Here is a 52290-nt window from a genome sequence, read left to right on the forward strand (position 1 = left end):
ATAAAAGAATTTTAAACATAGAATAAATTAGTTTTTATTTCAATTTTTTTACAATTTTCTTAATGATTGTAACAATCGTAACTACAATAACACCTGCTAAAATTCCAAAAATAAATTCTTTGAGTGTAGAAGAAAGGTTTGGCCATAAATGATGAAAATACTCAATATTATGCACAAAAATTCCACCTGAAACTAGCAACAATGCTAATGTTCCTACAACAGCTAAAAATTTAATTATTATAGGTAAAGCTTTTATTAAAAATGTTCCTAGAGAATACTTAATTCCTTTGTTATTAGAAGACTTAATCAATTTATAACCAACATCATCCATTCTAACAATAAGCGCTACAATACCATAAACACCAACTGTAGCAAGAATTGCAACAACTGAAACTGTTAATATTTGTATCGCTAATGATTTATCAAGAACACTTCCTAAAGCAATTATTACAATTTCTACTGAGAGTATAAAATCAGTTGTGATAGCAGATTTTATTTTGATTTTTTCGCTCTCATTATTATTTTGTTCATCAATAACTTCATGTGCTGATTTATCTCGATGAAATAGATATTCTACAATTTTCTCAACTCCTTCATAAGCAAGAAATAATCCTCCCAATACCAAAATCACTTTTATAGCAACAGGAAAAAAAACATTGAGAAGTAAAGCAAAAGGAACAATAATCAATTTATTTATAAAAGAACCTTTTGTTATAGCCCACAAAACTGGTATTTCTCTTTGCGATAAAAAACCTGTAGCTTTTTCTGCATTCACTGCTAAATCATCACCTAATATTCCTGCTGTCTTTTTTGTCGCAAGCTTACTAGTCATAGCCACATCATCCATCAAAGCAGTAATATCATCTAAAATTGCAAAAAAACCTGATGCCATATTATCTATTTTATATTTAAAATTAAGTGTGTAAAAATAATCATAAAGCAAAGCAAAACAAGATAACTCATTCCGTTTTTTTTTATAATTGACAAAATTGAAGTCATTCTAAACTCATGGACACAAAAAAAGATTGCAGCAAAACCACAATCTCTTTTAAAAATTTAATTTGTATAAATCCTATCTTATAAATGTGATTTCAAATCATTATTCATGTTTCTAACAGCATCTGCACTTTTAGAAAACAATGCTTTTTCAGCGTCATTCAAGTTGATGTCAACTATTTGTTCAACACCGTTTTTACCAATAATACATGGAACACCAATACAAATATCGCTTTGACCATATTCACCTTCTAAGAATACCGAACAAGGAATTAGTTTCTTTTGGTCGTTCAAAATAGCATCTACCAAATAAGAAACACTTGCTCCAGGTGCATACCACGCCGAAGTTCCTAACAAACCTGTTAGAGTTGCACCACCAACCATAGTATCAGCAGCTACTTTTGCCAATGCATCTTCCGATAAAAACTGAGAAACTGGAACTCCATTATAAGAAGCCAATCTCGTCAAAGGAATCATTGTTGTATCACCATGACCACCAATTACCATTCCTTGAATATCATTTGCTGGTTTATCCAAAGCCAATGACAAATAGGTTTTGAAACGAGAACTATCAAGCGTTCCACCCATTCCAATGATACGGTTTTTAGGTAATCCTAACGATTTGAATGCTAAATAAGTCATCGTATCCATAGGATTAGATACAATCACAAAAATAGCGTTTGGTGAATATTTTAATAAATTTTCTGCCACACCTTTTACAATTCCGGCATTGATACCAATCAACTCTTCACGAGTCATTCCTGGTTTTCTTGGAACTCCAGAAGTAATAACCACTACATCACTTCCAGCAGTTTTGGTATAATCGTTAGTACTTCCAACCACTTTAGTATTAAACCCTAAAGTCGTTTGCGTTTGCGTAATGTCTAACGCTTTTCCTTCTGCAAAACCTTCTCTAATATCAACCAACACAATTTCGCTGGCAATTCTTCTGTAAGCAATAGCATCGGCACAAGTTGCACCAACGTTTCCTGCTCCTACAATCGTAACTTTCATTTTTTTATATTAATTTGTTGTTTCTTTTCTTATTTTGGGCAGCAATTCACGCTATCCGCTATATCTTTTTTAAAATTGCCAAAAAAGCTATTTTAAAAAAGGATGCCACTGCTATCGTGGCTGCTTAGGCGTCGATTTTAGCATAAACGGCGTTCTTCTCGATAAACTCTCTACGTGGTGGAACCTCATCACCCATCAACATTGAGAAAATTCTATCGGCTTCAGCCAAACTATCAATGGTAACTTGACGTAAAGTTCTAAATTCAGGATTCATGGTTGTTTCCCATAACTGTTCTGCGTTCATTTCTCCCAAACCTTTATAACGTTGAATGGTTGCGCTTCCGCCCATTTTTTCGTTAGCTAAATCTCGTTGGTCGTCATTCCATGCATATTCTTTTTTGTTTCCTTTTTTCACCAAATACAATGGCGGCGTTGCAATATAAACGTGTCCGTTTTCAATCAACTCTTTCATAAATCGGAAGAAGAAAGTTAAAATCAACGTAGCAATGTGACTACCATCAACGTCGGCATCACACATGATAACTACTTTATGGTATCTTAATTTTTCAATATTTAATGCTTTGCTATCTTCTTCGGTACCAATAGTTACTCCAAGTGCCGTAAAAATGTTTCTGATTTCTTCATTTTCAAAAACTTTGTGATGCATTGCTTTTTCTACGTTCAAAATCTTCCCACGCAATGGCATAATCGCTTGAAAATTTCGGTCACGACCTTGTTTTGCTGTTCCACCCGCAGAATCTCCTTCGACAAAGAAAATTTCACATCTTGCTGGATCTTGCTCAGAACAATCAGACAGTTTTCCTGGTAAACCTCCACCGCCAAGAACGGTTTTGCGTTGAACCATTTCACGTGCTTTCTTAGCAGCATGACGAGCTTGAGCAGCCAAAATTACTTTTTGAACAATAATTTTAGCATCGTTTGGATTTTCTTCCAAATAGTTTTCTAACATTTCCGCAACAGCTTGCGAAACTGGAGAAACTACTTCTCTATTTCCTAATTTGGTTTTGGTTTGTCCTTCAAATTGAGGTTCGGCTACTTTTACCGAAATAATCGCAGTTAATCCTTCACGGAAATCATCTCCCGAAATTTCAAACTTTAATTTTTCTAATAAACCTGAAGCGTCAGCATATTTTTTCAACGTACGAGTTAATCCCATACGGAAACCTTGTAAATGCGTTCCACCTTCGTGAGTATTGATATTATTTACATAAGAGAAGATATTTTCAGAATAGCTTTCGTTATAAATCAAAGCTACTTCAACAGGAATTTCACCTTTTTCATTTTCCATCGAAATTACGTGACCAATAATTGGCACACGGTTTCCATCGAGGAATTTAACAAATTCTTTCAAACCTTCTTTTGAATGAAACGTTTCTCCTTCAAATTCGCCATTTTCTTTAGTATGTCTTCTGTCGGTAAGTGTAATTGTAATTCCTTTGTTCAAGAAAGACAATTCACGCATACGCGCAGCCAAAGTATCATAAGAATACTCAAGAGTTTGTGTAAAAATAGTAGCATCTGGTTTGAATGTTACTGTTGTTCCTCTTTTGTCTGTTTCTCCTATTTGTTTAACAGGATAAGAAGCTTTTCCTCTTTCGTATTCCTGCTCATAAATTTTTCCATCACGGTATACTGTTGCACGTAAATGATCCGAAAGTGCATTCACACACGAAACTCCAACTCCGTGCAAACCTCCAGAAACTTTATAAGAATCTTTATCAAATTTTCCTCCAGCTCCAATTTTGGTCATTACTACTTCCAACGCCGATACACCTTCTTTTTTGTGCATATCAACAGGAATTCCACGACCATTATCTTCTACTGATATAGAATTATCTTCGTTTATAAATACGCTTATCGTGTCACAATGTCCAGCCAACGCTTCGTCGATAGAGTTATCTACTACTTCATAAACCAAATGATGTAAACCTCTAACACCTGTATCACCAATATACATCGAAGGACGCATTCTAACGTGCTCCATTCCTTCCAACGCCTGAATACTGTCTGCTGAATAATTGTTCTTTTTAATCTCGTCGCTCATATTATTTTATCGTAAAAATCTATTTTTTGTCTAACACGCAAATATATGAAAACACACAGGATTTCCTCTTAAATTTTCCCTATAAAAGTGTTAAGTTATTAACATTTTGAAACAGATTTCAACAAAAAACGCCTGCCAAAAAATGACAAGCGTTTTTAACAAACAAACTAAACTTCAATCTAAACCAAGTTTAATTTCTTGGTTTACTTTTTATGCTATTCTACTGCAACAGCATTATTTTTGACATAGGCATCATCGTGAACATTAGCCACAGCTCTACCCGATGGATCATTCATATTTTTAAAAGCTTCATCCCATTCGAGAGCAATTTTGGTACTGCAAGCAACACTGGCTTCTTGCGGAACGCAAAGCGCTGCTGCATCACTCGGGAAATGTTCTGTAAAAATGGAACGATAATAATATTCTTCTTTGGATGTTGGTGTTTGCAACGGAAATTTATATTTAGCATTCGCTAATTGTTCATCCGAAATTTCTTTTGCTACCATTTCTTTCAAGGTATCGATCCAAGAATAACCAACACCATCACTGAATTGCTCTTTTTGACGCCAAGCAATGCTTTCTGGCAACATTTCCTCAAAAGCTTTGCGTAGCAACCATTTTTCCATTCTCTCGCCGTTAATCATCTTATCTTGCGGATTTACACGCATAGCAACATCCATAAATTCTTTGTCTAAAAATGGAACGCGACCTTCAATTCCCCAAGCTGCCAAACTTTTGTTCGCACGCAAGCAATCATACATGTGAAGTTTACTCAATTTACGAACGGTTTCTTCATGAAATTCTTTAGCATTTGGCGCTTTGTGGAAATACAAATAACCTCCAAACAACTCATCTGAACCTTCGCCAGAAAGTACCATTTTAATTCCCATCGATTTGATAACTCTTGCCATCAAATACATTGGCGTTGAGGCGCGAACTGTTGTTACATCATAAGTTTCTAGGTTGTAAATTACATCACGAATAGCATCCAAACCTTCTTGAATGGTAAACTTAATTTCGTGATGAATGGTTCCAATATGTTCGGCTACTTTTTTGGCAGCAGCCAAATCTGGCGAACCTTCTAAACCAACCGCAAACGAGTGCAATTGTGGATACCAAGCATCAACTGTATCTCCTGATTCAATACGTTTTTGTGCAAATTTTTTCGCTACCGCCGAAGTGATTGACGAATCTAATCCGCCAGAAAGCAACACACCATAAGGAACATCACTCATCAACTGACGATGAACGGCTGCTTCCAATGCTTTTTTCAGTTCATCTATACTGGTTTGGTTAGCTGCAACCGCATCATATTCCGTCCATTCTCTTTTGTACCATTGTACAAATTCGCCGTCTTTACTTGACAAATAATGTCCTGGAGGAAACAATTCAATTTTAGCACAATAACCTTCCAATGCTTTCAACTCGGAAGCTACGTAAAAAGTTCCGTGTTGATCCCAACCTATATATAAAGGAATAATTCCCATGTGATCGCGAGCTACGAAATATTCGTCTTTTTCTACATCATAAATAGCAAAACCGAAAATTCCGTTCATTTCATCAATAAAATGTACGCCTTTTTCTTTGTATAAAGCTAAAATCACTTCACAATCGCTTTCGGTTTGAAATTGGTATTTACCTTCAAATTGTTTGCGTAATTCTCTGTGATTGTATATTTCGCCATTGGCTGCTAAAACCAATTGTTTGTCTTGACTAAACAAAGGTTGTTTTCCCGAAGCTGGATCAACAATTGCCAATCTTTCATGAGCTAAAATAGCTTTATCGTTACTAAAAATACCACTCCAATCTGGTCCACGATGACGGATGATTTTTGCCATTTCCAATACTTGAGGTCTTATTATTTCTGATTGTTGTTTTAATTCAAAAGCGCATACAATTCCACACATTTTATTCTAGTTTATAAGTTTAAAAAAGTTTAAGAGTTTATAAGTTTTTTTAAATTACTCTCTTTATTTGATGAAGCAAAATTGAAAAAACACTTCGAACATTAAAACCAAAAAACAATAATAAGTTACAAATTATAACTAATCTTTAAAAATATTAGAAATAATGAAACTGAAACAAATAAAAAAAGTAAAATTCAGTTAGAAAATGTTACTCTAAGCTTTCAATTTTATACTGTTTCCCATTCACTTCTGCAGAGAAACCAATGGAATTTCCCATTAGTTGGCTTCCTAACGGAGATTGTGGCGAAAGCGCGAAAACGGTTTTATTGTCGATAGTAATTTTTGGCAAAGCCGTAGAAATAAAAAGTAACATTCCGTTGGTTTGCACCAAACTTCCCAAAGCTACTTTTTGATGTATTACAGAATCATCAATTCGGTCGAGAATATTTTTTTGGTCTAAAACTTCTCTAAGTTTATAGTTGAGTTTTTCTTGTTCCAAATGCATCATCGACAATGCTGTTTCATGCTTGTCGCCAGCCGAACCTTTGGCATCATTTTGAGCATCATCAGTCAAACCCGAAATCATGTCTTGAAAAACATCAATTCGATCTTGAACTAGTTGTTTGTAGTATTTGAGGATTTTATTTTTCATAAAAGACGAAGAGATAAAAGACAAAGAGATGACAGACAAACTTATTTAATCTATCATCTCTTTGTCTATCATCTATATTCTAAAAATCAAATTTATAACTTGCGCCACCCAAAACTTGAATTCCTTGCACCGGATAATTCAACCAACGTTGGTAATCTTGATTTGCTAGATTATTTCCTTTTAAGAAAAATGTTAATCGCTCGTTATGTTTGTATCCAACATGAGCATTCAAATCAAAATAGCTGTCTAAATTTACTGTTGTTAATGGTAAAAAATCCTGAGCAAATTGATCTTTCCTTTCTCCTACAAAGAAAACGCTTGTTCCAGCATACCATTTTGGTGTAATGGTTACATCAAGATTTGCACCAACTTCAAGCTGTGGTAAATTCCAAGCTTCGGCAGCTGCATCGGTTGAAAAACTATTGAAAGTTCCGTTTACACCAAAAGATACATTTTTAGAAAAATCGGCTTTTAATTCGCCAAAGAAACTAATCGTTTTCACTTGGTCATACACTACGCCAAAAGAATTTCCGAAGATGTAACCATCAGTATTTGCATTTGAACTTTGAAATCCATTGCTTGTAAATAACACTTTGTTGTCTTCATTTTTATATGAACCGCGAACATTATAGCTTACTGAGTTAGCAAGTTTACCTTTTAAACCTAAATAAACATCATATTTTTGATCGGTTGGCGCAATTCCCAAAGTTGGCGACACAAAGAAATTTTGCTCTACAAATTCTCTGTATGAATTTTGTTTTAACGAACCTTCAATTCCAGCATAAGCAATCATTAAATCGCCAACAACTTTATACGAACCTGTTACTTGTGGATAAATGAAAAACTTACTTTCTCCTGATTCTTGTGCGGCGCTGTAGAAAAATCCAACTCCAGCATTTACACTTAAATCGTCTTTTTGCAAACGAATGCTTGGTTGAAAACCAAGATTAGTGAAACCATATTTTATTTCGCTTCCGCCAAAAAAATCTTTTTCAAATGAACCGCTGATGTAATCTAAAATAAAATCGACATTAATTTTTTCTTCAACAATGTCAAACTCCATTGAAGGTTTTGCAATGAAACGGTTTTCAGCCGAACCAAATGCGTCCCAAAATCTGTTAAACTTAATGGTGCTTTCCTTTAAAAAACTTTCACCAAGATTTAATCTTCCTGCTACATATAAATTATGATAGGTTTGTTGTTCATCAATAGCATTAACAACGGCTTGGTCGAAATAATTTGGTAAAATTCCATACCAATTATAGATTTGATGTTGATAACCTGCATCGGCATTCCAAGACAAAGCGCGAGTTCGGCTACCGTAAGTTAAATCCAACGAAGTGTTTGAAAATTTATCATCTAAAGTAACATTTTTAATTCCGCCTTGCGAAGAAAGATGACGAAGCATTCCGCCAAAATAATCGGTATTGCTAACATTTTCGGTTACAAATAATTCTACGTTAGCTGTTCCATAATTTCCAGCACCAAGAGTAATATAGTTGTTATACAGTTTTTCTTGTGCCGATTTTTCTACGCTGGCAGCTTTTCCTTTATTTGGTGTAAAGGTTGATGCTACCGGAAAAGAGAAAATATTGTACTTAATATTCTCTTTCTTTGATGTTTCATCATCGTCAAAAGATGGCGTTTCTTTTACTTTAAATGCATCCGAAATGGTTGGTGAATATGGTTTAACTACATTCACTACTTCGGTTCCAATGTTTTCGTCTTTCTTTTGAGCTGAAACCACTTGAGAAAAAACAGCAATCGCCAATATATATTTTAAATTTTTCATGTCTTTAATATAATGTTACACAGAGAAATTCTCGAAATTGTAATAATTAGTTTGTAATTGATGAATTGGTTTTAGAAATTTCTCCTTTGATGATGCTTAATTCTGTTTGCGCTTCAGTAACAACATCAGTAAAAGTTGAGAAATTTTTAATTACACTTTCTAAAATTGATGTTGCACTAAAATCATCTTTCAATTGATAATAGTTTTTTGCCATAACAATCAATCCTTTGGCACCAAAATATTTATAACCCGAATAATCTTTGGCTAATTTTTGAACTGCTTTATTTGAGTCTTCAAACTTGCCATCTTTATTTTTGAAATAAGCATCATAATACAACGCTTCGGCAGCTAATTCACCTTTGGCAATAGTCAACAATTTTGCATAAGCCGAACGTGCTTTACCTTCGTCATTGGCTTTTATTGCAGAACGAGCAACGATAATCTGCGCATCACTTTTTACTTTGTCATCGGTTTTTGGATTAGCCAAAACTTTATCGGCATAAACCACTGCATTTGAATAGTCTTTTTGCTCAAAATACGCACGCATCAAATTGGCTTGAGCAAACGTTACATTTTGAGGAAAATCGGCTTCGGTTTCTAATCGTTTTAAAACCGAAATTGCCTTTGTATAATCATTATTTTTCAAATGAATTTCACACAAACGTGCCAACGATTGCTCTGTAAACTCACTTCGAGGTTTGCTTACTACAAATTCATAATTTAAAACGGCATTATTAGGCAAACCATCAGAAAAATAGGCTTGTGCTAAATAGAAATTTGCTTTCAGCGAATGAATTCCGTTAGGGAATTTAGAAACATAACCCGTCAAACTTGAAATGGCTTGTTTGGCATTATTTTGTAAATATTGTTTTTCAGCAGCTTCATAGGTATCGTTATCCAAATCGGCATCAGAAACTTCCACAAAATCCAATGTTCTAACCCAAGTTGCATATTCATCAACTTTTCCGTTATCCATATAAATTAATCTTGCGGTAGAAACAGCTTCAACAGCTTCGGGAGTTCTTGGAAAATCGGCAACTACTTTTTTGAATTTAGTTAACGCTAATTCGTCTTTTTGACTATTATAGTACACTAAACCTTGGCGTAAAATTGATTTCGCAGCAAATGAACCCGTTTTAAATTCGGATAATAATTGATCGTAAGTTTTAATTGCTAAATCGGTTTTTCCTTCGTTTACATACGTATTTGCTAGTTCAAATAATGCATCATCGCGGTATTGTGACGTTTTGAAATTTTGTAAAAACTTATTGAAATCGTCTATTTTGCTTTGGTTTCTGGAAACAAAACCATAACTCAAAGCTTTTTGAAACGCAGCATAATCGGCATCGATACCTTTTAACTCAATCGCTTTGTTGTAAGCATCCATTGCTGGCCAATATTTTGAAGTTACAAAACGGCTGTCGCCTAAACGAAGATACGAATCGTTTAAACGAACTTTATCGTCTTTTACTGCATCGATTTGTTTTTGGAAAAAATCTCCAGCTTGGTCGTATTCTTTCAATTTGAAATGAGAATACGCAATGTTGTAATTAATGTTTTTATATTCTGGAGTTGATTTGGCTTCAGGAGCATTTTCAAACTGTTTGAAACTCAACAATGCTTCACTGAAATTACTCAAAACATACTCACTTTCGCCTTTCCAAAATGTTGCTCTAGCTGTGAATTTTGCGTCTCTTGGCGTAGCAATTGATTTTTTGAACATTGCCAAAGCTTCTTTGTAATTTCCGTCAGTGTATAATTCTAATCCGCGGTAAAATGTTACTTTTTGATATGCTGGTTTGTTTTCGGCTGAATTATTTTTTTCTAATAAAACCAAAGCATCTTTGTAATTTTTAGACGTGATATAAGAATTAATCAGTAAAGTTTCAATTTCAGCTTTGCTTGAAGTGTTTGGATATTTAGCTAAAAACGATGACAAAACATCAGGAACCGATTGGTATGAATTTCCAATTTCGTAGCTTAATTTGGCATAATTCAAATGCGCATCTTCCTGAATTTTTTTGTCAAAATCCATTTCGGAAGCATTTTTAAACGCATTTAACGCTTGTTGCTTTTTATCTGTTTTTAAGTAACTTTCTCCTAAATGATAATAACCATTTTGCGCCACATGATCTTTTCCTTCGATGATTTTATTGAACTGAGAAATAGCATTTTCAAAATCATTTTGCTTGTAATACGTATAACCTAATTGGTAAAAATCTGTGTTTGACCATTTTCCTTTTTTACCTTTATATTCTTTCAAATAAGGCAACGCTTTGTCATATTGTTGAAGATTGAAATAACTTTCACCAATAATTTTATTCAATTCTGATTTTTCGGCAGCCGAAGATTTTGGCATTGCTTTAATTCCTTCGTCGATTGCTTTTTGGAAATTACCCAATTTAAAATTCATATCGGCTTGAAAATACGTTAGTTTTTCTTTATATCTTTCATCGCCAGAGATTTGATCAAATTGCTTGGTTGCTTCTTTATAATCATCAGCATCATAGCTAATCATTCCTAAATAATATTTGGCTTGCGAACCATATTCTTTGGAATTGACCACTTTATTGAAATAATTGGTTGCTTCTTTCTTGTTTTTTGACGTAAAATAAACGTATCCTTTTTGGAAATTGAATTTTTCTTGTTCTTCATACGTCAACGAAGATTCGTCAACCTTATCAAAATATTCCATCGCTTGTGGATATTTTCCTTGCTCAAAATAGTATTGTGCCACTTCTTTGTAAGCCTGATTTTGTTTAGAACTTGTTGGATAATCAGAAACGAATTTCTCCATCAATTCATCGGCATTCGATTGATTTAATCGAATGGCACAAGTTGCGATATAATAAGCACAATCGGCTTTAACATCGATTTCTTTTGCATCTTGCTTTACTCTTTCAAAAAGAATTTGAGCCGACTGATATTGTTTGTCTTTAAACAGCACTAACGCTTTGTCTAGTTCTGACAACTTATGTACATAAATTTCAGACTGTTGTGCAGAAACTGTTCCAACAGTAGCAAGCGGCAACACATAAAATAACAATGATAATTTTCGCATTTCGTTCTATTTTACTTTTTTCAAAAATATTACTCTTTACTGGTTAACGTAATAACCTTTGCTTTTATTATGAACATTCTTTTGAACAATTGATTTTTAACATCTTTTTAGCATTTAGACTTCATGAGATTTTTGTCAAAAAATATTTCTGAACTAAATTATTTTGAATAGCAATTTTAACTTCTTACTTTTACCCAATAAACTAAACGCGATGTCAGAAACTGTTTTATCCTTAAAAAATGTTACTATTTATCAAAGCAACAAAGTTGTTTTGTCGCAAATAAATTTAGATGTTACTCCTGGAGAATTTCTATATATCATTGGTAAAACTGGTACTGGAAAAAGTAGTTTTATGAAAACGCTTTATGGCGATTTACCTTTAACCGAAGGCGAAGGAAACATTGTTGGCTTTGATTTAAAAAAGTTAACCGATAATGAAATTCCGTTTTTGAGAAGAAAAATTGGAATTGTTTTTCAAGATTTTCAGTTGCTTCCAGACCGAAGTGTTTTTGAAAACATGCTATTTGTTTTAAAAGCAACCGGTTGGAAAGATGCTTCTGAAATGAAAGCAAAAATCGACAGCGTGTTGGAAAGTGTTGGAATGCTTGGTTTTTCTAGCAAAATGCCACATCAACTTTCGGGTGGAGAACAACAACGTGTTGCTATTGCAAGAGCTTTACTTAACGATCCCGAAATTATTCTTGCTGATGAACCAACGGGGAATCTTGATCCGCAAACGAGTGTTGAAGTTATGAATGTTTTGAAAAAAATCAACGACAGCGGACGAACTATCATCATGGCAACTCACGATTATGCTTTGATTATGAAATTCCCTTCGAAAACATTGAAATGTGAAGACAATACTATTTTTGAAGTCGTTCAAAAAACGGTTTAAGATAAATAAAATGCTATTTTTTTAGCATTTTCAATATCATTTAGAACAGTTGTAAGCACTTGGTTTCGCTTTTCATTTTCCTGATATTCTTTGTTTTTCAACTCATTGATTTTGGCAACAAACTCTTGCTTTGTTTCTGCTAATTCACATAAATCCAAAATAGCAGCATCGTCAATCATGTTTTTATTGACCAAACAAAAACGTCCATTAAAAAGTGAATTAACTACTTTTAATTTGGTTCCCGAACGTTGGAACGAAAGCATTACATTAATATGTGCTTCTGAAAATAAATTTGTCAATTGATTGTTGGCTTTTAATTCAACAAAAGTTACATTGGAAAGATTTTTTGCTTTTGTTTCGACCATTTTTTTTCCATTAGATGAAGCAATAATCAATTGATAATCGGGAATTTCTTTAAAAACATCAATCAGGAATTTTGCTGCTTTTTTATTATCCGCCAAACGTAAATCACCATGATATAAAGCAAATTTTCCTCGTTCAGAAAGAAATTGATGTTGATTTCCATGAAAAACTGGAAGATAATCCGATTGGTTTGTCATGCTTTTTACAACTTGATTTTCATAACATGAAAGTGTAAAAACATAATCAAATGATGAAATTATTTTTTGATACTTTATAAATTTTTGAGCCACAAAATGATATATCGTTTTCCAAAAATAATTGGTTTCATTTTTACTCATTCCTGCATAAAAATCAGATTCAATATTATGAAGTCGAAGATATTTTTTATTGGGCAAATTAATTTTTTGGAGAATCATAGTTGTTTGCAATCCTTCAAAAAAAACTGGAGCATCGACTTTTGCAATATTTTTAGCTAAATCTTGATGAAATCGAGAAATAACAGGTAATGGAATTTTGGAAAACAAAAACAATGGATTTCTATTTTTTTTATACAAAAAAACTTCCTCAGTAATGGCTTTCAATTCTTCTGAAACCTGATTTCTATTTTGATAAAAACAATGCAAATAAATTTTAAACCCAATGGAATGCAAGGCTTTTATTTTATAAAAAACATCAATTACACCACCAAAATCGGGCGGAAATGGATTTTCAAAACTGATGATATGAATTGGTTTTTTTAGCATGAATTTGAACAAAAATAACATATTTTTGATGTTCTAACTAAATTAAATTACATTTGAAATAAATAAAAAAATATGCTTAAAAATTTAATAATTAATTTTCTAAAGAAAAGATTTTATAAAATTAAGCTTTACAGACAATTATCACCTTCTACTCAAATTCAGCAAGTAAAGTTGTTTCATTATTATATTGATTGTCTTCGCGCAAATAATTTACCCAATTTTAATGCTACTGGTTTTAAAGTTTTCTCACAATTTGAAGAAGATGGTAAACTATTGTATATTTTTTCTATTCTAGGAATGGGAAATAAAACTTTTGTTGATTTAGGCTCGAATGATTGCGTAAATAGTAATTGTGCCAATTTAGCAGTCCATTTTAATTGGAAAGGATTGTTTGTTGATGGAGATAAAAATTTAATCGAAATTGGTAAAAAGTTCTACAAAAAGACACCAAATTTTTGGAGTTATAAACCAAAATTTGTGCATGCTTTTTTAACTAAAAAGAATGTAAATAACATTATTCAGACTGAAGGTTTTGAAGGTGAAATTGAGTTGCTTTCCATTGATATCGACGGAAATGATTATTGGATATGGGAATCGCTAGAAATTATTCAACCAAAAGTCGTGATTATTGAATGTCAGTTGGCTTTTGGATTAGAGGAAAAAGTAATTCCGTATAGAGAAGATTTTAAAGAAGATGTTAGAAACTCTGATAATTATGGTGCTTCCGCATTAGCATTACAAAAGCTAGGAAAGCAGAAAGGTTATCGACTAGTTGGAGCAAATGAATATGGTAATAATTTATTTTTTATAAAAAATGGTTTAGCAGAAGTTCAACTGCCAGAAGTAAGTGTTGAAAGTCTATTGCAACATCCTTTTGCAACAGAAAAATATGCAAAATAATTATTCTTTAAAGCTCAAAAACAAATCATTCCACTGCTTCATAATTTCATCCAGTTGATACTTGCTTTTTATCTGCTTTGCATTTGATCCAATTTTAATCCGCAAGTCTTTATTTTCAATCAATTCAATCAATTGATTGGCAAAAGCAAAATAATCGCCATCTTCAATTAAAAAACCATTTTCTTTGTTTTTAATTAAAGCTCTTGGTCCAACAGGACAATCGAATGCAACAACAGGTAAACCACAACTCATAGCTTCTAAAATTACCATAGAAAAAGATTCTGACCTTGAAGTCATTGCATAAATAGAAGCGTTATTATACTTTTCTTCAATATTTTTAACTGGAGATAAAAATTTCACTGAATTAATAATTTCTAATTCTTCGGCTAATTTTTCATAACTTAATCCTTCCTTTGTTTTACCATAGATTTCAAGTGTCCAATCAGGATGTTTTTTGATTACTAGTTTCCAAATTTTCAATAATCTATCAATACCTTTTTCATAGGAATATCTTGCTGCAGCTATGACGACTTTTTTATCCAATGCTGATGATGAAAACTCATTTTTCCAAAGTGGATTAGGAATAACTATTCCATTTTCAACATTCCATTCCAGAAGTGCTTGGTCAGAAAGTGCTACGAATTGATTGAATTTTTTCGCACTATGATTTCGGAAATAGTACTTAAAATTATGTGTTATGTTATTTAGAAAATGCTTTTTGTAGTTAACTGGTTCATTAAATCTAGATGCATGTACTTCAAAAACAATAGTCCTTGAGGTTTTAATTATATAAGGAAACAAAAACACTTTATAACCAAAATCACAAAGAACAATAATATCTGGATTTACAGTTTTTAGTATTGCTTCCACTTGTTTTTTATATTGCAATAAAAAGGAAATTGGATTACCTTTTAAAGTTATATCATGCAAATGAAGTTTTGGACTAAATTCAAAAAAAGGATTAGAATGTCCATCATTTTGAGTTATTACGTGAACCGTATGATTGAATTTCTCAGCTAAATAGTTTAACTTGATTGATAGAATTCGGGCAACTCCACCTTCGTTGTTAATTTTTGGAGTTATGTATAAAACTTTCATTTTGAATTGGCTAAGAATTAATCAAAATCTCTGATATAAACGTCTTATTTCACAATATCTTCAATATTTGTAATGGTAATAATTTCTATAACCATCATTTTTATTTAATCTTTAGTAAATCCAACCATTGTTTTCCGATAGAATCTATTTCGAATTTACTAATACTCTTTTTTGCATTGGATTTAAAATGTAAATATAAGTCATAATTTGAAATTAGTCTTTCCATGGCAACTTTCAATTGTTCCCAATTTTGATTTTCTACTAAAATACCATTATCGTTAGTGATTATTTCACTTGGACCAGAATTGCAATCAAAAGCAATAACTGGTGTTTCACAAGCCAAGGATTCAATGAGTACATTTGGCATTCCTTCATTTTCACTACACAAAACTAAAAACATAGCTTTACTAATAAATTGGAATGGATTGTCTTGATATCCCAACAAATGTACTTTGTCTTCCACTGAAAACTCTTTCATTGGTTGCTCTAAAGAATTTTTATCACCATTACCTAAAATTACCAAATGAATATTTTTTTCGGGCAAATCAGATTTTGAATACGTTGCAATTAATTTATCAAATTGTTTTATTGGGTTTTCATATTGACCTACAGCAATTATAAACTGAAAATCTAAATCAATTGGAAAGTTTTTAAGCAAATCAATCTCTTCTGAATTAATTGGATTAGCAATTGTTACAACATTTTTTAATTGATGCTTTTCATTAATTAGCTTAGTCATCTTTTCCGTAAGCGAAACAACGGCAAATGAATTATCGTATATCCTATTTGTTAGCCAAGAATTATTGGGCATATAATGACCAATCAAATAACTATGAACCGTAAAAATGATTTTAGTATTGTAAATAAATCTAGAAATAATTAGCTCTTGAATAGGTTTTGTTCTAAACCTAAAGTCTATGATATAATCAAAATTGTTTTGATTTAAATAGCTTCGCAATGCCTTTAATCGTTTGAATTTATTAAAAAATCCATTCGTTTCATCTTTCAATAAGCCAAGATTTACAAGCTTTCCAGAATAGGGATAAGAAACTTCATCGACAACAATAATATTATGAATTTCAATATTGTTTTGTTCAAAAAAAACGCTCAATCTAGCCATAACTCTGTCGCTTCCGCCTGAACTTAGACGATAACCAATTAATGCTATTTTATATTTTTTTTCTTGTATCAAAAGTAGGTTTCAAATTATTGGCTAATATAAATCGAATAAATAGTATATTTTTACATCAAAACAAATTTAAGAATTAAATCATGTAATAAACTTCAAAAAAATTACATGAAAAAAGAATTAAAATGAGCCAAAATCCTCTTGTTACTGTAATTTGTCTTTGCTACAATCATGCCGATTATGTAGTTGAAAGTTTAAATTCAGTTATAAATCAAGATTATAAAAACATAGAATTGATAATCTTAGATGATTGTAGTAAAGATGACTCCGTTATAATTATTGAAAGCTGGCTAAAAAATCATCCAGAAATACAATTTATCAAGAATTCTGATAATATAGGAAACACAAAAACGTTCAACATTGGATTACAACTTGCTAAAGGCGATTTTATCATTGATTTTGCTGCTGATGATGTGTTGAAAAAAAACTGCATTTCAAGACAAATAAATCAATTTCAAACTACAACTTTTGAAAACGTCGGTCTTGTTTATGGAAATTGTGCCTTGATAGATGAAAAAGGAAATTTTTTAGAATCATATTTTGAAACCAATTCAAATGGAAAAGTAGTTTCAAAAAGAACTAGCGGAAATGAATATCTTAGAATTCTTGCTGGTGGAAAAGATGCAATTTGTAGTGTAAGCTCTTTAATTAGAAAAGAAGTTTTTGAAAAGCTCAATGGTTATGATGAAACCCTAGCCTATGAAGATTTGGACTTTTGGATTAGAGCATCACGAGTGTATAATTTTGATTTTATTGATGAAATCATTATCGAAAAAAGAGTATTGAAAAACTCAATGGGAAGTAATTTTTACAAAAAAAACAACACACTGACCTATTCAACTTATAAAATCCTAAAAAAAGCACTTTCGCTAAATAAAACTAGAAAAGAAGATTTAGCACTACAAAAAAGAATTCACCATGAAATAATTACTACTTTTCAAAGTGGAAGTTATAGTTTGTGCATAAAAAATATTGGATTAAGAATTCAGATTGGTTTTAGGAAATGGTTTAACAAAAATTAATCCCTAGCATTTTACTTTTGATAAAAAGAATTAAAAATTTCACAAAATACTCCTTTCAATAATTGATTAAAATGCTGAATAAAAACCATGTAAGTAGTAATAGTTTGACCCCATTTAAGATTGGTAGAAATGGTTAATTTTCCAAAATTTGAATTTAAAACTTTCTTATTTTGAAAGTGTTTTTTTATCTCAAAAAAATTAAACTAAACTCTTTCTAAAATAAATTACTAAAATAATAAGATAACATAAAAAAGTTAAAGAATGAGCCATCATAACACCTTCAATGCCGAAATTATTAATAAAAAATAAACTTAAGATATAGGTTAATCCTAAAGAAAAAAACTCTGTTAAAACATAAACCAATGTGTTCTTTTTGGCCAATAAGTTAAATGACAATATCCAAGAGGCAATTTTTAAAACATCACCAATTAATTGCCAAAAAAACAACGAAGTTATCGGCAAAAATTCTTCAGTAAATAATATCTTGACTAAATAAAATCTAAGAAAATAAATAATAATCAATCCCATACCAAAAATGGGAAGTATTGATTTATAAAAACTTAAAAAAATTAGTTTAGTTTCATAATCATTTTTTGCCAGTGATAGTTTAGGTAAAAAGTAAATAGATAAAATTGTAGTAGCAAAAAGTAAATAATAAGAGGATATTCTACTAATTGCTTCCCAATATCCAGCTTCTTGTAATCCGATTGTTTGAATGACATAATTTCTAATCGCCAAAAAAACAATTGGTCCAATGACCGAAGAGACAAAAGCCATTAGCGAATATGAAGACAAATATTTAATTATTTTAAAATCTAATTTTTTAAAGTCTAATGATTGAAAAAAATTAACTTCTTTGTTGATATAATAATATGTTACAAAAAACAAAACGGATGGTGCAACTATAATTGATAACAAAGCACCAAGAGTTTGAAATCTTATAATCAATAAAACAGATGTAATCAGTCCTATGAAATTAGCAATAATATTTATGTAAATCACTTTTTTATACTTTCCTAAACCATTTATGAATGATAGAAAAAATATAGAACTTGCATACCAAGGAAGTAATAATGCCAAACATTTAATTACAACTGAATATTTAGAAATATTTCCAAATAATTGAAAATTCCAATAATCTGCAAATAAAAAAAGTATGAAAGACAAAACAATTGAAATTAAAAATAAAACTAAAAAAACAACAGAAAAAATTGCTTTAACTTTATGTTTATCTTCTTTATTATCAGAAACATATTTAACTATTCCGTTTTGAAAACCAAGAGTAACAATGCTTTCCACTGAGTTAGTGAAATTTCTAAAGTTCCCAACCAACGCCATACCCGATGGACCAACGTAAACAGCTATAATCTTGGAAGTTATAAAACCTATAATTATCTTAAAAAAAACACTTAAACCATTCAAAGAAAAAACTTTAAACAATTCATTGGCTCCAATTTTTTTAAAAAATATCATCACTTGCAAACTAACTATAACAGTGGTTCAAACTCTTCCGAAAAGTACTCATTTATTTTATAAATCATCATAAGTTGTTAAAAATTCGCAATTCTAAAATAAATGATTAATTTTAAACAGAATTAATTTTAAATGTGAGAATAGAACGTATTTTTTTGATTTTGATTGCTTTCATAAGTTTTTTTTGCAAAACTTATGGTCAAGACATTACGCTTTTTCAACAATTTAATGGTCGTTATGATTTTACTTTTATTGGAAAATCAATGAATACCGAAGAGAATAACAACACTACAAACATCGTTACAACAACTTCTTCCTCAACAAATCTGAATTTGAATACTGAAAATACAATTGAAAAAGCCTATCTGTATTGGTCAGGAAGTGGAGATGGTGATTTTGAAGTAAAACTAAACGAAACAACAATTACTTCCGAACGACAATTTTCCTTTTCAAGAGATTTTGATGATTTTACACTCTCCTATTTTAGTGCTTTTGCAGACATTACAAATCTTATACAAACCATTGGAAATGGAACTTACACTCTTTCTGAATTGGATATTTCCCCTTTTGAAGAAATCCATAGAGTTAGGAGAAGAACCAATTTTGCAGGTTGGGCAATTTTAATTATTTATAAAAATGATAATTTACCAATTAATCAAATTAATGTTTACGATGGTTTGGAAGCTTTATCAGTAGATTTTGTTGGAGAAATTGACACAATTACCATCAATTTGAACAGCTTAAATGTATTGGATGATGTTGGTTCTAAAATTGGTTTTTTGGCTTGGGAAGGTGATAGTTTGTTAGACATTGACGAGTCACTCAAAATTAATGGTGATGTGTTGAGTAACTCGCAAAATCCACCAACAAATGCTTTTAATAGCACGAATTCTTTTTCTGGTGAAAATAATTTATTCAATATGGATTTGGATGTTTACGACATTCAAAACAACATTCAAATTGGTGATACAGAAGCCATTATTGAAATGACAACTGGTCGCGATTTTGTAATGATTAATACTATTGTAACCAAACTGAATAATCAATCGCCCGATGCCACTATTAGCATTGATAATATTCAAAAAGAATGTAATTCCAGAGTTATTGTAGTTGATTACACTATTTATAACTTAAACTGTACCAATTTTTTACCATCAGGAACACCAATTGCAATTTACATCAATAATGAATTTTTTGAATATTTAGAAACGACACTTCCAATCCCAATTGACGGACAGTTTTCTGAACAAGTTACACTAGTTATTCCAGCCGATTTTCCAAATAGTTTTGAATTAAAATTTGTTGTTGATGATTTAGGAACTGGAACAGGAATTGTAAACGAATTGATAGAAGATAACAATAGTTTTACCACAACTTTTGACTTTTTTGTGCCAATAGAATTTAATCCTTTACAAGATATACTTGGTTGTAATGAAGGATTAACTCAAGGCACTTTTGATTTTTCAACCTATGAAGAATTAGTAAAAACAAATCCTAATCATACGGTTCAATTTTTTGAAAGTCAAGAAGATGCGATGCTTCAAATTAATGAAATTTTGACAACTACAAATTATGTTGCTAACACAACTCCAAAAGAAATTTTTGTTAGAATAAACGATGATTTTTGCTTCACTACAACTTCCTTTTTTTTGAAGACAAGAAATTGTCCACCAACAGTTTACAATTACATTTCAGCAAATAATGATACTGTTAATGATACCTTTTTTATTGATGGTTTACGAGATGTATTCTTAGATTTTAAAATCGAAATTTACAACCGTTGGGGAAAATTAGTTTGGACAGGAAACCAAAATACTGAAGAATGGAATGGTTATGTCAAAGATGGTTTTTCCATAAAAAAAGCGCCAGATGGAACTTATTTCTATTTAATTTTCCTAAATGATATTGATTATCCTGAACCTTTGAAAGGATATTTGTATATCAATCAATGACAAAAAAACATTAAGAAATTAAGTTTCATTAAGTAATAACTCTTAATTTTTCTTAACTTCTCAATTGTTGAAACTATTTCTAAAATGATTATTCTCAACCAAACTACATATTACGAGTGTAATAATTGTAGTCTTTCAAAATCGTTTGAATAAATTCCCTTGTATTTCCCATTTCGTTTTTAATACCGGTAACTTCCTCAATTTTAGCTGTTAATTTATTTAAAACAACAAAATCAGACGTTTTTGCTGCAGTAGTAAATGTTTCTTTAATAATTCGAACATCGTTATCCGAAAGCTTTATGACCAATGGAAATCTTGGCTGATAAACATCTTCAATTTCTTCTAAAATAGTACTGTTGATGGAAATTTTACTCTTCAAAGTAATCACTGCCGTTCCAGCCGAAATATCACCTAAACGTTGTGTGTTTTTATTCACAACCATAGCAATCAAACCAACAACTCCGCTACTAATCGAAATATCAATCACTCGAAACAACCATCGAATTAAATAATCGCCAAAAGATGCTTGGTAACCATCCAGTTTCACCACTCTAATTTTTAACAATTTTTTTCCAAAAGTTTGTCCTTCAAATACTAATTCTAAAACCAACGAATAAACAACAATTGGTAAATAAAACAGCATATAAATTGCCATTTGCGACCAACGATCGAGCTGATTAATGAGTAAATTGAGGTTTAAATAATAAAAGAAAATGTAAAAAACGGTAATTCCGTATGCTATTTTTATCAGTAAATCAATTAGATACGCACCAATTCGTTCACCAACCGATGCAGCTGTAAAACTTATCGTAACATTTTGCGTTGTATTTATTGCTAGTTGTGACATAATTTTTATATTAGCAATCCATGAGAGAAGTTGCATTCATAAAACAAAATAAAGAAAAATGGCTTGATTTTGAGCAAGCAATTTTTGGTAAATCTATAAAAAATCCTGATGAAATGGCAAGTTTGTACATACATTTGGTAAATGATTTGTCTTATGCGCAAACGTATTATCCAAAAAGTAAAACCGTAGTTTACCTAAACTATTTGGCTTCACAGATTTATCAAAAAATTTATAAAACCAAACGAGAAGAAAAAAATCGCTTCATTTATTTCTATAAAACCGAAGTTCCATTGTTGGTTTATCAATACAAACGTTATTTATTATATGCTTTTGTTTTGTTTTTTGCTTGTGTTGGAATTGGTGTTGTTTCTGCAAAATATGATGACAACTTTGTTCGATTAATTCTTGGTGACTATTATGTCAACATGACTTTGGACAATATTAAAGACGGAAATCCAGTTGCAGTGTATAAGTCAGGAAGCAATTGGGGTGGATTTATCGCCATTACTTTAAACAATCTTTTCGTTGGTTTGAAATGCTATATCTATGGAATTTTTGGCGGAATTGGTACGTTTTGGGTATTAATTCAAAACTGTATTATGCTCGGTTCGTTCCAATATTTCTTCTATCAACAAGGTGTTTTTTGGGAAAGCGTTCAAGGCATTTGGATTCACGGTTCAATGGAAATTTTTGCAATGGTTGTCGAAGCAGGTTGTGGATTTATTCTTGGTGCTTCTATCCTATTTCCTAGAACTTTTTCGCGATTGAATTCCTTTAAAATTGGATTTAAAGACAGTTTAAAAATATTTCTCGGAACAGTTCCGTTTACTATTGCAGCCGGAATTCTAGAAGGTTTTGTAACACGTTATTCGCTTGAAATGCCGAATTGGTTGAATGTTTTCATCATTTTAAGCACATTGTCTTTTATATCATTTTACTTTTTAATTTACCCAACCATTGTTCATAAAAAACTAAACAAATAACTATGTTTCAATTATTTAAAAACAGAGATTTCGGCGATTACATCAGCGATACTTTTGGTTTTTTCAGACAAACTGGAAAGCATTTCATGAAAATTTACTTCACCATCAATGGTATTCCGTTGATGATTATGTTGGTGTTGTCCTATTTTCTATTTCAAGTCTATTTTGATTTACTTAAAACCAGCATGAGCGGACAAGATTTTAGCGGTTTTGAAAATTCGATGACTGAAAATTTCCCATTTATCGTTATTTTGGCAATTTTACTATTTCTGTTTTTGATTTTTATGTCAATGTTAAGCTATACTGTTCCAGTAATTTACCTCGATTTATACGACAAGAAAAAAGGAAACAATTTTAGTGTTGGCGATGTAGTTTCTGCTTTGAAATCTAATTTTGCCAAAATGCTAATCTTCTTTATCGCATCGCTTTTTGTCATTACTCCTATTTTAATTATCGTTTTTATACTCTTATTTTTATTGGTATTTATTATCATTGGAATTCCTTTATTATTGTTTGCAATCCCAACTGCATTTAGCTGGATAGCTTTGAGTTACTACGAATATATCAACTTTGACAAAGGTTATTTCGAAGCACTTTCGGATGGATTTTCCAAAATGAAATCACAATATTTCCCAATTGTTGGTTCGCTGATGTTGATGTACATTATCATTCAAGTTACAATGACTGTTTTTACTATGATACCCTACGCATTTGGAATGGTTTCAATGGTTACTTCTTTGGAACAAAATCCCGGAAGTACCGAAGGATTGGCAACTTTTGGAATTATGATGGCAATTATAATGGTAATTACAATCTTGATGAGTTATATATTGAATAATTTGATGCTAATCAATCAAGGTTTGGCACATTACAGCCGAAGAGAAAACGACGAAAACATTATTGCTCAAGACTCAATTGATTTAATTGGACGTGAATAAATTCATAGTACTTTTTTGGTTATTATTTTCTGTTTCCGTTTGGTCACAGGATTCTTTGGCTGTTGCCAAAAAAGATTCTGTGGTTTTTAGCGAAAAAGACATCATCGTTGATACCAATTCTGAAGTTTCACAACCCAAATTCGAAACCAATTTCAAAGAAAAATATAAGTCTTCCGAATTTCAATACCAAGCAAAAATCACCGAAAAATCGCTTTGGGACAAATTTAAAGAATGGTTGGCCTATTGGTTCAAAAAGATTTTTGGGCTTTCCAATATGAATGTTTCTGAAAAGTATGTAGAATATACGCTGAAAACATTGGCAGTTTTGATTGTTTGCTACGTTATTTATATGATAACCAAACTAATTTTAAACAAAGAAGGTCAATGGATTTTTGGAAAATCAACCACCAAAAAGATTTATACTGACGAAGAAATCGAAAAAAATCTAACGCGAATTGATTTTGAAAAACTAATCAAAGAAACATTAACCGACGGAAATCATCGTTTGGCTATTCGCTATTATTATTTGTTCGTTTTAAAACGGCTTTCCGAAAAAGAAATCATCGAATGGAATACCGAAAAAACCAATACCGATTATTTATACGAAATAAAATCAGCCGATTTAAAAACTGATTTTCAATACCTTTCTTATTTGTACAACTACATTTGGTATGGCGAATTTGAAATGACCGAAGAAAGCTTTTTACAAGCTAAAAATGCCTTTGAAAAAACCCTTCAATCACTGAAAAAATGAGCAGAACATTAAAAATATATGTTTTCTTTTTGTTGCTACTGATTGTTGGCGTAATTTATATTGATGCCGTTCGACCAAAACCAGTCGATTGGTCGCCGAGTTATTTATTGAAAGATAAAATTCCGTTTGGATTGTATGTTTTTAACGAAGAATACAAAACACTATTAAAAGACCGCAAGGTCGAAAAAGTTAGCCAAACGTTTTACGAAGCATTTGAACCTAATTATTATGATGACGATACCTTAAATGTTTACGCTAAAAAAGGAACAATTCTCAATATTTGTGACGAATATGTAATTGATGAACAATCAACTCAAGAAATTTTAACCTACGTTGCCGAAGGAAATAATGCGTTTTTAAGTGTTGAAAAATTGCCTCAAACGCTAATCGATACTTTAAAATTGGAATTAGATGCAAAACCAAATTTCACGAAAGAAACTCAGGTTTGGTTATCTAATTCAACTTTAGGAAATAAAAAATATACTTTAAACAAAGGCGATAATCCTTTGGCATTCTCAAAAATCGACACACTTAAAACTACCGTTTTAGGTTATCAAGGAAGTGAAAAAGAAAAACAAATCAACTTTATCAAAACACCTTTTGGTAACGGATTTTTCTACATTCATTTGCAACCTGTTGCGTTTACCAACTATCATTTGATTAAAGATAACAATGCGGAATATGCCGAAAAAGTATTGTCCTATTTACCAAAAGATGATGTTTATTGGTTAGTCAAAGACCAATCGAGTTTGATACAATCCTATTCGCCAATGCGTTATATTTTGAGCCAACCAGCATTAAAATGGGCTTGGTATATTTTCTTAATTGGAATTGTAATTTTCATGATTTTCAACGCTAAAAGGAGACAACGCGTCATTCCAGTTATAAAACCATTGCCAAATACAACCGTTGATTTTACCAAAACCATCGGAAATTTATACTATCAAGAAGGAAATCATCAAAATATAATTGACAAAAAAATTATTTATTTCCTCGAAAGAGTTCGAAACGAATATTTGATGGATACATCAAATTTGGATGAAAATTTCATTAAAAAATTACAATTAAAAACAGGTAAAGACCTAAAAGATATTGAACACTTGGTATATTTGATAAATTATCAGCGACGAAGCTACAATCAAAGTATCGAAAGTGATTTAATCGAAATCAATAATGCAATAGAAAAAATCATCAACTAATGGAAAATAGTGAAAACATAGAAAATATCGAAAGCAACGAAAATTTAAATTTTCAATCTCGACTAAACCTTGAACCGCTTCGCGAAAGTATTGACAAAATAAAAGCCGAAATGGAAACCGTAATCGTTGGTCAACACAAAATGATTGACCAATTGTTAGTGGCAATTTTAGCCAATGGACACGTTTTAATTGAAGGCGTTCCAGGTGTTGCAAAAACCATGACTTCAAAGATTATTGCCAAAACACTTTCGGTTGGTTTCAGCCGAATTCAATTTACGCCCGATTTGATGCCTTCGGATATTTTGGGAACTTCGGTTTTCGACTTAAAAAAATCAGAATTTGAATTCAAAAAAGGACCGATTTTTTCCAATTTAATTCTAATTGACGAAATCAATCGTGCGCCAGCAAAAACGCAAGCAGCATTGTTTGAAGTAATGGAAGAACGTCAAATCACTATCGATGGACATTCATTTCAATTGGACAAACCGTTCATTGTTTTGGCTACGCAAAATCCAATCGAGCAAGAAGGAACGTATCGTTTACCAGAAGCGCAATTGGATCGTTTTATTTTCAAAATCAACATTGATTATCCAAAATTAGACGAAGAAATTAGCATCATTCAACGTGAACATACGCTTCAAAATACTGGAAAATTAGAACACATCAAAGCAGTACTTTCTGCTTCGGATATTATGAACTATCAAGCTTTGGTAAAACAAATTATTGTAGAACCAAACCTGCTGGAATACATTGCAAAATTGGTTGTAAACACTCGTGAAAATGCGTTTTTATATCTTGGTGCTTCGCCAAGAGCTTCGATTGCTATTTTGAATGCTGCCAAAGGTTTTGCCGCCATTCGCGGTCGTGATTTTGTTACGCCAGAAGACATAAAAGAAGCGGCAATTCCAGTTTTACAACACAGAGTTATCGTAACTCCAGAACGCGAAATGGAAGGTTTAACTAGCGTTGAAATCATCAAACAAATTATAGAAAGTATTGAAATTCCGAGATAGTTAAAAAAGTTGTCGGTTATCAGTTGTCAGTTACCAAAAATAATTAGAGCTGATAACCAACAACCGATAACCGATAACTGAAAACCGACAACAACAAAAATGAACTTCTTCAAAAAACTATATATCAACAACTTCTTTTTCTACTTGCTAATTGGCATTGTAGCTTTGTTTTGTTTGGCGTTTATGTTTCCATCGCTTTACAACGCAACTTGGTATATTTTGCTTGGAATAATGGTGTTTTTTGTTTTGGATGTTATCATTCTTTTCAGTTCCAAAAACGGAGTTGATGCCGATAGAACAATGCCCGAAAAATTGTCGAATGGCGATGAAAACCCTATAGTTTTAACACTAAAAAACTTTTATACTTTCCCGATTAACGTTAAAATTATTGACGAAATTCCAGAACAGTTTCAAGAACGAAATTTTGAACTAAAACGCAAAATAAAAACCGCTTCGCAAGATGAGTTTCAATACTATTTACGACCAACACAACGTGGCGAATATCGTTTTGGAAGTTTGAATGTATATGTTTCTTCGCCTTTGAAATTGATTTCTAAACGCTATAAATTTTGTTCAGATGTAATGGTACCGACGTATCCATCATACATTCAATTGAGAAAATACGATTTGATTGCGTTTTCGAATAATCTATTCCAATATGGTGTGAAAAAAATTCGCCGAATTGGTCATACTATGGAATTTGAACAAATCAAAGAATACGTTCCTGGCGATGACATCAGAACCTTGAATTGGAAAGCTACAGCTAAGAAAAACAGCTTGATGGTTAATCAATTTCAAGACGAAAAATCGCAAAATATTTATATGGTTATCGACAAAGGCAGAACAATGAAAATGCCTTTCAACGGAATGAGTTTGTTGGATTATGCTATCAATGCAACGCTGGTAATGTCGAATGTTATTCTGAAAAAGCAAGACAAAGCTGGAATGTTTTCGTTTTCAAAAAAAGTAGATAATCGTGTCGTGGCCGAAAAACGAACGTCGCAAATGCAAAAAATTCTCGAAAATCTGTACAACGTAAAAACCGATTTTTTCGAAAGCGATTATTCCCGATTGTATGCCGATATTAAGAAAAACATCAACCAACGAAGTTTGATTATTTTATACACCAATTTTGAAACGCTAGATGGATTGCATCGTCAAATGCCTTATTTGAAAGGAATTGCCAAAAGTCATTTATTAGTAGTTGTCTTTTTTCAAAATACGGAATTGTATCAAATCACCAATAAAAAAACCGAAACAATCCAAGAAGTTTATGATAAAGTAATTGCTGAAAAATTCATTTTTGAGAAAAAACTAATCGTTACCGAACTCAAAAAATATGGTATTCATTCGGTGTTAACCCAACCGGAAAACTTGACTTTGGATACCATTAATAAATATTTGGAAATTAAAGCGAGAGGAATTTTATAATAAAGTTGTCAGTTATCCGTTATCAGTTATCAAAAGTTTAATAAAAATAATTGCAACCGAAAACAGACAACTGACAACTGGCATCTAAAAACAACTATTTTGAAACAAATCACTTCAGCACAAAATCCTTTTATAAAATCATTGGTTTTCCTACAAGAAAAAGCCAAAGCTCGTAAACAATCGGGAACATTTTTAATTGAAGGAATTCGTGAAATTGAATTGGCTATCAAAGGAAATTATGAAATTGAGACTATTTTAATTTGTTTTGAAGTCATCGAAAAATCTTTCAATCCTTCCATCTTTAAATCTTTCAACACAATTGAAATCTCCAAAGAAGTCTATCAAAAACTCGCCTATCGCGATACAACCGAAGGAATTATTGCCGTTGCAAAAACCAAATCGCATCAACTTTCCGAGTTGCAACTTCCCGAAAATCCGTTGATTTTAGTCATGGAAAGTATCGAAAAACCGGGAAATATCGGTGCAATGCTACGAACATGCGATGCGGCAAAAGTTGATGCTGTGATTATAGCCAATCCAAAAACCGATTTGTATAATCCAAACATGGTTCGTTCCAGCGTTGGTTGTTTGTTCACCAATCAAATTGCAACCGCTTCTACCGAAGAAACTATTGATTTTTTACAACAAAATAACATCAATTTTTACAGCGCAACGTTACAAAATTCAACGTCTTATCACACGCAAAACTTCACAAAACCATCGGCTTTAGTCGTTGGAACCGAAGCTACAGGATTAACCGAACCTTGGCGAGAAAAAGCTACCCAGAATATTATAATTCCAATGCAAGGCGAAATCGACAGTATGAACGTTTCGGTTGCGGCAGCTATTTTACTTTTTGAAGCAAAAAGACAACGGGATTTTAAATAATTACTCCAAATTTGTCACCCTGAGCGCAGTCGAAGGGTAAAACTATTATAAATTAATGAAATTGAAACTGATTTATCTTTTATTACTAATTGTACTATTTTTGGTTCTTTACGTATTAAGAAATCAAATCATCGGATTATTTTTTTCATCAGAAGAAAAACAAACCATTGAAAGCATTGTTGAAAAATACAATCCAAAAGTTAAAGCTTCATTACAAAATAATTTTGCAAAAAATAACATTGACAGCACTGATTTCGAAATGGGAATTCTTGCTTTCAAAAAAGAACAAATTTTAGAACTCTACATTCGAAAAAATGAGACCGATAATTGGAAAATGCTAAAGAAATATCCTTTCACGGCTTTCAGCGGAAAAATTGGACCAAAACTAAAAAACGGCGACAAGCAAATTCCCGAAGGCATTTATCAAATGGAATATCTAAATCCAAATAGCAAATACCACCTTTCGATTAAAGTAAATTATCCAAACACCTTTGATGAAGAAAAAGCAAAACTAGACGGACGAACTGATTTAGGTGGCGATATCATGATACACGGAAAAAGTGTCACCATTGGTTGCATTCCTGTTGGCGACAAAAACATTGAAGAAATTTTTATTTTAGCAACCAAAACAAAAAACAAACATTTCCCAATTATTATTGCACCACAAGATTTTAGAACCAATAAAACGTTTCCAGAAATCGAAGCAATTTCTTGGGAAAAGGATTTATATGAAAACATTGCAAAGGAACTCACTAACTTTGAATAATTAAGAATTAAAAATAATGAAATACTCAATTTTACTTGCATTACTACTTTCAACTTTTAGTATCAATGCACAAATCACTGAAAAAGAAGTAGATGTTTTGGTCGAAAATACCATGAAAGCGTTTGATGTTCCTGGAATTGCCGTTGGAATTATCAAAGATGGAAAACTGGTTTTAGCCAAAGGTTATGGTGTTTCGAATATCAATACCAAGCAAAAAGTGGATGCCAATACGTTATTCGGAATTGCTTCTAACAGTAAAGCTTTTACTGCTAATGCATTAGCCATTTTGGTTGACGAAGGAAAAATAAATTGGGATGATAAAGTCATCAAATACTTGCCTGATTTTAAAATGTATAACGAATATGTTACCAATGAATTTACAATCAGAGATTTGCTAACCCATAAAAGCGGACTTGGACTCGGTGCTGGCGATTTGATGATTTGGCCTGATGGACATGATTTTACACCAAAAGATATTGTAAAAAACATTCAATATTTAAAACCAGTTTCGGGATTTAGAACCAAATATGATTATGACAACTTATTGTATGTAATTGCTGGCGAAGTAATTGAAAAAGTTTCGGGTAAATCATGGTGTGATTTTGTGGAAGAACGCATTATGAAACCTATCGGAATGAAAAACAGCGCGGCTTCGTGGAACCGATTAAAAGATAAAACAAACGTAATTGTTCCTCATGTTCCAACCAACGGAAAACTAGAAGTAATCAAGCGTTACACCAATCCAATTTTTGATGCTGCCGCAGGTTTATATGCTTCGGTAAACGACATTAGTCAATGGCTTAATTTTCAAATGAACAAAGGAAATTTTGATGGAAAGCAACTCATCAGCGAGAAACAAATCCTAGAAACTTGGTCGTCACAAACTATTTTGCCCAACCGAAAAAGCTATCCTTATACAACGAACTTTAGAAGTTATGGTTTGGGTTGGCAATTGACAGATATCAACGGTCATTTACAAGTTTCTCATACTGGCGGTTTAGATGGAATTGTGACACAAACTATTATGTTTCCAAACGAAAAATTAGGAATTATCGTTTTGACCAATCAGCAAAGTGGTGCGGCATTTACTGCTATTTCTAACACAATTAAAGACAGTTATTTAGGTTTACCAAAATTTGATCATTTGGCCAATTTAACCCAAGACAGAAAACAAGCCGAAGACAACGCTGATAAAATTACGGATGAAGTTTGGGCACAAGTTGATAAAAACCTCAAAGCCAAAACAAAAATCGATTTCCAAAAATACATCGGAACCTATCAAGACAATTGGTTTGGCGAAGTTTCCATTTATGAAAAGAAAGGAAAATTATATTTCACTTCTAAACGTTCGCCTCGATTAACTGGAGAAGTATTTTTCTACAAAGACCAAAACTTTGTTGTAAAATGGAATATCCGAAGTTTTCATGCCGACTCACATATTTTCTTTGATGAAGACAAAACTGGAAAAGTAAATCATTTTACAATGAAAGCTATCTCACCATTAACAGATTTTAGTTACGACTTTCATGATTTAGATTTTAACCGAGTTCAAAAATAAAAACAGAATTCGAATGTTTCGTTTTCATCAAAAAATTGTAATTTTTACTGCAAAACGTATCTTTTTTTTTCTTATTTTTAGTCGATAGAATTATTGGCTATGATTGAGATAGATTTAGAAGAGGAAAAAAAAGCAATTGCAAGAGAATATAAAGAATTACTGCGCATAAGTTATCAAACACTTACTGATGACGATAAAAAACTGATTCGCAAAGCATTTGATGTTGCCGTTGATGCTCACAAAGACCAACGAAGAAAATCAGGCGAAGCGTATATTTTTCATCCCATTGGTGTAGCAAAAATTGTCGCTTCCGAAATTGGACTTGGTGCAACGGGTATTGCAGCAGCTTTGATGCACGATGTCGTCGAAGATACCGATGTTACTATAGAAGACATTGAAAAAATGTTTAATCCTAAAATTGCACATTTGGTTGAAGGATTGACAAAAATTTCACAAGTCAAAAAAGACATGAACATTTCCATGCAAGCGGAAAACTTCAGAAAAATGTTGTTGACACTCAATGATGATGTTCGTGTAATTCTAATTAAAATCGCCGATCGTTTGCACAACATGCAAACCATGGATTCAATGCCCGATTATAAACAGGTAAAAATCGCTTCCGAAACACTTTACATTTACGCACCATTAGCGCATCGATTGGGTTTATACAACATCAAAACGAAACTCGAAGATTTAGGTTTAAAATATACCGAACCCGAAGTTTACAACGAAATCGTCAGTAAAATAAAGGAAACCAAAGAAGAACAAGATGCTTATATCAAGTTGGTTTCGGATGTTTTGAAAAAATCGCTCGACGAAGAAGGCGTTGAATACACCTTGAAAGGAAGACCAAAATCCATCTATTCTATCCGAAGAAAAATGGCGGCTCAAAATGTAACCTTTGATGAAGTATATGACAAATTTGCCCTCAGAATTATCTATAAATCAAACCTTCATGATGAAAAATTCCTTGCTTGGAAAATATATTCGGTAGTAACTGATCATTATCGTCCAAGTCCAAGTCGATTACGAGATTGGATATCTTCACCAAAATCAACTGGTTATGAAGCATTGCACATCACCGTTATGGGACCAAAAGGTCGATGGGTTGAAATTCAAGTGCGAAGCGAACGAATGGATGAAATTGCTGAAAAAGGATATGCTGCACATTATAAATATAAAAATGGTGCCAACGAAGAAAGTGGTTTGGATGTTTGGCTCAATTTATTGAAAGAAGCTCTAGAAAATTCGGAAACAAATGCTGTCGATTTTGTGGAAGATTTCAAAATGAATTTGTATGCCAAAGAAATTTTTGTGTTCACTCCAAAAGGCGAAATAAAATCGTTACCCAAAGGCGCAACTTCACTCGATTTTGCCTTTAGCATTCACTCTGAAATTGGGGTAAAAACTCGTGGAACACGCGTAAACGGAAAATTAGTTCCGCTAAATCACGAACTAAAAAGTGGTGACCAAATAGAAATTATAACTTCCGTTCATCAAAAACCAACGATTAACTGGTTAGATTATGTAACGACTTCGAGAGCAAAAAATAAAATTAGAAACGTTCTCAACGAAAATACCAAGAAAATTGCCGAAGACGGAAAAGAACTTTTAACCCGAAAACTGAAACATTTAAAAATCACTTTAAATGAAAACGTAGTTAACGAATTAGTTAACTTTTTCAAACTAAAAACCAGTTTAGATTTGTTTTACCGTGTTGGAATTGGTTCCATCGAAAATCAGCAACTCAAAGATTATGCGGCTCAAAAAAGCAACACTTTGATGAATTTTTTCAAAACCAAAATCAAACGTTCACCAACAACCAATCAAGAAGAAATCAACAAACAAGAACTCAGCAGCAATTATGACATGCTGGTTTTTGGCAGCGAAAGCGACAAACTCGATTACAAACTTTCCACTTGTTGTAACCCAATTCCAGGCGACGAAGTTTTTGGTTTCATTACCATCAACGAAGGAATTAAAGTGCATAAAAAAGATTGTCCAAACGCAATAACGCTTCAATCCAATTATGCATACAGAATTATGCAAGCCAAATGGATTGATTCATCTCAACAAGAATTTAAAGCAATTCTAAAAATAACTGGAATGGACAGTTTAGGACTTACAAACGAACTAACTAAAGTAATTTCCAACAATATGCACGTTAACATTCAAAGTATTTCGTTGAGTGGCGAAGCCGGAATTTTCAATGGACAAGTTGCCGTAATCGTTCAAAACAACAATATTTTGAAAAAACTGATTGATAATATTAAAAAAATAGACGGAATTGATAAAGTTACAAGAGTTTATACCAATTGAGTTTAGCACTAAACTTGAAACAATAAACCCTAAAACTTTGAAACCTTAAACAAAAAAATTACCTTTGTCACATGACATTAATTGCATCAGATAACGCTACGAATCAAGAAACTGTAAAAAATGTTTTTACACTATACCTTGAAAACAAAGGACATCGAAAAACACCTGAACGATACGCTATTCTTCAAGAGATATATGATAGCGAAGAACATTTTGATATAGAAAATTTATACATCAAAATGAAAAACAAAAACTATCGTGTTTCTCGAGCTACTTTATACAACACTATAGAATTACTCCTAGACTGTGGTTTAGTTCGCAAGCATCAGTTCGGACAAAATCAAGCACACTATGAAAAGTCTTATTTTGACAAACAACATGATCATATTATCATGACAGATACAGGTGAAGTTATCGAATTTTGCGATCCAAGAATTCAAACCATTAAACAAACAATTGAAGAAATTTTTGGTATCGAAATTCACAATCATTCACTCTATTTTTATGCCAATAAAAAAGAGTAATTTGAAGCGAATCGTTCGGGCATTTCTACAAACCATATTCCCGCTTTTCGTTGCAAGTCCCGATAAAATCGGGAGCTTTCCACTACAAATGGAATTCATCGAACTCTAATGTAAATTATTAACAAAGTGAGATAATCGGGGCTAAAAAAGAAACCATAAAAATAAAAATAAAAATAAAAATAAAAATAAAAACAACAACACAACAAACACAACACACAAAACAATGACTGTAGATTTACTACTCGGATTACAATGGGGAGACGAAGGAAAAGGAAAAATCGTCGATGTATTAACTTCAAAATATGACATTATTGCTCGTTTTCAAGGCGGACCAAATGCTGGACATACCTTAGAATTTGACGGAATAAAACACGTTTTAAGAACCATTCCTTCTGGAATTTTTCACAGTAACAACATCAACGTAATTGGAAATGGAGTGGTTATCGATCCAGTCGTTTTTAAACAAGAAATTGACGGATTAGCAAAATTCAATCTGGATTTAAAGTCAAAACTTATCATTTCAAGAAAAGCACATTTAATTTTACCAACACACAGATTGCTTGATGCGGCTTCTGAAGCTTCTAAAGGTAAAGCCAAAATTGGTTCCACTTTAAAAGGAATTGGACCAACGTATATGGACAAAACCGGTAGAAACGGAATTCGTGTTGGCGATATTGAACTAGCCGATTTTAAAGAAAAATACCGCGCTTTGGCAAACAAACACGAAGAAATGATTAAGTTCTACGATGTTGCTATTCAATACAATTTACCCGAACTAGAAAAAGATTTTTTTGAAGCTATTGAAGATTTAAAAAAATTAGATTTCATTGATAGTGAAGAATACTTAAACCAAGCACAAAAAGCTGGAAAATCAATTCTTTGCGAAGGCGCACAAGGTTCATTATTGGATGTAGATTTTGGAACATATCCTTTTGTAACTTCATCAAATACAACAGCCGCTGGAGCTTGTACTGGTTTAGGAATTGCTCCAAATAAAATCAAAGAAGTTTATGGAATTTTCAAAGCCTACACAACTCGTGTTGGTTCTGGACCATTCCCTACAGAAGATTTCACTGATGCTGGAGATATGATGGCAAGCGTTGGAAATGAATTTGGTTCAGTTACCGGAAGAAAACGCCGTTGTGGTTGGTTGGATTTAGTAGCGTTAAAATATGCCATTCAAGTAAATGGTGTAACCCAATTAATGATGATGAAAGGCGATGTTTTATCGGGATTTGAAACGTTGAAAGTGTGTACTTCATACAATTACAAAGGAGAAATTATCCAACATTTACCTTATAACATAGAAGAAGAAAACGTTCAACCAGTTTACACAGAATTCAAAGGATGGAAAGCCGATTTAACTGGATTAACAACTTATGAAAGCTTACCAAAAGAATTAAAAGACTACATCGAATTTATAGAAAAAGAAGTCGAAGTTCCAATAAAAATTGTTTCTGTTGGACCAGATAGAAAACAAACGATACTTAAATAAATTATAAATCCTATCAAAGTATAAAAACTAGATAGGATTTTTTTTTTATTTGTTTTCAAATTGAAAAAATTAATTGCAAAGTCAATTACTTCACCAAGTAAATAAATAACCTCGTTGGACTAGCAAATAACTCCATCGAGAAAGTTAAAAACCTCGTTGGACTAGCAAATAACTCCATCGAGGAAGTTAAAAACCTCGTCGGACTAGCAAATAACCCCATCGAGGAAGTTAAAAACCTCGTCGGACTAGCAAATAACTCTATCGAGGAAGTTAATAAACTCAAAGTTGCTCTTCAACATAGCAAAATCGGAGTTAATAACCTCAAAGTTGCTCTTCAACTTAGCAAAATCGGAGTTAAAAACATCAAAGTTGCTCTATGTTTTATCATTTTATTAGTTTAATCTAGCAATTTTGCTTCTTGTAATGTTATTTTGGAAGTATAAAAAACCAAAACCCTTCAAAGGAAGGGTTTTACTTGTAGTTATTTTTGTTAATAAATAAAAAATTAAAGTTTAAAAATAAAGCTTTCGCTAGGATTAATAATAATTGGAATTATTCCTACTCCATTAGTTACAGTGAGCTTTACTGTTTGTTTTTTATATAACTGGTCATCTATTTTATATTCACCATCTGTTAAACCAAGCATATTAATAACATCTTTTGGAATTTTTAATTCGAAATTACTCGTAGTCAACCATGAAAAATTTGTCACTATGATCAATTTCTCATTTTTTGAAGAACGTGCAAAAGAATAAATTCCTGGATCATAATTATCGGTTTGTTCTCTGTTGACTTTTTGCAAATCAATAAATTTACCCATCAAAGCTTCACTTTTTATTGTAAAATTGAGTAATCTAGCATAAAAATCTCTCAACTCTTTTTCGCTATTGGATAATTTTCCTCCATCAAATTTACCTTCATTCATCCATCGTTGATGATGTGGAACTCCAATGTAATCAAAAATAGAAGTTCGAGATGGTTTTCCAAAACCTGCATCTTCAGCTCCAGGTTCACCTACTTCTTGACCAAAATAAATCATTGTTGGTGATGAACTAATCGTAGCAGAAACTACCATTAAAGGTTTTCCTTTTTCAGGTGTTCCAGCAAATTCTGGACTGGCCAATCGTTGTTCGTCATGATTATCCAAAAAGTGTAACATATGATGTTCAATATCACTTAATCTGTTACTAATATCGGTTAATGCATCAGGCAATGCTTTTCCTTGAATTACGGCTTTTAAATGATCGTAGGTTTCAACTTTATCATATAAATAATCCATTTTCCCTAATTTAATATAATTCCTATATTCATTTGGATTATATACTTCTGCTAGTAAAAATGCATTTGGATTTTTCTCTTTAATAGAAGAATTTAAATAACTCCAAAATTCATAAGGAACCATTTCAGCCATGTCATATCTAAAACCGTCAACACCTCGATCGATCCAATATAAAGCAATATCTTTAAACTTTTTCCATGAACTTGGAACATTTTTATCCAACCAAAATTTATAATGATCTTTGTATGTTTTATTCTCAAAATCTTTTGGCAATTCTGGGAAATCTTTTGAACCATCAGGTCGAATACCATAATTCACTTTTACTGTTTCGTACCAATCATTGATGTCTGGTTTTGCTAATCTAGAACCGTTTCCTGTCCATTTTGCTGGGTTTTCATTAAATTTTCCATCAATGAAAGGATTTTTTTCTCCATTTAATGGTTTGTAATTATCATCCGTTGGAACTTGAAAAGCTTGTCCAGGAATATAATAAAAGTTATTATCTCGTGCATATTCAACTGATGTATTATCATCTGCTCCAAAATCTTTCACGCCTTTTGGGTTTGATAATCCTTTATAATTTCTTGCAATATGATTAGGTACAATATCAATTATGAGCTTCAATCCGTTTTTGTGTGTTCTTTTTATTAATGAGTCAAATTCTTGAAGTCTTTTTGCTGGATCTACGGCTAAATCAGGATTGACATTGTAATAATCTTTTACTGCATAAGGCGAACCAGCTCGGCCTTTAACAACATCGGGATCATCATTAGAAATTCCATATTTAGTATAATCATTGATTACTGCATGATGCGGAACACCAGTATACCAAATATGAGTTACACCCAACTTTTTAATTTCACTTAAGGCTTTGTCTGTAAAATCATTAAACTTACCTACACCATTTTCTTTAATTGTTCCCCAAGGTTTATTGGTTTGATTTTGGTTTCCAAATAATCGAGTAAAAACTTGATAAACTACTACTTTTTTTGGCTGACTCTCAGCTTTTTTCTTATCCATAACTTGTTTAAATGTTTTTACTTGTCCAAAACTTACCGAAGTCATAAGTACAACTACTAGCAGTGATAAATATTTTTTCTTCATAATTAAATTAATTGCTAATTAGCAAATAGTCATTTTTACAAATATATAGAAATGATTGTAATTAGAAGCATAGATAAATAATTCTTAATAAACCATTGAATTATCGGTAATTTCATAAATTTGCTCAAAATTATAACACTTGAAAAAGCTACTATTTCTTTCCATAGGATTACTTTGCTGCTTGTTTACTGTTCAAGCTCAAAAATCATCTAAAATTAAGATTGAATATTCTGATTTCTCCGATATTAATCAAGAGGAAATTCCCGATGCGTTATTACTTCGAGGCAATGTTAGAGTTAGTCATGAAGGTGTAGTTTTTACTTGTAACAAAGCTTATTATTTTCAAAAAGAAAATTATATCAAAGCGTTTGGCGATGTACAAATGGTTCAAGGTGACACACTTTTCTTAAACAGTAAATATGCCGAATACAGCGGAGAAGTTAAAAAAGCATTTGCCACCGGAAATGTCATCATGCGTTCACCCGAATCGACTTTGGTTACCGATACTATAAATTTTGACAGAAATGTTCAAGAAGCATATTACAATACACACGGAACAATCACTAATAGAGAAAACACGCTAAAAAGCAAATCAGGACGATATTATGTAGCGCAAAAAAAGTTTCAGTTTTTAACCGCAGTAACGATAACCAATCCTAAATATGTAATCAAATCAAATCATTTGGATTATTATACTAATTCTGGACATTCCTATCTTTTTGGACCATCAACTATAACCAGTAAAGAAAACTATATTTATACCGAAAAAGGATTTTATGACACCAAAAAAAATGTCTCTTTCTTCAAAAAGAAATCCTATATCAAATACAAAGACCGATTGATTGAAGGCGACAGTTTGTACTATGACCGAAATCGAGAATTTGCTTCGGCAACCAATAATGTAAAAATTACTGACACCATTAATAAAGGTTTGGTCAAAGGTCATTATGCAGAAATTTATCGAAATCTTAAAACCCAAAAAGATTCCATGATGATTACCAAACGTGCTGTTGCGATTACGTTAGTCGAAAACGACTCAATGTACATTCACGGTAAAAAAATGCTCATCACAGGAAAACCTGGCGAAAGAATCATCCGTGCGTTTAACAACGTTCGTTTTTATAAAACCGATATGAGCGGAAAATGTGATTCTATTCATTCCGACCAAAAAACAGGTTTAACCAAAATGATAAAAAATCCAATTCTTTGGAATTACGAAAACCAAATGACTGGCGACATCATGCATTTAATTGGCAACAACAAAACCGAAAAACTCGACTCGTTGAAAGTTCTAAATAATGCTTTTATTATTTCAAAAGACACATTAAGCACTGGATTTAATCAGGTGAAAGGACAAAATCTCTACGGAAAATTTGCCGACAACAAACTCAAAGAAGTTGACATAGTTAAAAATGCCGAAGTCATTTATTATATGCGAAATGACCAACAAGAACTCATTGGCATTAACAAAAGTACTTGTAGTAGTATCAACATGATTTTGGAAGGAAATACTATTGAAACTATTACCAATTTCAACCAGATTGAAGGCGACATCTATCCCGAAAAAGATTTACCCGAAAACACTCGAAAACTTCGCGGTTTCATTTGGCGTGGCGATGAAAGAATAAAAACGAAAGACGACATTTTCCCACCTGAAGAAAATGAAATCGATGCCAAAATTCAAGCAAAAAAAATAAAAGAAGATGCAAAAGAAGACAAACCGCTTGAACCTAGAAAAGAAACTTTGGATTATGATAAAAACAATCCTAAACCAGTTGTGAAATAGTTCTTTTTTGTCACACTGAGCGCATCCCGAATTTTCGGGAGAAGTGTCCTCGCACAGTACATTTTTAGTTATGAAACAAGATTTTTTAAAATACCAAGCGCAAACTTCTCCTTATCCATTAGGAATGGAAGTTTCTCATGCTGTTGGTTCCTATATTTATGATACAAACAATAAAAAATATCTGGATTTTGTTGCTGGAGTTTCCGCTTGTTCACTCGGACATCAACATCCGCGAGTAAATCAAGCCATTATCGACCAGTTAAATAAATATTCTCATGTGATGGTTTATGGCGAATATGCACAACATCCGGCGGTGGAATATTGTAAATTATTGGTTCAAAATTTACATCCAAGTTTAAACAAAGTTTATCTGGTAAACTCAGGAACCGAAGCTTGCGAAGGCGCATTAAAACTCGTTCGTCGTGTTACCGGAAGAAGTCAATTGATTTCTTGTCACAATGCCTATCACGGAAACACAATGGGTTCGATGAGCGTTATGGGTTTTGAAGAACGCAAACAAGTTTTTCGTCCATTGATTCCCGATGTCGATTTTATTACTTTTAATAACGAAGCCGATTTAGAAAAAATCACAACCAAAACCGCTGGAATTATTCTCGAAAGTATTCAAGGTGGCGCAGGTTTTATCGAACCTAAAAATGATTTTTTGGCAAAAGTAAAAAAGCGTTGCGAAGAAGTTGGCGCACTGATGATTATTGACGAAATCCAACCTGGATTTGGCAGAACCGGAAAACTATTTGGTTACGAAAACTACAATGTCGTTCCCGATGTTGTTATTATTGGCAAAGGAATGGCTGGAGGAATGCCTGTTGGCGGATTTATTGCCAACGAAAAGTATATGGATTTGTTAACTCACGATCCAAAACTCGGACACATCACCACTTTTGGCGGACATCCTGTCATAGCGGCAGCAAGCCTCGCAACCTTGCAAGAAATCTTAGAAAAAGACTATACTTCACAATCTTTAGCAAAAGAAAAGTTATTCAGAACACTTTTGGTACATCCTTTGATACAAGAAATTAGAGGAAAAGGGTTAATGCTTGCCGCAATGACCAAAAACGCTGAAATTACCAATAAAGTAATTTTAAAATGCCAAGATAAAGGATTGATTTTATTTTGGTTGCTCTTTGAAGGATGTGCCATCAGAATAACACCACCACTAACAATTTCCGAAGAAGAAATCAAAGAAGGTTGCGCAATCATTCTGGAAGCAATGGACGAAGTAATGAATGATGCCATAGATGAGTAAATACATTAAATATATATTACAGTTATTTTGCTTATTACTATTTATTGTTTTTACCATATATTTTTTGTTACCATTTGCTCAAAAATCAGCAGATAGTCATTCAGTAACAAATGATTTTTTGACAATATTATTTTTTGTGTTATCAATTTTAGCATTTGTTTTATTGATTTACAAAATTTCAAAAAGACATCAATTTGTCAGTATCGCAATTTTGATTTTATATTTTGTCACATTTCTATTTTTTTGGTTTAAATTTTGCAATATTGTTTGTTACAGCTGTTCTCAAGGATAAACCAAAATTTAAAAAATTGTTAATTAAATTGTTTACAACAATAATGTTGTTCAATCAAAAAAAGACCACATTTCTCTAATTTTATTAAGGATAATTTTAACACCTATCATTATGCACTTGGATCACGACGAAGAAGACTACAACTTATCCTTATCGAAGTTTGAATCGATGTTGAAAACCAACAAAGTATTCTTTTTCGATTCGGAGGAATTCGAGGAAATCATCTTGCATTATCTCGATATGGGCAAAGCTACTTTAGCCAAAAAAGCGTTAAAGTTAGGACTGGAACAACATCCAAAATCTACCGGATTAAAATTAGTTCAAGTAGAAATGCTGGTGTATGATGATAAATTAGATCAAGCAGAAAAGTTATTAAACGAACTTTATGCCATTGAACCAACCAACGAAGAAATTTTTATCCAAAAAGCCAATATTTATTCCAAAAGAGATCAACACGAAAAAGCTGTTGAATACTTGCAAACCGCACTAAAATACACTGATGATTATGCTGATGTGTACAATTTAATCGGGATGGAATATCTTTTTATGGATAATCTAGAACAAGCAAAACAAAGTTTTATTAACTGTTTAGAAGAGGATATTGAAGACCAATCGGCTTTATACAATGTGGTTTATTGCTTTGAATTTTTAGACCAAAACCTTGAAGCGATTGAATATCTAAAAACCTATATTGACAGAAATCCATACAGTGAAATCGCTTGGCATCAATCTGGACGTTTATATTATGGACTAAAAGATTATGAAAATGCCGTTCGTGCTTTTGAATTTTCAACCTATATCGATGAAGAATTTATCGGTGCTTTTATGGAAAAAGGAAAAGCATTAGAACGTTTAAAAAGATATGACGAAGCCATCGAAAGCTATGAAAGAACTATCGAATTAGATGATCCAACTTCGTATGCTTTACTTCGCATTGGAAAATGTTATGAAAAGCTTGGAAATAAAGTTGAAGCTTTAAAATATTTTAATAAAACGGTTCACGAAGATCCGCTTTTAGACAAAGGATGGATTGCCATTACCGATTTTTATGTTCGTCAAAAAAACTTCCAAAAAGCACTTTATTATGTAAACAAAGCTTTGGCAATTGACGATCAAAATCGTTTGTATTGGAAACGTTTTGGAACCATCAACAAAGCAATGGGCAACTTTGAAGAAGCCGAATTTGGATACCGAAAAGCCGTTGAATTTGGCGATTATCAATTGGACACATGGTTATTTTGGGTTGATATGATGCATCAAATGGGCGAATACAATAATGCTATTTTAACGCTTATTCAATCGGCGGAATATTTTCCAGAAGAAGCCGAAATCGAATACCGTTTAGCTGGTTTACATTTGTTATTAAACGAAACCGAAAAAGGAAATTTTCACCTTAGCAACGGTTTACGATTGAATGTAAAACATCAAACTATAGTGCAAGAAATGTTTCCAACCGTTTGGGAAAGACCATCTGTTCAAGAATATATTGCGAAACACAAAAAATAAATTATGAAGAATTTTATCCTTTTTTTTATCGGTTTTATTGCTTTAAACTCTTTCGGTCAAACAAAAGAAAACAACCTTGTGTACAATATTGATGCCGTAGAAATTAAACCTGAATTTCCAGGAGGAAACCAAAAGTTTTATAAATACATCGCCAAAAATTTTAATATCCCTGAAGAAGTAACAGAGAAAAAGGAAAAACAAGTAATTCATGTAACTTTTATTATTGAAAAAGACGGAAAATTAACTGACATCAAAGTTATCCGCGATATTGGTTATGGAACAAAAGAAAAAGTAGAAGAACTTTTAAAAAATTCTCCAAATTGGAAACCAGCAGAACTAAACGGTGAAAAAGTAAGATGTCATTATTTCTTTCCAATAACAATTAATGGAACAATCTAAAACGAAATTCGGTTTAATTGGCAAAAACATTTCCTATTCGTTTTCTAAAAAGCATTTCACCGAAAAATTTGCTTTAGGAAATCTTGACGGTTATGTTTATGAAAATTTCGATTTACAATCCATTGAAGATTTTCCAAAACTAATCGCCGAAAATCCCGAGTTAAAAGGATTGAATGTAACCATTCCATATAAAGAAGAAATCATTCCGTACCTGAATAAATTATCAAAAAAAGCAGCACAAATCGGTGCTGTAAATGTTATTCGTTTTACAAAAAAAGGAACTTTAAAAGGCTACAATTCCGATTATTATGGTTTCAAAAAATCATTAAAACCATTATTGCAATCGCATCATAAAAAAGCATTAATTCTTGGAACTGGCGGCGCAGCGAAAGCCGTAGCTTTTGCTTTAAACGAACTCGGAATGCTGCACACCTTTGTTTCTCGCGAAGAAAAAGAAGGCATGATTGATTATGACCGAATTAACGCTACAACATTTGATAATTATCATATCATAATTAATTGTACGCCATTAGGAACAAGTCCGAATATTAAAGATTTTCCACTTTTACCATATCAATTTTTCACAGAAAAACACATCGCTTTCGATTTAATATACAATCCGGAGGAAACACAATTCTTGAAAAAAGCCAAAAAGAAAGGCGCAATAACTAAAAACGGTTATGAAATGTTGGTTTTTCAAGCAGAAAAAGCATGGAAAATTTGGAATAAATAATAAAACATGAACATCAAACTACTAGCAATAGGAAAAACCGACAACAAATCGTTACAAACTTTAATTGACGATTATACTAAACGTTTGTCTTTTTACATCAAGTTTGATTTAGAAATCATTCCGGATATTAAAAATGTAAAAAACTTATCGGAAAGTCAGCAGAAAGAAAAAGAAGGCGAATTGATTTTAGCCAAACTCACTCCTACTGATCAATTGATTTTGTTAGACGAAAACGGAAGTACTTTCTCGAGCATGAAGTTTGCCGATTATTTACAAAAGAAAATGAATTCTGGTGTAAAAACTTTGGTTTTTGTTATTGGCGGACCATATGGTTTTAGTGACGAAGTTTATAAAAAAGCGCAAGGAAAAGTTTCGCTTTCTGAAATGACTTTTTCACATCAAATGGTTCGGTTATTTTTTATTGAACAATTGTATCGCGGGTTTACAATTTTACGAAATGAACCGTATCATCATCAATAGTTGAAAGTTTCGAGTTTCAAGTTCAAAGTTTTCAAATTCAATAAATAAATTCTTTATCAGTAGTCAATATTTTTTTTGAAATATCTAAATTTTTGATAATAATTTTATAATCCATGTACTTCTCAAAAGACATTTGTTTATCGAATGAAAAAATAATTCTACTTTGATTTTCAGAAGATACCTTATTAATAAAATCATTCAATTTATCAATTGATTTAATGTCATCGCCAATTCTAAAAAAATTATTTTTTAGTAAATAGAATTCTAAGTTTTTTTCATCAAAACTCTTTAATTTATATTCAACACTTGTAAACGGCAAAAAAGCCAACGTTTTTTTCTCTTTATCCATATAGGTAAAATAGTTTTCAGAACCTTCTTTTTTATGTGAACTTTTCTCTTTTTTGGCTTGCAGTTTCTGAATTTCAGGAATAACCAATTTCAACGGCAATCGTTTGTCGATATTAAACAACCAATTTGTCGAACTAATGGAATTACTTCGGTTTACATCAATCAAAGTATCTTTTCCATTGAGTTCAAAAAACATAAAAATGGGTGAATGATCTTTCACATCAGCAATAATCGTTTCATTCAATTGAGGCAATTGGATTTCTTTTTTTCCGCAAGAAAATAGTGAAACCAACAATAAGGCAACTATTATTTTTTTCATTTTTTAATTAATTAAAACTTTTACACAATTTCACACATTCCATTGCTTCTTTTACATCGTGAACTCTGAGGATTTTTGCTCCTTTTTGTAACGCAATGGTATTCAAAACCGTTGTTCCGTTTAAGGCAAATTCAGCCGAAGTTTCAAGTGTCTTGTATATCATCGATTTTCTGGAAATTCCAACCAGTAAAGGCAATTCAAGCATTTGAAATAATTCTAGCTTATTCATTACTTCAAAATTTTGTTCCAATGTTTTAGCAAATCCAAATCCAGGATCGATGATTAAATCATTTATCCCTAAACTTCTTGCCTGCGCTACTTTTTCTGAAAAATAAAACAACATTTCTTTGACTATATTTTCATATTGAGCCAAACTTTGCATCGTTTGCGGATTGCCTTTCATGTGCATCATAATGTAAGGAACTTTTAGTTTGGCAACAGTTTGCATCATGTTTTCATCCAAACTTCCGGCAGAAATATCATTAATAATACAAGCTCCGTTTTCAATGGCTTCTTTTGCAACAGTAGCTCGAAAAGTATCTATAGAAATTAAGGTTTCAGGGAAGTTTTTTAAAACCAAATCAACTACAGGAAGTAAACGACTAACTTCTTCATCTTCAGAAACAAATTCAGCATTTGGTTTACTCGAATACGCGCCAATATCTATGAACGCCGCACCATCAACCAACATTTTTTCAACTTGCTGTAAAACCGAATTTTCATCAGCATATTTTCCGCCATCAAAAAATGAATTTGGAGTAATATTCAAAATCCCCATTACTTTAGGTGAAGTCAAATAGATTAAATTTCCTTTACAATTGATAGTCATTTCTATTTTAAGATAGTTATAAGATTTAGTCCTTTGAACTTCAATCTTTATTCTTTACTTTTGAACAAATTTGATACAAAGATACACCGAAATGAGTACTACTTCTCAAGAATATGATAAAGTTATCGCTATTTGCCGACAACTTTACATCAATAAAATGAAAGATTACGGAAGTGCTTGGCGCATATTGAGATTGCCATCATTAACCGACCAAATATACATCAAAGCCCAAAGAATTAGAAGTTTACAGCAAAACGAAGTTCGAAAAGTTGACGAAGATGAAACCGGAGAATTCATCGGAATTATCAATTATTCCATCATGGCATTAGTTCAATTGGAACTCGGAGTTGTAGAACAACCTGATTTAGATATTGAAAAAGCTACGAAACTTTACGACGAAAAAGTAGCGTTAACCAAAGCGTTAATGGAAGCCAAAAATCACGATTATGGCGAAGCTTGGCGCGAAATGCGCGTTAGTTCGTTAACCGATTTGATTTTACAAAAACTACTTCGAGTGAAACAAATTGAAGACAACAAAGGAAAAACTATCGTTTCAGAAGGTATTGATGCCAATTATCAAGATATGCTAAATTACTCTGTATTTGCATTGATTTTAATGGGATTTGGACAAAAAAATTAAACTAAAAATTATGTCAAAAAATAACATCGCTTGGGGAATTCGAATAGTAATTTCATTTTTATTTCTACTATCAGCTGTAGCAAAATTATATCCATCGCCATATTTTGCCATTTCAACATTTGAAGTAAAACAATTGTATCCAATGGGATTTTCAGAAGGTTTTGCGCCTTATTTTTCCCGAATTCTTATCGGAATTGAATTTGCACTTGGTTTCTTATTACTGCAAAAAAACTTTCTGAGAACGGTTGTCATTCCTGCAACGATATTATTATTAGCTGTTTTCACTATGCATTTAACGATTGAAACGTTTATGAATGGTGGAAATTCAGGTAACTGTGGTTGTTTTGGAAGTTTGTTACCAATGACACCAATTGAAGCCATAATCAAGAACGTTTTAGCAATGGCTTTGTTGGTTTGGTTGTTCATTATTATGCCAAAATCTAGCGAAAAAACACATAACTTTTGGGTTTTAGCAACGGTAACATTGGCATCAATTTTAGCATTGTTTATGGTTGCGCCAATTCAACCAATTGTTGCTGAAACTTTTGAACCAGAAACCAACTCGGTTTTACCCGTAATTGATACTACAATGACTTCTGTTCCTGCTGTTGAAACGATAAAAGATACAACTTCCATCAAAACAGAGGCAACTAAAAAAGTGGAAAAAGAAGTTGAAAAAGTAATCGACGAACCTGCGAAGAAAAAATCAGGATTTGCTCAATATTTCTCGACTATCGATAATGGTAGAAAAACACTAGCATTATTTGTTCCGGGTTGTGATCATTGTCGTGATGCCGCAAAAGAATTAACCGAGTTAAGAAAGAAAACTAAAAATTTTCCAGAAATATCCATAATTTTTATGAACGAAGAAGCGGATTTAATTCCTGATTTTTTCAAAGCTGCTGGAGCCGAATATCCCTATAAAATTATTGAAGTAATTCCGTTTTGGAAAGTTTTAGGTTCAGGTCGTTACACACCGGGAATTAAATACCTTTGGAATGGAAATGAATACAAATATTATGACGGAATTAATGCCAACAAATTTGATATTCATGATTTTGAAAAACTTATCGCTAAACCCTACAGCGAACTAAAAAAATAATAATTAAGTTATGCTTGATTTCTTAAAAAATAAAAAGGAGAGTGAAAAAGTTCTAATTGGCATTGGAATTTGTACTTTAATTATAGTATTTGGATATACTGTCTTATATTATGCTTCATCCAAAGAAGATTTATTTTTAGGTCATACCTTTTTCATATTGATTGGAACAACTCTTGTAGCCGTTGGTGGATTGGGAATTGTTTTACTTCTTAAATATCTATATGATTACAGAAGAAGACAAAAAAGAAAAGAATTAAAAAGAAAAAAACATAAAATTACATTCCTCAAAAAGGAAAATAAACAATAAAATTATGAAAAAATATTTATCGGCAATTGTAGTTATCTTAACTACTCTTTCCTGCTCAAATGCGCAAGATAACAAACAGTTTAGCAAAGAAGCGCTTTCAAAAAACTTAATTACATTAGATAATAAGCAAATTAACTTTAATGATATTTTAAAAAAACACCAAGGAAAAGTTACCGTTATTGAAGTTTGGGCATCTTGGTGTAGTGATTGTGTAAAAGCAATGCCTAAACTAAAAGAATTACAAACCAATCATCCTGATGTTGATTATGTATTCATTTCTATGGATAAAGAATTTGGAAAATGGAAAGCCGGAATTGAAAAACACGAATTGAAAGGCGACCATTATTGGGCAGAAGATGGAATGAAAGGTGAGTTTGGAAAATCTATAAATTTAGATTGGATACCAAGATACATTATATTGGATAAAGATAATAAAGTTGTACTGTATCGTGCAATTGAAACTGATTTTGAAACTATCAACACTACATTAAAAAACCTAAAATAATGAGAAAAAAAATTGTTGCCGGCAACTGGAAAATGCATAAAAACGCCGAGGAAACCGAAGATTTATTGAACGATTTAATTGATAAACTTCCTAATGATGTTGAAGCACAAATTATTGTGGCACCAACTTTTGTAAACTTGGCCTCAGCGGTTGATCATCTTGAATTTACTAATATTGCGGTTGCAGCTCAAAACATGCATCAAACAGAAGCTGGTGCTTTTACCGGAGAAATTTCGGCGGATATGCTGAAAAGTATCGGTGTGAACACGGTAATTATTGGTCATTCAGAAAGAAGAGCTTATTTTAATGAAACGGATGCTATTCTTGCCAATAAAGTTTCGACGGCTTTAAAACACGATATGGTTGTTATTTTCTGTTTTGGTGAAGAATTGAAAGACAGACAAGATAACCAACACTTTAATGTAGTTGAAAACCAACTTAGAGATGGATTATTCCATATTGAAAATAAAGATTGGGAACTAATTGTTTTGGCTTATGAACCCGTTTGGGCTATTGGTACCGGAGAAACAGCTTCGCCGGAACAAGCTCAAGAAATGCACGAATTCATTAGAGAAACCGTTAGAAAAAGATACGGAAATACTATTGCAGAAGATGTATCAATACTATATGGTGGAAGTGTTAAACCAGAAAATGCTGGCGAAATATTTTCTAAACCCGATGTTGATGGTGGATTAATTGGTGGTGCAGCATTAAAAGCCGAAGACTTTTCTAAAATAGTTTCTGCTATTTAAAATGATAAATATTCAAATAAAAAACCTTTCAAATTGAAAGGTTTTTTTTATTGAAAAAGAAATAAAAATGTATTTCGTCGATTTTATTTGCGTTTTACCGATTATTACAATAGGTTTGTTCTTGTCAAAAATTAGAAACAATGAAATCAAAAATAGCTTTACTCCTGTTACTTCTTGGTAGTGTAAAAATGTTTGGACAACTAGATAGTCAAAAACGTTTTCAATCGGATACACGAAAATATTATGTTTGGAATATTTTTGAGAAAAAGTATGAATTAATGGAAACCGAATACGAACACTCTATCATTGACATTCGTGAAATTGGTTCTAAAACTAATGGCTACATTGTAATCAGTATGCTTGACAATGGATTAACCCGTTTGCATCATGGTTCCATCTACAGCTTTGCTAAAACCAGTGAAACCGAAGGTAGTTGGCTATTCAAATCTAAAAACAGCAAGGCAAAAATTACCTACAATCCAAAAGAGAATACCATCACTTATCTTTATGACGCTGATAACGATCGCTACAATCGATTGATGATTTTCAATGTCTATCCTGATGAAATTCCTGACTCTCACTTGAAGACTATTACTAAAGTGGACTAATTTTTTTTTGCAAATAAGTTCAAAATCGAATGCTTGATACTTACCTTTGCAAAAAAAATAAATCATGTCAAACATCTATTTAGGATATCACTTTAGCGTTCAACCCAAAGAACTTGGTTCAGAAATTTTAATTGCCGAATTGGGCGAAAAACCGTTTGAAAGTTTCATTGAAACCGAAGATGGCTTTAGTGCTTATATTCAAAAAGAGCTTTGGACCGAAGATATCTTGAGTGACATCAGTATATTAAACTCTGATGAGTTTGTTATTACCTACTCGATGGAAGAAATCGATCAAGTGAATTGGAACGAAGAATGGGAAAAGAACTTCGAACCCATTGATGTTGACGGAAAATGTCACGTTCGTGCGCCTTTTCATCCTAAAACCGATGCCGAATTTGACATTGTTATCGAACCTAAGATGAGTTTTGGGACGGGTCATCATGAAACTACACACATGATGATACAACATTTGCTGGAAACCGATGTAAAAAACATGAAAACTCTTGATATGGGTTGTGGAACCGCAATTTTGGCCATTCTTGCTGAGATGAAAGGTGCAAAACCTATTGATGCTATTGATATTGATAACTGGTGTTACCTCAACTCTATTGAAAATGCTGAACGCAATAACTGTAAAGAAATTACCGTTTATGAAGGCGATGCTGCTTTGTTAGCAGGTAGAAAATACGACTTGATTATTGCTAACATCAACCGAAATATTTTGTTGAACGACATGCAACAGTATGTTGATTGTTTAAATAAAAACGGTATTCTGTTATTGAGCGGTTTTTATACTGAAGATATTCCTTTTATTGATGCATCATGTACTGAAAAAGGATTGACTTATGTTAAAAAATTTGAAAGAAACAATTGGGTTTCATTGAAATATACCTTTTAATGTTTAATGATAAATGATTAATTTTATAAAAATTAGATGAAGATGAGTACGATAGAAAAAGTTCAAGAAGACGTTTTAGTTGATGAATTAACGGGAGTTAACAACGAAATTGTTTTGTATAACGACGATGTAAATACTTTTGACCACGTAATTGATACGTTAATCAGGGTTTGTCAACATACTGCTGAACAGGCGGAACAATGTGCTATACTGGTGCATTATAAAGGGAAATGTACTGTAAAAACTGGTCATTTTGACGAATTAAAGCCTCAATGCACTCAACTTTTAGAAGCTGGTTTGAGCGCTGAAATCATTTGATTTAAGATTGAAGATTTAGGATTTTAGAATTCAGAATGATTTAACCTTTAACCGCAAAATCCCAAAAAGTATTAACTTTTACAACGTAAAATCTTTGTGAATTTTGCGGTTATTTTTTCTTTAAAATCTGCAATCAAAAATTGTTAATCAAAAATCTTATATTTTAAACTTCCAGTCAAATTCGTCGTTGTCTTTGATAATGGCGCCTACTTCGGCACGGATGATGGTATTGAATTCGGCTTGAAGGATTAGCCAATTGCTTTCATTAAAGTGATTTTCTGTGCTATCAAACTCTTCTACTTCCCAGGTGGTGAAAGGCAAATCTGCTTTTATTTGTTCTATATTCTTCCCTATTACTTTTTGGTTTAAAACGGTTGCTTCTGCATTGGAAGTAATGATGTATCCTAAACGATAGTCTTCGTCTTCATAGAAGGTTAAACGGAGTTTTTGGTCATTGTAGAGGTAAATAATGTTACCATCGTCGTCGTTAAACTGTTTGCTGGGTTTTCCGTAAAGGGCTTCAACGTCTTTTTGTTTCATGCCAAAAAGGAGTTGGTCTATTCCGTTTTTTAAATTGATAATCATTGTAGGTCTGTGGTTTTATTTTGGTCAAAGATATTTATTTTTATAGTAATGGTATAAAAAAACCGCTTCTGGATGGAAGCGGTTTTAGGTAACCCAATCTAAACTTATATAATATCAATCAATCGTTTTGGTTTTGGTAATGCTTCTTCTTTTTTAGGCAAAGTTATTAGTAGTACTCCGTTTTCATACACGGCATTGATGGCGTCTGTATTTACGGTTTCGGGTAGTGTAAATGCTCTGCGGAAAGATGTATAGCTGAATTCTCTTCGGGTATAACGACCGTTGTTCTCGGTTTGTTCGGTTTCGTTTTTGGTTTCGGAAGAAATGGTTAATACATTGTGGTCTATCTCAATGATGAAGTCTTCTTTTGTTTTTCCTGGTGCTGCTAGCTCTAGG

At 32.2% G+C, this 52290-nt stretch carries 47 protein-coding genes; 30 read left to right on the forward strand and 17 right to left on the reverse strand.

Translation table 11 applies throughout. The annotated features are described in order from the left end of the window. Window positions 1-34: 34 nt before the first annotated feature. The 7 genes from IAI56_RS05455 to IAI56_RS05485 all read right to left on the reverse strand — a co-directional run bounded on the left by IAI56_RS05455 (window position 35) and on the right by IAI56_RS05485 (window position 11487). A complete protein-coding gene (locus IAI56_RS05455) occupies window positions 35-892 on the reverse strand; it encodes a DUF808 domain-containing protein (protein WP_187656914.1) in 858 nt (285 codons plus the stop codon). Between the two features lie 185 nt (window positions 893-1077). Beyond that, on the reverse strand, window positions 1078-2010 hold the full coding sequence (gene mdh / locus IAI56_RS05460) for a malate dehydrogenase (protein WP_187656915.1): 933 nt from the start codon (window positions 2008-2010) through the stop codon (window positions 1078-1080). A gap of 124 nt (window positions 2011-2134) precedes the next feature. Continuing rightward, window positions 2135-4075 carry a DNA topoisomerase (ATP-hydrolyzing) subunit B gene (gene gyrB, locus IAI56_RS05465; protein ID WP_187656916.1) on the reverse strand — a complete coding sequence of 647 codons (1941 nt, stop codon included), beginning with the start codon at window positions 4073-4075 and terminating at the stop codon, window positions 2135-2137. 215 nt (window positions 4076-4290) lie between these two features. Further along, complete coding sequence (gene asnB, locus IAI56_RS05470) at window positions 4291-5982, reverse strand: asparagine synthase B (protein ID WP_187656917.1); 1692 nt, start codon at window positions 5980-5982, stop codon at window positions 4291-4293. 208 nt (window positions 5983-6190) lie between these two features. Further along, window positions 6191-6634 (reverse strand): hypothetical protein, encoded by a 444-nt coding sequence (locus tag IAI56_RS05475; protein ID WP_187656918.1) that lies wholly within the window; start codon window positions 6632-6634, stop codon window positions 6191-6193. 79 nt (window positions 6635-6713) lie between these two features. Beyond that, entirely contained in the window at window positions 6714-8426 is a 1713-nt protein-coding gene (locus tag IAI56_RS05480) for a TonB-dependent receptor (RefSeq protein ID WP_187656919.1), read from the reverse strand. Between the two features lie 46 nt (window positions 8427-8472). After that, a complete protein-coding gene (locus IAI56_RS05485; RefSeq protein WP_187656920.1) occupies window positions 8473-11487 on the reverse strand; it encodes a tetratricopeptide repeat protein in 3015 nt (1004 codons plus the stop codon). A 211-nt stretch (window positions 11488-11698) separates the two neighbouring features. Between IAI56_RS05485 and IAI56_RS05490 the strand changes: the two genes are divergently transcribed. Next, a complete protein-coding gene (locus IAI56_RS05490) occupies window positions 11699-12382 on the forward strand; it encodes a cell division ATP-binding protein FtsE (protein WP_187656921.1) in 684 nt (227 codons plus the stop codon). Here IAI56_RS05490 and IAI56_RS05495 read toward each other — a convergent pair. Further along, on the reverse strand, window positions 12379-13488 hold the full coding sequence (locus tag IAI56_RS05495) for a glycosyltransferase (RefSeq protein WP_187656922.1): 1110 nt from the start codon (window positions 13486-13488) through the stop codon (window positions 12379-12381). The two genes, IAI56_RS05490 and IAI56_RS05495, sit on opposite strands and share 4 nt — an antisense overlap. 72 nt (window positions 13489-13560) lie before the next feature. Here IAI56_RS05495 and IAI56_RS05500 point away from each other — a divergent pair, with 72 nt between their 5' ends. Then, the gene (locus IAI56_RS05500; RefSeq protein WP_187656923.1) at window positions 13561-14388 is read left to right on the forward strand and encodes a hypothetical protein; all 828 of its coding nucleotides are present in this window, start codon (window positions 13561-13563) and stop codon (window positions 14386-14388) included. Here IAI56_RS05500 and IAI56_RS05505 read toward each other — a convergent pair whose 3' ends face one another. Both IAI56_RS05505 and IAI56_RS05510 read right to left on the reverse strand, forming a co-directional pair. Next, a complete protein-coding gene (locus IAI56_RS05505; RefSeq protein ID WP_187656924.1) occupies window positions 14389-15486 on the reverse strand; it encodes a glycosyltransferase family 4 protein in 1098 nt (365 codons plus the stop codon). Window positions 15487-15586: 100 nt separating this feature from the next. After that, on the reverse strand, window positions 15587-16678 hold the full coding sequence (locus tag IAI56_RS05510) for a glycosyltransferase (RefSeq protein ID WP_187656925.1): 1092 nt from the start codon (window positions 16676-16678) through the stop codon (window positions 15587-15589). 122 nt (window positions 16679-16800) lie between these two features. Between IAI56_RS05510 and IAI56_RS05515 the strand changes: the two genes are divergently transcribed. Further along, the gene (locus tag IAI56_RS05515; RefSeq protein WP_187656926.1) at window positions 16801-17697 is read left to right on the forward strand and encodes a glycosyltransferase family 2 protein; all 897 of its coding nucleotides are present in this window, start codon (window positions 16801-16803) and stop codon (window positions 17695-17697) included. Between the two features lie 198 nt (window positions 17698-17895). Here IAI56_RS05515 and IAI56_RS05520 read toward each other — a convergent pair whose 3' ends face one another. Further along, a complete protein-coding gene (locus IAI56_RS05520; RefSeq protein ID WP_244970334.1) occupies window positions 17896-19137 on the reverse strand; it encodes an O-antigen translocase in 1242 nt (413 codons plus the stop codon). A 167-nt stretch (window positions 19138-19304) separates the two neighbouring features. On the opposite strand from IAI56_RS05520, the gene IAI56_RS05525 reads away from it, so the two are divergent. Further along, window positions 19305-21122 (forward strand): T9SS type B sorting domain-containing protein, encoded by a 1818-nt coding sequence (locus tag IAI56_RS05525; protein ID WP_317192456.1) that lies wholly within the window; start codon window positions 19305-19307, stop codon window positions 21120-21122. 103 nt (window positions 21123-21225) lie between these two features. Here the strand turns inward: IAI56_RS05525 and IAI56_RS05530 are convergent, their stop codons facing one another. Next, the gene (locus IAI56_RS05530; RefSeq protein WP_187656928.1) at window positions 21226-21969 is read right to left on the reverse strand and encodes an RDD family protein; all 744 of its coding nucleotides are present in this window, start codon (window positions 21967-21969) and stop codon (window positions 21226-21228) included. Between the two features lie 20 nt (window positions 21970-21989). Here IAI56_RS05530 and IAI56_RS05535 point away from each other — a divergent pair, with 20 nt between their 5' ends. The 12 genes from IAI56_RS05535 to IAI56_RS05590 all read left to right on the forward strand — a co-directional run bounded on the left by IAI56_RS05535 (window position 21990) and on the right by IAI56_RS05590 (window position 35837). Further along, window positions 21990-22952, forward strand: coding sequence for a stage II sporulation protein M (locus IAI56_RS05535; protein WP_187656929.1), 963 nt, complete (start codon window positions 21990-21992; stop codon window positions 22950-22952). A 2-nt stretch (window positions 22953-22954) separates the two neighbouring features. Then, window positions 22955-23890 (forward strand): hypothetical protein, encoded by a 936-nt coding sequence (locus tag IAI56_RS05540; RefSeq protein WP_187656930.1) that lies wholly within the window; start codon window positions 22955-22957, stop codon window positions 23888-23890. Further along, entirely contained in the window at window positions 23883-24644 is a 762-nt protein-coding gene (locus IAI56_RS05545) for a DUF4129 domain-containing protein (protein ID WP_187656931.1), read from the forward strand. Before IAI56_RS05540 ends, IAI56_RS05545 begins: the two co-directional genes overlap by 8 nt. Beyond that, window positions 24641-25843, forward strand: coding sequence for a DUF4350 domain-containing protein (locus IAI56_RS05550; RefSeq protein ID WP_187656932.1), 1203 nt, complete (start codon window positions 24641-24643; stop codon window positions 25841-25843). Before IAI56_RS05545 ends, IAI56_RS05550 begins: the two co-directional genes overlap by 4 nt. After that, window positions 25843-26856 (forward strand): AAA family ATPase, encoded by a 1014-nt coding sequence (locus IAI56_RS05555; RefSeq protein WP_187656933.1) that lies wholly within the window; start codon window positions 25843-25845, stop codon window positions 26854-26856. The genes IAI56_RS05550 and IAI56_RS05555 overlap by 1 nt, the downstream gene beginning before the upstream one ends. A gap of 99 nt (window positions 26857-26955) precedes the next feature. Continuing rightward, on the forward strand, window positions 26956-28287 hold the full coding sequence (locus tag IAI56_RS05560) for a DUF58 domain-containing protein (RefSeq protein WP_187656934.1): 1332 nt from the start codon (window positions 26956-26958) through the stop codon (window positions 28285-28287). Window positions 28288-28386: 99 nt separating this feature from the next. Then, window positions 28387-29175 carry a TrmH family RNA methyltransferase gene (locus tag IAI56_RS05565; protein ID WP_187656935.1) on the forward strand — a complete coding sequence of 263 codons (789 nt, stop codon included), beginning with the start codon at window positions 28387-28389 and terminating at the stop codon, window positions 29173-29175. A 55-nt stretch (window positions 29176-29230) separates the two neighbouring features. Beyond that, complete coding sequence (locus tag IAI56_RS05570; protein WP_187656936.1) at window positions 29231-29941, forward strand: L,D-transpeptidase family protein; 711 nt, start codon at window positions 29231-29233, stop codon at window positions 29939-29941. A gap of 16 nt (window positions 29942-29957) precedes the next feature. After that, window positions 29958-31499: a serine hydrolase gene (locus tag IAI56_RS05575; protein ID WP_187656937.1), complete on the forward strand. Its 1542-nt coding sequence runs from the start codon at window positions 29958-29960 to the stop codon at window positions 31497-31499. Between the two features lie 99 nt (window positions 31500-31598). Further along, window positions 31599-33818, forward strand: coding sequence for a RelA/SpoT family protein (locus IAI56_RS05580; RefSeq protein ID WP_187656938.1), 2220 nt, complete (start codon window positions 31599-31601; stop codon window positions 33816-33818). Between the two features lie 71 nt (window positions 33819-33889). Continuing rightward, window positions 33890-34342, forward strand: a complete 453-nt coding sequence (locus IAI56_RS05585; protein WP_187656939.1) for a Fur family transcriptional regulator — start codon at window positions 33890-33892, stop codon at window positions 34340-34342. A gap of 223 nt (window positions 34343-34565) precedes the next feature. Then, window positions 34566-35837 (forward strand): adenylosuccinate synthase, encoded by a 1272-nt coding sequence (locus IAI56_RS05590; protein WP_187656940.1) that lies wholly within the window; start codon window positions 34566-34568, stop codon window positions 35835-35837. Between the two features lie 505 nt (window positions 35838-36342). On the opposite strand, the gene IAI56_RS05595 is transcribed toward IAI56_RS05590, so the two are convergent. Continuing rightward, entirely contained in the window at window positions 36343-38220 is a 1878-nt protein-coding gene (locus IAI56_RS05595) for an alpha-amylase family protein (RefSeq protein WP_187656941.1), read from the reverse strand. Window positions 38221-38359: 139 nt separating this feature from the next. On the opposite strand from IAI56_RS05595, the gene IAI56_RS05600 reads away from it, so the two are divergent. The 6 genes from IAI56_RS05600 to rlmH all read left to right on the forward strand — a co-directional run bounded on the left by IAI56_RS05600 (window position 38360) and on the right by rlmH (window position 44683). Next, the gene (locus IAI56_RS05600; RefSeq protein ID WP_187656942.1) at window positions 38360-40006 is read left to right on the forward strand and encodes an OstA-like protein; all 1647 of its coding nucleotides are present in this window, start codon (window positions 38360-38362) and stop codon (window positions 40004-40006) included. 70 nt (window positions 40007-40076) lie between these two features. Then, on the forward strand, window positions 40077-41273 hold the full coding sequence (locus IAI56_RS05605; protein ID WP_187656943.1) for an aspartate aminotransferase family protein: 1197 nt from the start codon (window positions 40077-40079) through the stop codon (window positions 41271-41273). A gap of 403 nt (window positions 41274-41676) precedes the next feature. Further along, entirely contained in the window at window positions 41677-43071 is a 1395-nt protein-coding gene (locus tag IAI56_RS05610) for a tetratricopeptide repeat protein (RefSeq protein ID WP_187656944.1), read from the forward strand. Between the two features lie 3 nt (window positions 43072-43074). Continuing rightward, window positions 43075-43470 carry an energy transducer TonB gene (locus IAI56_RS05615; protein WP_187656945.1) on the forward strand — a complete coding sequence of 132 codons (396 nt, stop codon included), beginning with the start codon at window positions 43075-43077 and terminating at the stop codon, window positions 43468-43470. After that, on the forward strand, window positions 43457-44203 hold the full coding sequence (locus IAI56_RS05620) for a shikimate dehydrogenase family protein (protein ID WP_187656946.1): 747 nt from the start codon (window positions 43457-43459) through the stop codon (window positions 44201-44203). The genes IAI56_RS05615 and IAI56_RS05620 overlap by 14 nt, the downstream gene beginning before the upstream one ends. Before the next feature lie 6 nt (window positions 44204-44209). Beyond that, the gene (gene rlmH, locus IAI56_RS05625; protein ID WP_187656947.1) at window positions 44210-44683 is read left to right on the forward strand and encodes a 23S rRNA (pseudouridine(1915)-N(3))-methyltransferase RlmH; all 474 of its coding nucleotides are present in this window, start codon (window positions 44210-44212) and stop codon (window positions 44681-44683) included. A gap of 37 nt (window positions 44684-44720) precedes the next feature. Here rlmH and IAI56_RS05630 read toward each other — a convergent pair whose 3' ends face one another. Together IAI56_RS05630 and folP are read right to left on the reverse strand one after the other, a co-directional pair. Continuing rightward, the gene (locus IAI56_RS05630) at window positions 44721-45350 is read right to left on the reverse strand and encodes a hypothetical protein (protein WP_187656948.1); all 630 of its coding nucleotides are present in this window, start codon (window positions 45348-45350) and stop codon (window positions 44721-44723) included. A gap of 7 nt (window positions 45351-45357) precedes the next feature. Further along, window positions 45358-46179, reverse strand: coding sequence for a dihydropteroate synthase (gene folP / locus IAI56_RS05635; protein ID WP_187656949.1), 822 nt, complete (start codon window positions 46177-46179; stop codon window positions 45358-45360). A 91-nt stretch (window positions 46180-46270) separates the two neighbouring features. Here folP and IAI56_RS05640 point away from each other — a divergent pair, with 91 nt between their 5' ends. The 8 genes from IAI56_RS05640 (at window position 46271) to IAI56_RS05675 (ending at window position 51309) form a co-directional block, all read left to right on the forward strand. Beyond that, on the forward strand, window positions 46271-46819 hold the full coding sequence (locus IAI56_RS05640) for a DUF1599 domain-containing protein (protein ID WP_187656950.1): 549 nt from the start codon (window positions 46271-46273) through the stop codon (window positions 46817-46819). Window positions 46820-46829: 10 nt separating this feature from the next. After that, window positions 46830-47921 carry a MauE/DoxX family redox-associated membrane protein gene (locus tag IAI56_RS05645; RefSeq protein WP_187656951.1) on the forward strand — a complete coding sequence of 364 codons (1092 nt, stop codon included), beginning with the start codon at window positions 46830-46832 and terminating at the stop codon, window positions 47919-47921. A 10-nt stretch (window positions 47922-47931) separates the two neighbouring features. Further along, a complete protein-coding gene (locus IAI56_RS05650; protein WP_187656952.1) occupies window positions 47932-48228 on the forward strand; it encodes a hypothetical protein in 297 nt (98 codons plus the stop codon). A 4-nt stretch (window positions 48229-48232) separates the two neighbouring features. Next, on the forward strand, window positions 48233-48733 hold the full coding sequence (locus tag IAI56_RS05655; RefSeq protein WP_187656953.1) for a TlpA family protein disulfide reductase: 501 nt from the start codon (window positions 48233-48235) through the stop codon (window positions 48731-48733). Next, window positions 48733-49485, forward strand: a complete 753-nt coding sequence (gene tpiA / locus IAI56_RS05660; RefSeq protein WP_187656954.1) for a triose-phosphate isomerase — start codon at window positions 48733-48735, stop codon at window positions 49483-49485. The genes IAI56_RS05655 and tpiA overlap by 1 nt, the downstream gene beginning before the upstream one ends. Before the next feature lie 140 nt (window positions 49486-49625). Beyond that, window positions 49626-50093 carry a hypothetical protein gene (locus tag IAI56_RS05665; protein WP_187656955.1) on the forward strand — a complete coding sequence of 156 codons (468 nt, stop codon included), beginning with the start codon at window positions 49626-49628 and terminating at the stop codon, window positions 50091-50093. Between the two features lie 64 nt (window positions 50094-50157). Further along, the gene (gene prmA / locus IAI56_RS05670) at window positions 50158-50991 is read left to right on the forward strand and encodes a 50S ribosomal protein L11 methyltransferase (RefSeq protein ID WP_187656956.1); all 834 of its coding nucleotides are present in this window, start codon (window positions 50158-50160) and stop codon (window positions 50989-50991) included. A gap of 42 nt (window positions 50992-51033) precedes the next feature. Next, a complete protein-coding gene (locus IAI56_RS05675; RefSeq protein WP_187656957.1) occupies window positions 51034-51309 on the forward strand; it encodes an ATP-dependent Clp protease adaptor ClpS in 276 nt (91 codons plus the stop codon). Between the two features lie 156 nt (window positions 51310-51465). Here the strand turns inward: IAI56_RS05675 and IAI56_RS05680 are convergent, their stop codons facing one another. Continuing rightward, a complete protein-coding gene (locus IAI56_RS05680) occupies window positions 51466-51894 on the reverse strand; it encodes a hypothetical protein (RefSeq protein ID WP_187656958.1) in 429 nt (142 codons plus the stop codon). Between the two features lie 104 nt (window positions 51895-51998). Then, the coding region (locus tag IAI56_RS05685; protein WP_187656959.1) for an Hsp20/alpha crystallin family protein at window positions 51999-52290 on the reverse strand (292 nt) is incomplete at its 5' end.

This window comes from Flavobacterium macrobrachii, from assembly GCF_014486675.1.
GTDB classification, from domain to species: domain Bacteria; phylum Bacteroidota; class Bacteroidia; order Flavobacteriales; family Flavobacteriaceae; genus Flavobacterium; species Flavobacterium macrobrachii.

Coding starts and splice junctions, on each gene's coding strand:
- IAI56_RS05455 (WP_187656914.1), bottom strand. CDS start 892: ATGGCATCAGGTTTTTTTGCAATTTTAGATGATATTACTGCTTTGATG.
- mdh (WP_187656915.1), bottom strand. CDS start 2,010: ATGAAAGTTACGATTGTAGGAGCAGGAAACGTTGGTGCAACTTGTGCC.
- gyrB (WP_187656916.1), bottom strand. CDS start 4,075: ATGAGCGACGAGATTAAAAAGAACAATTATTCAGCAGACAGTATTCAG.
- asnB (WP_187656917.1), bottom strand. CDS start 5,982: ATGTGTGGAATTGTATGCGCTTTTGAATTAAAACAACAATCAGAAATA.
- IAI56_RS05475 (WP_187656918.1), bottom strand. CDS start 6,634: ATGAAAAATAAAATCCTCAAATACTACAAACAACTAGTTCAAGATCGA.
- IAI56_RS05480 (WP_187656919.1), bottom strand. CDS start 8,426: ATGAAAAATTTAAAATATATATTGGCGATTGCTGTTTTTTCTCAAGTG.
- IAI56_RS05485 (WP_187656920.1), bottom strand. CDS start 11,487: ATGCGAAAATTATCATTGTTATTTTATGTGTTGCCGCTTGCTACTGTT.
- IAI56_RS05490 (WP_187656921.1), top strand. CDS start 11,699: ATGTCAGAAACTGTTTTATCCTTAAAAAATGTTACTATTTATCAAAGC.
- IAI56_RS05495 (WP_187656922.1), bottom strand. CDS start 13,488: ATGCTAAAAAAACCAATTCATATCATCAGTTTTGAAAATCCATTTCCG.
- IAI56_RS05500 (WP_187656923.1), top strand. CDS start 13,561: ATGCTTAAAAATTTAATAATTAATTTTCTAAAGAAAAGATTTTATAAA.
- IAI56_RS05505 (WP_187656924.1), bottom strand. CDS start 15,486: ATGAAAGTTTTATACATAACTCCAAAAATTAACAACGAAGGTGGAGTT.
- IAI56_RS05515 (WP_187656926.1), top strand. CDS start 16,801: ATGAGCCAAAATCCTCTTGTTACTGTAATTTGTCTTTGCTACAATCAT.
- IAI56_RS05530 (WP_187656928.1), bottom strand. CDS start 21,969: ATGTCACAACTAGCAATAAATACAACGCAAAATGTTACGATAAGTTTT.
- IAI56_RS05535 (WP_187656929.1), top strand. CDS start 21,990: ATGAGAGAAGTTGCATTCATAAAACAAAATAAAGAAAAATGGCTTGAT.
- IAI56_RS05540 (WP_187656930.1), top strand. CDS start 22,955: ATGTTTCAATTATTTAAAAACAGAGATTTCGGCGATTACATCAGCGAT.
- IAI56_RS05550 (WP_187656932.1), top strand. CDS start 24,641: ATGAGCAGAACATTAAAAATATATGTTTTCTTTTTGTTGCTACTGATT.
- IAI56_RS05555 (WP_187656933.1), top strand. CDS start 25,843: ATGGAAAATAGTGAAAACATAGAAAATATCGAAAGCAACGAAAATTTA.
- IAI56_RS05560 (WP_187656934.1), top strand. CDS start 26,956: ATGAACTTCTTCAAAAAACTATATATCAACAACTTCTTTTTCTACTTG.
- IAI56_RS05570 (WP_187656936.1), top strand. CDS start 29,231: ATGAAATTGAAACTGATTTATCTTTTATTACTAATTGTACTATTTTTG.
- IAI56_RS05575 (WP_187656937.1), top strand. CDS start 29,958: ATGAAATACTCAATTTTACTTGCATTACTACTTTCAACTTTTAGTATC.
- IAI56_RS05580 (WP_187656938.1), top strand. CDS start 31,599: ATGATTGAGATAGATTTAGAAGAGGAAAAAAAAGCAATTGCAAGAGAA.
- IAI56_RS05585 (WP_187656939.1), top strand. CDS start 33,890: ATGACATTAATTGCATCAGATAACGCTACGAATCAAGAAACTGTAAAA.
- IAI56_RS05590 (WP_187656940.1), top strand. CDS start 34,566: ATGACTGTAGATTTACTACTCGGATTACAATGGGGAGACGAAGGAAAA.
- IAI56_RS05595 (WP_187656941.1), bottom strand. CDS start 38,220: ATGAAGAAAAAATATTTATCACTGCTAGTAGTTGTACTTATGACTTCG.
- IAI56_RS05605 (WP_187656943.1), top strand. CDS start 40,077: ATGAAACAAGATTTTTTAAAATACCAAGCGCAAACTTCTCCTTATCCA.
- IAI56_RS05610 (WP_187656944.1), top strand. CDS start 41,677: ATGCACTTGGATCACGACGAAGAAGACTACAACTTATCCTTATCGAAG.
- IAI56_RS05615 (WP_187656945.1), top strand. CDS start 43,075: ATGAAGAATTTTATCCTTTTTTTTATCGGTTTTATTGCTTTAAACTCT.
- IAI56_RS05620 (WP_187656946.1), top strand. CDS start 43,457: ATGGAACAATCTAAAACGAAATTCGGTTTAATTGGCAAAAACATTTCC.
- rlmH (WP_187656947.1), top strand. CDS start 44,210: ATGAACATCAAACTACTAGCAATAGGAAAAACCGACAACAAATCGTTA.
- IAI56_RS05630 (WP_187656948.1), bottom strand. CDS start 45,350: ATGAAAAAAATAATAGTTGCCTTATTGTTGGTTTCACTATTTTCTTGC.
- folP (WP_187656949.1), bottom strand. CDS start 46,179: ATGACTATCAATTGTAAAGGAAATTTAATCTATTTGACTTCACCTAAA.
- IAI56_RS05640 (WP_187656950.1), top strand. CDS start 46,271: ATGAGTACTACTTCTCAAGAATATGATAAAGTTATCGCTATTTGCCGA.
- IAI56_RS05645 (WP_187656951.1), top strand. CDS start 46,830: ATGTCAAAAAATAACATCGCTTGGGGAATTCGAATAGTAATTTCATTT.
- IAI56_RS05650 (WP_187656952.1), top strand. CDS start 47,932: ATGCTTGATTTCTTAAAAAATAAAAAGGAGAGTGAAAAAGTTCTAATT.
- IAI56_RS05655 (WP_187656953.1), top strand. CDS start 48,233: ATGAAAAAATATTTATCGGCAATTGTAGTTATCTTAACTACTCTTTCC.
- tpiA (WP_187656954.1), top strand. CDS start 48,733: ATGAGAAAAAAAATTGTTGCCGGCAACTGGAAAATGCATAAAAACGCC.
- IAI56_RS05665 (WP_187656955.1), top strand. CDS start 49,626: ATGAAATCAAAAATAGCTTTACTCCTGTTACTTCTTGGTAGTGTAAAA.
- prmA (WP_187656956.1), top strand. CDS start 50,158: ATGTCAAACATCTATTTAGGATATCACTTTAGCGTTCAACCCAAAGAA.
- IAI56_RS05675 (WP_187656957.1), top strand. CDS start 51,034: ATGAGTACGATAGAAAAAGTTCAAGAAGACGTTTTAGTTGATGAATTA.
- IAI56_RS05680 (WP_187656958.1), bottom strand. CDS start 51,894: ATGATTATCAATTTAAAAAACGGAATAGACCAACTCCTTTTTGGCATG.